37 protein-coding genes and 1 pseudogene (1 of these 38 cut by a window edge) are annotated in these 53,553 nt (G+C 61.1%); 18 read left to right on the top strand and 20 right to left on the bottom strand.

All coding sequences use genetic code 11. The features are described 5' to 3' along the window. The 5 genes from HB680_RS28530 to pvdM form a co-directional block, all read right to left on the bottom strand. On the bottom strand, positions 1–4,127 hold a 4,127-nt coding region (locus HB680_RS28530), incomplete at its 3' end, for a non-ribosomal peptide synthetase (RefSeq protein WP_213941668.1). Between the two features lie 136 nt (positions 4,128–4,263). Beyond that, entirely contained in the window at positions 4,264–5,922 is a 1,659-nt protein-coding gene (locus tag HB680_RS28525) for a cyclic peptide export ABC transporter (RefSeq protein WP_213941666.1), read from the bottom strand. Positions 5,923–6,052: 130 nt separating this feature from the next. Next, on the bottom strand, positions 6,053–6,940 hold the full coding sequence (locus HB680_RS28520; RefSeq protein WP_213941665.1) for a formylglycine-generating enzyme family protein: 888 nt from the start codon (positions 6,938–6,940) through the stop codon (positions 6,053–6,055). A 178-nt stretch (positions 6,941–7,118) separates the two neighbouring features. Continuing rightward, positions 7,119–8,402, bottom strand: coding sequence for an aminotransferase class V-fold PLP-dependent enzyme (locus HB680_RS28515; protein WP_213941664.1), 1,284 nt, complete (start codon positions 8,400–8,402; stop codon positions 7,119–7,121). Further along, positions 8,399–9,769 carry a dipeptidase gene (pvdM, locus tag HB680_RS28510; RefSeq protein ID WP_213941663.1) on the bottom strand — a complete coding sequence of 457 codons (1,371 nt, stop codon included), beginning with the start codon at positions 9,767–9,769 and terminating at the stop codon, positions 8,399–8,401. Before pvdM ends, HB680_RS28515 begins: the two co-directional genes overlap by 4 nt. 246 nt (positions 9,770–10,015) lie before the next feature. On the opposite strand from pvdM, the gene HB680_RS28505 reads away from it, so the two are divergent. Together HB680_RS28505 and HB680_RS32955 are read left to right on the top strand one after the other, a co-directional pair. Further along, a complete protein-coding gene (locus HB680_RS28505) occupies positions 10,016–11,644 on the top strand; it encodes a PvdJ/PvdD/PvdP-like protein (RefSeq protein WP_213941662.1) in 1,629 nt (542 codons plus the stop codon). A gap of 46 nt (positions 11,645–11,690) precedes the next feature. Further along, positions 11,691–11,825: pseudogene (locus tag HB680_RS32955) on the top strand (metal ABC transporter ATP-binding protein); the annotation flags it as partial. A 222-nt stretch (positions 11,826–12,047) separates the two neighbouring features. On the opposite strand, the gene HB680_RS28500 reads toward HB680_RS32955, so the two are convergent. From HB680_RS28500 to HB680_RS28490, 3 genes are read right to left on the bottom strand one after another with little or no spacing between them, the layout of a single operon-like run. Continuing rightward, entirely contained in the window at positions 12,048–13,442 is a 1,395-nt protein-coding gene (locus HB680_RS28500) for an efflux transporter outer membrane subunit (RefSeq protein ID WP_213941661.1), read from the bottom strand. Between the two features lie 7 nt (positions 13,443–13,449). After that, on the bottom strand, positions 13,450–15,423 hold the full coding sequence (locus HB680_RS28495; RefSeq protein WP_213941660.1) for a MacB family efflux pump subunit: 1,974 nt from the start codon (positions 15,421–15,423) through the stop codon (positions 13,450–13,452). After that, the gene (locus tag HB680_RS28490) at positions 15,424–16,596 is read right to left on the bottom strand and encodes an efflux RND transporter periplasmic adaptor subunit (RefSeq protein WP_213941659.1); all 1,173 of its coding nucleotides are present in this window, start codon (positions 16,594–16,596) and stop codon (positions 15,424–15,426) included. A 320-nt stretch (positions 16,597–16,916) separates the two neighbouring features. Between HB680_RS28490 and HB680_RS28485 the strand changes: the two genes are divergently transcribed. From HB680_RS28485 to HB680_RS28460, 6 genes are all read left to right on the top strand, one after another. After that, complete coding sequence (locus tag HB680_RS28485; protein WP_054051507.1) at positions 16,917–17,399, top strand: sigma-70 family RNA polymerase sigma factor; 483 nt, start codon at positions 16,917–16,919, stop codon at positions 17,397–17,399. Between the two features lie 132 nt (positions 17,400–17,531). Next, positions 17,532–18,869, top strand: coding sequence for a SidA/IucD/PvdA family monooxygenase (locus HB680_RS28480; protein WP_213941658.1), 1,338 nt, complete (start codon positions 17,532–17,534; stop codon positions 18,867–18,869). Positions 18,870–19,373: 504 nt separating this feature from the next. Then, positions 19,374–22,079, top strand: a complete 2,706-nt coding sequence (gene mgtA, locus HB680_RS28475) for a magnesium-translocating P-type ATPase (RefSeq protein WP_213941657.1) — start codon at positions 19,374–19,376, stop codon at positions 22,077–22,079. A 195-nt stretch (positions 22,080–22,274) separates the two neighbouring features. Next, the gene (locus HB680_RS28470) at positions 22,275–22,709 is read left to right on the top strand and encodes a response regulator (protein WP_213941656.1); all 435 of its coding nucleotides are present in this window, start codon (positions 22,275–22,277) and stop codon (positions 22,707–22,709) included. 142 nt (positions 22,710–22,851) lie between these two features. Then, positions 22,852–23,502 (top strand): response regulator transcription factor, encoded by a 651-nt coding sequence (locus HB680_RS28465; RefSeq protein WP_213941655.1) that lies wholly within the window; start codon positions 22,852–22,854, stop codon positions 23,500–23,502. Between the two features lie 36 nt (positions 23,503–23,538). Next, positions 23,539–26,733 carry a transporter substrate-binding domain-containing protein gene (locus HB680_RS28460; RefSeq protein ID WP_256735638.1) on the top strand — a complete coding sequence of 1,065 codons (3,195 nt, stop codon included), beginning with the start codon at positions 23,539–23,541 and terminating at the stop codon, positions 26,731–26,733. Positions 26,734–26,736: 3 nt separating this feature from the next. Here the strand turns inward: HB680_RS28460 and dkgB are convergent, their stop codons facing one another. Continuing rightward, positions 26,737–27,540, bottom strand: a complete 804-nt coding sequence (gene dkgB / locus HB680_RS28455; protein WP_213941653.1) for a 2,5-didehydrogluconate reductase DkgB — start codon at positions 27,538–27,540, stop codon at positions 26,737–26,739. Positions 27,541–27,763: 223 nt separating this feature from the next. Continuing rightward, positions 27,764–28,303, bottom strand: a complete 540-nt coding sequence (locus HB680_RS28450; protein ID WP_213941652.1) for a PaaI family thioesterase — start codon at positions 28,301–28,303, stop codon at positions 27,764–27,766. A gap of 203 nt (positions 28,304–28,506) precedes the next feature. Here HB680_RS28450 and HB680_RS28445 point away from each other — a divergent pair, with 203 nt between their 5' ends. Together HB680_RS28445 and HB680_RS28440 are read left to right on the top strand one after the other, a co-directional pair. Beyond that, a complete protein-coding gene (locus tag HB680_RS28445) occupies positions 28,507–29,373 on the top strand; it encodes a pirin family protein (protein WP_213941651.1) in 867 nt (288 codons plus the stop codon). Positions 29,374–29,578: 205 nt separating this feature from the next. Next, on the top strand, positions 29,579–31,021 hold the full coding sequence (locus tag HB680_RS28440; RefSeq protein WP_213941650.1) for a mechanosensitive ion channel family protein: 1,443 nt from the start codon (positions 29,579–29,581) through the stop codon (positions 31,019–31,021). A gap of 114 nt (positions 31,022–31,135) precedes the next feature. Here HB680_RS28440 and HB680_RS28435 read toward each other — a convergent pair whose 3' ends face one another. The 3 genes from HB680_RS28435 to HB680_RS28425 all read right to left on the bottom strand — a co-directional run bounded on the left by HB680_RS28435 (position 31,136) and on the right by HB680_RS28425 (position 35,222). Next, entirely contained in the window at positions 31,136–33,556 is a 2,421-nt protein-coding gene (locus HB680_RS28435; RefSeq protein ID WP_213941649.1) for a TonB-dependent receptor, read from the bottom strand. 200 nt (positions 33,557–33,756) lie between these two features. Next, complete coding sequence (locus tag HB680_RS28430; protein ID WP_213941648.1) at positions 33,757–34,716, bottom strand: FecR family protein; 960 nt, start codon at positions 34,714–34,716, stop codon at positions 33,757–33,759. Then, complete coding sequence (locus tag HB680_RS28425) at positions 34,716–35,222, bottom strand: sigma-70 family RNA polymerase sigma factor (RefSeq protein ID WP_213941647.1); 507 nt, start codon at positions 35,220–35,222, stop codon at positions 34,716–34,718. The genes HB680_RS28430 and HB680_RS28425 overlap by 1 nt, the downstream gene beginning before the upstream one ends. Before the next feature lie 203 nt (positions 35,223–35,425). On the opposite strand from HB680_RS28425, the gene HB680_RS28420 reads away from it, so the two are divergent. Further along, positions 35,426–35,866: a carboxymuconolactone decarboxylase family protein gene (locus HB680_RS28420; RefSeq protein WP_213941646.1), complete on the top strand. Its 441-nt coding sequence runs from the start codon at positions 35,426–35,428 to the stop codon at positions 35,864–35,866. On the opposite strand, the gene HB680_RS28415 is transcribed toward HB680_RS28420, so the two are convergent. The 4 genes from HB680_RS28415 to HB680_RS28400 form a co-directional block, all read right to left on the bottom strand. Beyond that, entirely contained in the window at positions 35,867–37,456 is a 1,590-nt protein-coding gene (locus HB680_RS28415; RefSeq protein ID WP_213941645.1) for a DHA2 family efflux MFS transporter permease subunit, read from the bottom strand. Beyond that, positions 37,453–38,571 carry an HlyD family secretion protein gene (locus tag HB680_RS28410; RefSeq protein ID WP_213941644.1) on the bottom strand — a complete coding sequence of 373 codons (1,119 nt, stop codon included), beginning with the start codon at positions 38,569–38,571 and terminating at the stop codon, positions 37,453–37,455. Before HB680_RS28410 ends, HB680_RS28415 begins: the two co-directional genes overlap by 4 nt. Positions 38,572–38,824: 253 nt before the next feature. After that, positions 38,825–39,760, bottom strand: coding sequence for a choline ABC transporter substrate-binding protein (locus HB680_RS28405; protein WP_213941643.1), 936 nt, complete (start codon positions 39,758–39,760; stop codon positions 38,825–38,827). Positions 39,761–39,975: 215 nt separating this feature from the next. Continuing rightward, complete coding sequence (locus HB680_RS28400) at positions 39,976–41,454, bottom strand: aldehyde dehydrogenase family protein (RefSeq protein WP_213941642.1); 1,479 nt, start codon at positions 41,452–41,454, stop codon at positions 39,976–39,978. A 203-nt stretch (positions 41,455–41,657) separates the two neighbouring features. Between HB680_RS28400 and HB680_RS28395 the strand changes: the two genes are divergently transcribed. Continuing rightward, complete coding sequence (locus HB680_RS28395; RefSeq protein ID WP_213941641.1) at positions 41,658–42,389, top strand: class II aldolase and adducin N-terminal domain-containing protein; 732 nt, start codon at positions 41,658–41,660, stop codon at positions 42,387–42,389. A 184-nt stretch (positions 42,390–42,573) separates the two neighbouring features. Here HB680_RS28395 and HB680_RS28390 read toward each other — a convergent pair whose 3' ends face one another. The 3 genes from HB680_RS28390 to HB680_RS28380 form a co-directional block, all read right to left on the bottom strand. After that, the gene (locus tag HB680_RS28390; protein WP_213941640.1) at positions 42,574–43,638 is read right to left on the bottom strand and encodes a GlxA family transcriptional regulator; all 1,065 of its coding nucleotides are present in this window, start codon (positions 43,636–43,638) and stop codon (positions 42,574–42,576) included. Between the two features lie 9 nt (positions 43,639–43,647). Then, positions 43,648–45,309 carry a choline dehydrogenase gene (locus tag HB680_RS28385; RefSeq protein WP_213941639.1) on the bottom strand — a complete coding sequence of 554 codons (1,662 nt, stop codon included), beginning with the start codon at positions 45,307–45,309 and terminating at the stop codon, positions 43,648–43,650. A 150-nt stretch (positions 45,310–45,459) separates the two neighbouring features. Next, positions 45,460–46,629 carry an aromatic ring-hydroxylating dioxygenase subunit alpha gene (locus tag HB680_RS28380; RefSeq protein ID WP_213941638.1) on the bottom strand — a complete coding sequence of 390 codons (1,170 nt, stop codon included), beginning with the start codon at positions 46,627–46,629 and terminating at the stop codon, positions 45,460–45,462. 316 nt (positions 46,630–46,945) lie between these two features. On the opposite strand from HB680_RS28380, the gene HB680_RS28375 reads away from it, so the two are divergent. The 6 genes from HB680_RS28375 to HB680_RS28350 all read left to right on the top strand — a co-directional run. Next, positions 46,946–48,184, top strand: a complete 1,239-nt coding sequence (locus tag HB680_RS28375; RefSeq protein WP_213941637.1) for an alpha/beta fold hydrolase — start codon at positions 46,946–46,948, stop codon at positions 48,182–48,184. Further along, the gene (locus HB680_RS28370) at positions 48,181–49,317 is read left to right on the top strand and encodes a caspase family protein (protein ID WP_213941636.1); all 1,137 of its coding nucleotides are present in this window, start codon (positions 48,181–48,183) and stop codon (positions 49,315–49,317) included. The genes HB680_RS28375 and HB680_RS28370 overlap by 4 nt, the downstream gene beginning before the upstream one ends. Positions 49,318–49,364: 47 nt before the next feature. Then, positions 49,365–50,450, top strand: coding sequence for a hypothetical protein (locus HB680_RS28365; protein WP_213941635.1), 1,086 nt, complete (start codon positions 49,365–49,367; stop codon positions 50,448–50,450). 154 nt (positions 50,451–50,604) lie between these two features. After that, positions 50,605–51,105: a sigma-70 family RNA polymerase sigma factor gene (locus HB680_RS28360; RefSeq protein WP_123516236.1), complete on the top strand. Its 501-nt coding sequence runs from the start codon at positions 50,605–50,607 to the stop codon at positions 51,103–51,105. Between the two features lie 97 nt (positions 51,106–51,202). Further along, a complete protein-coding gene (locus HB680_RS28355; RefSeq protein ID WP_213941634.1) occupies positions 51,203–52,177 on the top strand; it encodes a FecR family protein in 975 nt (324 codons plus the stop codon). 97 nt (positions 52,178–52,274) lie between these two features. Next, positions 52,275–53,553 carry the 5' portion of a TonB-dependent siderophore receptor gene (locus tag HB680_RS28350; protein ID WP_213941633.1) on the top strand. Its footprint extends 1,145 nt past the window's final position, so 1,279 of the gene's 2,424 nt are visible here — the first part of the coding sequence; it begins with the start codon at positions 52,275–52,277; its stop codon lies beyond the right edge, outside the window.

Raw genomic sequence — 53,553 nt, 5'->3', positions numbered from 1 at the left:
TGTTTGTCTTTGCTCTGGCCACCAAGGAGCACGTCGGTAAACGATTCCAGCAGCGACTCGGCGTAGATCATGCTGCGGTGCGGCAGCGGGGTGTGGATCGAGGTGTGCAATTGGCCGGTCACGTTGTGGGCCTTGAGCAGTTGTTCCGCAAACAGCACGTGTTCCAGGGTTTTGTGCGACAGCGACCACCAGCAACTGACTTGGACGTTGAGCCGTGGCAGCGAGAACTCTTCGAACGCTGCCACCAGACGCTCATTTATCGCAAAGGCTTGCGCGTTCATGATCTCCTGCTTGATGCCGTCCAGGGTCGCGATCATTTCCTGTTCCCCGGTCGCCGTCTGTTCGCTGGCCCAGCGGTAGAAGGCTTTGAGGTCGGCCGTCGGGTTTTGCGCGATGAAACTCGCCGCCGCCGGTTCCAGGTGCGCGAACATCAGGGTGAACACCTCGAGCGCCGCCATCAGTTCGTTTTCCGCGCTGAGGTGGTTCGGGTTGTCTTCTTCCAACGGCTTGCGCGGCAGGTCGGCGGGCAGGTCGCGTTCCGGCAGGTTGGTGTCGACCAGCCCCAGGAAACTCACCTCGTGGCCTTGCTGCTCGAGCTGGGCGGCGATGTCCATGGCGATGGCACCGCCCAACGACCATCCCATCAGCCGATAAGGCCCGTGCGGCTGCTGCTCGACAATCTGCGCGGTGTAATCGGTGACCATCTCGGCCCAGGTCTGAGCGCTGGAGGCCTTGTCGGCAAATCCTTTGTGCATCACGCCAAAGGTTTTGGCGTGGGGCGCGAGTTTCTTCGCCAGTGGCTGATAGCAAAACACGATGCCACCGCTGGGGTGCAGGCAGAACAGCCCGGGACCGGAAGCCGTCGAGGCATTCAGCGCGACCACGGATTGCGCGTTTTGCTGATGCTCCAGGGCGATGAACCGGGCCAGTACTTCGACCGTGGGGTACGCCAGCATCTGTTGCAACGCCAGTTTTATCCCGAGGCGGGCATGCAGGGTCGAGATGAATTGAATCGCCAGGATCGAGTGGCCGCCCAGTTCGAAAAAGTTGTCGTCCAGGCTCACCCGTTTGACCTGCAACGCTTCCTGCCAGAGTTCGGCCAGGGCGTTTTCCAGCGGCGTCACGGGGGCGATGAACGGGCGCTGCGACTGGCTCAAATCAGGCAGTGGCAACGCCTTGCGATCAACTTTGCCATTCGGGGTCAGGGGCAATTGCGTGAGGAACAACAGGTGCGCGGGCACCATGTACTCCGGCAACTCGGCCTTGAGGCAGGCCTTGAGTTCGGCGCGCAACGCGGCTTCATCTTCACAGGTTGCCGCCGTCACCACGTAGCCCACCAGTTGTGGACCGGTCGGGCCGTCCTGCGCCACCACCACGGTTTCACGCACGCTGTCGAGGGCCAGCAGCCGCGCTTCGATCTCGCCGAGTTCGATGCGAAAGCCACGGATTTTCACTTGATGGTCGATCCGGCCGATGTACTCGATCACGCCCTCGGCGCGATAACGGGTCAGGTCGCCGGTGCGGTACAAGCGTTCGCCGCTGAACGAAAACGGGTCCGGCACGAAGCGTTCGGCGGTCAACGATGGACGCTCGAAGTAACCGCGCGCCAGGCCGTCGCCACCGATCAGCAGTTCGCCCGGCGCGCCGATCGGGTTGAGTTCCAGGTCACTGCCGAGGATGTACAGCGCGGTGTTGTCGATGGGCTTGCCGAGGTAGGGCTTAGCGTTCTCGGGCGTCAATGGGTGCAGTGCCGACCAGATTGTGGTCTCGGTCGGGCCGTAGAGGTTCCAGACTTTTGGCGACAGCGCGAGCATGCGCTCGGCCAGTTCCTGCGGCAGCGCTTCACCACCACACAGGAAAGTACGGCCGGTCAGGATCGAGGCCTGTTCGTGGTCGAGCAACATGCGCCAGGTCGATGGCGTGGCTTGCAACACGCTCACGCCATGACGCTCGATCAGTTCGAGCACGGCTTGCGGGTCTTGGTGCACGTCCTTGCCGGTCAGCACCACGCGGGCGCCGGCCAGCAGCGGGCCGTAGATCTCCAGGCCGAAAATATCGAACGAGAACGTGGTCAGCGACAGCATGCGGTCCTGCGCATTCAGGCCCGGCTGATGAACCATGCTTTCCACAAAATTGCACAGGGCGGAGTGGCGAACCATCACGCCTTTCGGCTTGCCTGTGGAGCCGGAGGTGTAGATCACGTAAGCCAGATGTTCGCCGCTCAGCGCCACCGTTGGGCAAGTCTGTGGATACGCCGCCAGCCACTCTGATGGCTGATCCAGCAACAAGGTGTTGAGCCCCGCCGGAATAGGCAGTCGTGCTTGCAGATGAGACTGAGTCAGCAGCAGTTCAAGACCGCTGTCCTCGATCATGTAGGCCAGGCGATCCTCGGGATACGCCGGGTCCAGTGGCACATAAGCACCGCCCGCCTTGAGAATCGCCAGCAAGCCGACATTCATTTCCACGCTGCGCTCGACCGCAATGCCCACCAGCCGATCCGGGCCGACACCCGCTTCGATCAGTTTGTGCGCGAGCTGATTGGCGCGGGCGTCCAGTTGCGCGTAGGTCAAGCTGTGTTCGCCGACAATCAGCGCGACGGCATCCGGCGTTTGTTCCGCTTGAGCGGCAATCCGCTGCTGCACGCACGGCGCTTGCGCGGAATGCTCGACCACGCGATGCCAATCCTGCAACAAAACGCTTTGCTCTCCGCTGTCGAGCAGCGGCAATTCGCCGATCCGCTGAGAACAATCCTCAACGATACCTTGCAGCAGGTTTTGCCAATGCCGCGCCAGGCGCTCGATGGTCTCGGGGCTGTAGAGATCGCGGCTGTATTCCAGGCTCGCGACAATGCCATGTTGCGAGTACGCGACATCCAGCGACACCTCGAATTTAGCCTGACCCGAGCCCGCGTCAAGAAACTCCAGCGCCAACCCATCCAGATCGATAGAAGCAGGCTCACCGCTGTCGGTGCGCCAGTTGAACAGCACCTGGAACAGCGGATTGGCTTGCGCGCTGGCCTGCAAGTGCAGGGCATCGAAACTCAACTCCAGCGGGTAATCCGCATGGTCCAGCGCCGCCAGGGATTCACGGCGCAGGCGTTGCAGGAAATCGCTGCAGGACAGCATCGGGTCGAGGCGCACGCGGTACACCTGGCTGCTGACAAAGAAGCCGACCAGCCCTTGGGTTTCACTGCGATTGCGCGTGGCATTCGGTACGCCCACGGTAAAGTCCCGTTGACCGCTGTAGCGGCTCAGCAACAGTTGCCAGGCGCCGAGCGCGACCACGAACGGCGTCAGGCCCTGTTGCTGGCAGAAGCGGTTGAGGCTCGTCGACAGTGACGCCGGCAGTTCGAATTCATGCTTGCCGGCCAAGTGGCGCTGTTGCGCACTGCGCGGGAAGTCCACCGGCAAATCCAGGGTCGGCAACGGTGTGCCCAAGTAGTTTTGCCAGTAGTCGGCGCTGTCGGCGCACGTCGCGCTGTGCAGGTAGTCATCGCGTTGCCAGGCGGCGTAGTCGGCGTATTGAATCGGCGGACGTGGCAGCGGCGGGGCGCCTGTGTCGCTGGCCTGGGCGAAGGCACGGTTGAGGTCCTGCATCAGGATCGCGTTGGACCAGGCATCGGAAACGATGTGGTGCATGTTCATCAGCAGCAGGTGTTCGTCGGCGCCGACCTTGAGCACGGTCGCGCGCATCAACGGCGCCTGGCGCAGGTCGAACGGCATGCCCGCCTGGGACTCGATGCGCTGCGCAATTTGTCGGGCGCGCTCGTCGTCGGCGAGTGCGCACAGGTCTTCCTGGCCGAGCACGAGCCGCGCCTGAGCATCGACCACCTGCATCGCCACACCGTCGATCTCGCGGAACGCCGTGCGCAGGATGTCGTGGCGATCAAGCACACGGTTCAGCGCGATTTCCAGACGCTGCGCCTGCAATGCGCCAGTGATGCGCATCACCCGTGGCAGGTTATAAGCGCAATTGTCCGGTGCCAGTTGCTGCACAAACCACAAGCGTTGCTGGGCGAAAGAGAGTGGCGCCGGGGTGTTCTGCGTGCGGGCGGAGATGCCTTGGGGTTGATCACCGGCATCGGCCAGCAGCAGCGCCAGTAAATCATCATCGATCATGTCGTTCATCGGTCTCTCGTCGTCGGCGACCGCACGGGCGCTGACGGCTTGGCCGGACATCGCGCCCACACGGGTAAACATTCAGTGGTAACGGCCGCAGCAGCGGGGGCTGCGGCGGGTTGACAGGCATGGGCAGAGAACGTGATCAGACCGCCGTCAACGACTGCTTCTGCGCGACCACCCGTCCGCCCTCCATCCGCACCAATTGGTCGGCGACATCGAAGTAACGGTCGTCGTGGGAAATCACGATGATGGTCTTGCCCAGGTATTTGAGTTCCGGCAACAGCTCGGTGTAGAAAATCCGCCGGAACGCCGGGTCCTGGTCCGCCGCCCATTCGTCGAACACCAGCACCGGGCGTTCTTCGAGCCAGGCGTTCAACAGGGCCAGACGCTTGCGTTGGCCGGTGGACAGATCTGTGGTGCTGAACGCGCCATCGCGGATGCTGACCTTGTGCGAGATTTCCAGGCGCTCCAGGTAACGGTTGGCGTCTTCGGGAACGTTCTGCTCGCCTTGCACCAATTCGTCGAACAGGTAGTAGTCGGCAAAAATCGTGGTGAACAACTGGCGATAATCGTCGCGGTTGTGCGCCAACACCGGTTTGCCGTTGAGGATGATTTCCCCGCCCTGTGGCGCGTACAGCCCCAGCAGCAGCTTGATCAGTGTGGTCTTGCCGCCGCCGTTCTCGCCGACGATAAACACGATCTCGCCCTGGGCGATGGACAGGTTGACCGGGCCGAGGGCAAACGGCTTGCTGCCGTCCACCGCCGGAAAGGCGAAATGCACGTCGCGCAATTCCAGGTGTTCGACCACCGGTTTCGGCGCGTCTTTGTCGCTGAGCAGCAGGTGCGGTTCCGGCGAGGAAAACTGTTCCGCGAGGTCGGCGATGCGCTTGAAGGCAATGTTGGCGCGGCTGACCACCGGCAGGGTGGTGATCAGGTATTCCATCGGGCCTTTCATGTACAGCAGCACCAGCACGAAGCCGCTGAGCACCGCTTTATCGTTGTCCAGCCACAGCGATTGCAGGGCCAGCGCCAGGCCGATCACCACGAAAAACAGCATCGAGCCCAGGGTCTTGGCCACCACGAACGTGTTGACCGCACGGATGTGGGTGTTGCAGATGAAATCGGCAGTGCCTTCGATGCGTTGGCTGAACATGCGTTGGCGGCGCGGACGATGGATGCGCAGTTCCTTGGCGCCGGCGGCAATTGCGCTGTAGTGTTTTTGCAGTTCATCCTCGGCTTCGCGCGCGGCCTGGAAACCCTTGATGCCCTTGGATCGAGCCACGTATTGCAGCGCGGTTCCGATCACCAGGGCTACCATCAGCAGGGCAAACATCGGCAGCGACAGGTAGGCCAGGTAGCTCAGGCAACCGAGGGTGACGGTGAAAGCGATGGCTAGCGGCGCGAAAGAAAACGCGAAATCGCTGACGGTGTCGACGTCGTGGGTCAGCACTGGAATCAGTCGATAACTGCGGAAGCGTTCGATCTGTTCGATCGGTGCCAGCAGGACTTTTTCCCCCAGGGATTTACGCAGCCCGGCAATGATGTGCTGCCCGACATGGTTGGTGCCGATGTCCGACAGAATCGACGTCAGCAACGCCACCGCGCACAGGCCGATAAAGGTGAGCAACACTTGGGTGGACGGGGTGCCGGCGGCGTTCAACGCGTCGTTGATGGTCGCCAGCAACGCGGTGATGCTGAGGCCGCCGAGCATGCCGAGCATGATCGACACCGCAACGATGACCCGGAAAGGCCTGAGCAGGCCGAGGACTTCACTGAAGGCTCCGCGGGATTTTGAGGTCATGGAAGTTTCCGCTTCAAGTGCCGCTAAGGGCAAAGGTTCAAGAGTTTGGCTGCTTAAAAGACGAAACCCGTGGGCGACGATTTAGCCGCTCACGGGTTTGTTGCCGGTCATGCGACGGGAGGTGGGCGCCTCACAGATCCCGGGCGACGCGAAAGCCCAGCCAGTCGCCACGGGTATCGGCGTAGGTGGCGTTGCGGTTGCCCGAACGGGAGAACACCGGCGCTTCGCCCCAGTCATTGCCGCGAATGCGCTTGGCCTTGCAGTCGCCCGTCAGCCAGGCACTGCCGTCGCTTGGCGCGCCGACGTAGTTCTCGTTGTAGCAATCGGCGGTCCACTCGTAGACGTTGCCGTGCATGTCGTACACGCCGAAGGCGTTGGCCGGGAAACTGCCGGCCGGCGCGGTGAAGTTGTAGCCATCGGCCGCGCCATAGGTGTTGGCGTGCTTGGCAATGCTGTATTCCTTGCCTTCGTCGAACGGGAAGGGGAATGGCCCGGTGCTGCCGGCGCGGGAGGCGTACTCGCGCAGGGATTCGCTGACCAGCCGATAGGTCTTGCCGGATTTTTTCGACAGCCATGCCACGTAGGCGTTGGCCTCCTCGAAGTCCATGCACACCGCCGGATGCTTGGCCGTGCGCTCGTAGCGCGGCACGCCAGCCTTGCACTCGCGGCCCGGACGGGTATCGCCGTCGGGCATCACGTAACCGGTGTCGCGCAGATAAGCGTCCCATTCGCCGACCAGCACTTGGAAGCGGCTGATGGCCAGGGGTTTGGCGAACGTCACCGGGTGCAACGGACCTTCATCCGGCTCGCGCCCGACTTCATCCTCCGGGGTGCCCATGGTGAACGTACCGGTGGGCAGCACGACCATCTCCGGACAATCCTTGCAGTCCTTGAACACCTTGCCCGGCTGGGTCGGCGCGGCGGCCTGCGCGACGCCTGGCAGCAGGCAAGCAACCAGGGCGGCGAAAGCCAGTGCGGGGAGCGTCTTCACGGAAAAACTACGCGGCTCACTGTTCATCATCTCTCTCGATACAAAGGTAAAAGGAGTCGGGTGGGGCTGGTGGCAGCCAATGTCGATGGAGCCCTTGTGGGAGCGAGCTTGCTCGCGATGGCGTACTGGCAGTCGACATTGATGTTGGATGTGGCGGCCTCATCGCGAGCAAGCTCGCTCCCACAGGGGTTGTGTTGTCGCATCCTTAGCCGAGCTGTGTGCCGAGCAACGCCATGAAGCGGTCGATTTCAGCCTCGGTGTTGAGCAGCCCCGGTGCGGTGCGGACCACCGGGCCGACGTCACGCTCCACCGCATCGGCGACCACTTTGTTTTGCATCAGGTACGCGGCGATCTTGTCGGCGTTCTTGCCCTTGACCCGGAAGAAGCTGAAGCCCGATGACAGCTCGGGGCTCAGCGGCGTGACGAGTTCGATCTGCGGGTGGGCTTGCAGGCGTTTCTTCATGTAGTTGTTGAGCGCATGGATACGCGCCTGGACGTCGGCCTTGCCCAGTTGCAAATGCAATTTGAAGGCTTCGTTCAGTGCCCAGCGGTGTTCGAACGAGTGGTAGCCACCGGGGGTCATGGTCGTAGAAAACGCCGTGGCTTCGGAGAAGGTCGGAATGATCGGCGTGACGTATTTGACCTCTTGGCTGCGGCTGCAAACGATGCCGGTGCCGCGCGGGCCGAACATCCATTTGTGGGTGCCGGCGATAAAGAAGTCACAGTTCATGGCCGGGAAACTCAAGTCCTCGACGCCAAAACCGTGCACGCCGTCGACCAGGTAAATGATCCGGTCTTCATCGCTGCGGTTGCGGTTGTGTTTGTCCACCAGAGCGCCGATTTCCGCGATCGGGGTTTTCACGCCACTGCCGGACTGCACCCAAGTCATGCCGAGCAGGCGGGTTTCGGGTTTGATGCCTTGGTCGATGGCGGTCAGGATTTCTTCCTTCGTGACCGTCTGCGGGTCCTTGAACAACCTGAGCTTGCGTACCTGGGTGCCGTCGCGCTGGGTGCGCAGGTCGAGGATGGTGTGGGTGGCGTAGTGTTCGTGGACGGTGGTGAGGATTTCCTGGTCCGGGCGCACGTGGACGCCGCCGTAGATCATCGCCAGGCCTTCGGTGGTGCTGCCGGTGAGAGCAATCTGCTTGGCATCGGCTTGCAGGTACCGACCGGCCCATACGCGGACGTCTTCTTCGCGCTGCTCAATCACGCCCAGGTCCCAATCCATCGCCAGGCCAGGGTTTTTATCGAGGGCGGCGCGGTGCATCTCGATGGCGTCGCGCACGGGTTTGGGGTGCGAGGTGATCAGGAAATTGGAGAAATGCAGGTAGGCCGGATCCTGGTCGAACAGTTGACGCAGTTGCGCCCATTTGTCACCGGACAGCGATGCCGCAGGTGCGGCGTTGGCGGCGGTGTGCAGGCCGGCCGTCAGCGGCAGGCCGGCGGCGAGGATGCCGGCCTGTTTCAGGAATGTTCGACGATCACTCATGGTTTGCTCTTGTCCTGCTGCGAAATCAACGCGGGTTTGGCGGCTTTCTGCACCTGATCCCAGACCCGCAGGAAGTTGCCACCCCAGAGCTTGGCGATGTCCGCCTCGGAGTAACCGCGCGACAGCAGTTCGGCGGTGACGTTGCGGATTTCGCTCACGTTCTCCCAACCTTTGACGCCGCCGCCTTCGTTGAAGTCGGAGCTGATGCCGACGTGGTCGATACCGATTTTGCGCACGGTGTATTCGATGGCGTCCCCGAGGTCCTTGAGGCTGGCCTTGGGTTCTTCTTCGAGGATGGCGTAGAGGCCGCTGGCGTACTGGCCGAACTTCTGCTCGGACCAGGCGGAGATGATCGGGTCGCCCGGCATCAGCGCCATCGCGAGGTTTGGCAGAGGCGGCAGGTCGAAGCGCTGGCGCAGTGCGTTGAGCTTGTCCTGGGTCGGCTGCGACAGCGGTTTGAGGTACTGGGAGAAGCCGACGATCTGCACCACGCCGCCGCTGTTCTTGATCAGTTGCAGTTCTTTGTCGCTGAGGTTGCGCGGGATATCCACCATGGCCCGTGGCGCGGAGTGCGAGGCCACCAGCGGGGTGCGGCTCAGTTGCGCCACTTGCTCCAGAGCCTTGGTCGACATCTGCGAAACGTCGATGATCACCCCTAGATCATTCAAGCGATGCACCGCTTGCTTGCCGAGGTCGGAGAGGCCGTCGAGGGCGTCCGGCGAATCGTTGAAAAACGGCAGGGGCCGCGAGGAATCGGCCCAGTCGTTGTTGCCAATGTAGCTGAACGCGAACATGCGCATGCCGCGCGCCGTCCACAGGTCCAGCAGGCTCAGGTCATGGCCCAGCGGGTAGGCATTGAGCATGCTGATGAAAATCGCGAACTTGCCTTCGCCGTGCAGGCGCCGAAAATCGTCGGGGGTGTAGGCGATGGCGACCTGATTGGGGAAGTCGCGGACCATGCCGGTGATGATCTTGTAGCGGATCTCCTGCTGGTTGCGCGCTTCTTCGACAAACCCGTCGGTGGGCTTGTGCGGTGCGTTGGCGCCGTTCCAGATTTCCGGCCAGCCGAAAATCGTCAGGGCCGCGCCGGAGAGGTGGCCGCGATTGGCCTTGACCAGGTCGAACTGGCCTTTGCCATCCTTGTCCGCCTCGTTGCCCTGGGTGCCGAAGTTCTGCATCAGGCTGACGTGGCTGTCGAAAGACAGCATGCGTTCGTGCAGTTCTTCGGCCTGCTTCATCACCTTGACCGGGTAGCCGGGGTTGTCCTTGAACCAGTAATCCCAGGCTGCATAGCCTGCACCGGCGCTGATCGCCAGGGCCAGCGGCAGGCCGATGTAAAGAGCCTTTTTCGAACGTGGTTTTGTCATTGCCATCTCAGTCAGGTTCGCCGCCCCGGTGCAGGCGCAGGGGCCTTTGCTATCTGGGAAGAACGAGTGGCTAGCGGGAAAATTTAGGTGGTTGTTCGGGCCTCTTTGCGGGCAAGCCTCGCTCCTACAGATGCGCGACGCTCAACCTGTAGGAGCGAGGCTTGCCCGCGAAGCTCTTAAATTTGTCTTGGGGATGAACGTTCTAGCTTGGATAAAGCCTGCTTCATGGCTGACACAGGTAGGGCAATGACGATTTCTCGACGATGGTTCATGGCGGGCCTGGCGCTGACCGGCGCCGCCGTGCCTGCGGCTTATTATGGGCATCGCGAATGGACGAAGCCGGACCCGACGATCACCCCCGGTGAGGCGACGGTCGATCTGGCGGATACCGCCGGCCAGCATCTGGCGAATTCGCTGCGTGGCGTCTGGGATATCCGCTTCGAAGGCGCGCAGGCCGGCCTCGACGGTTTGCCGTTGCAAGGCCTTGAGCTGTTGCTCGACGTCGCCCAGCGCGGGCGCGGCTTGCGCGGGTATCTGGACACGGCGCAGCAGTTGCGTGGTGATGCTGAACCGCGTTATCGGGTCATGGGCGATCTGGTGTCACCCAAGCCGGGTGAGATGTTCTGGCGCCTGATCGATACGCAATCGGCGAATGGCGCACCGGCGTATGAGGTGTCGGTGGTCCTCGATGAAGTCTGGGCCGATTTCGGCAACGCCGGCAGTGGCACGCTCAGCGGGCGCATCCTGCGGCTGGACCGTCCGCTCGGCTTGCCGGCGCTGGACAATCGCTTTGTCGCGCACAAGCGCCTGTTTCCTGAAGCGCGCGAACGTACCGGCCTGAACTCGACACTGCTGGCGTGGCTGATTTCTCCCGAGCACCGCTTGTTCCACCAGCTCTGGCACGCCTCGCGGGATAAATGGCACACGCTCTCCGAAGATAAACGCGGGGCCTTGCGCGGGATTGGCTGGCAGCCCGGCCCGCGAGACAAGGAGCGCGATGCCCGTGGTCCGAAGAAGGATCGCAATGGGTCGGGTGTCGACTTTTTCTTCATGCACCGGCACATGCTCGCCACCGCGCGTTCGATGCAGGACCTACCGTCCTGGCCGAGCTTCCCGATGCCGCAGCCGGAGCTTGAGCGTGATCGTCAGGGCTTTGCCCGTTACTTCGACAACCACGATGGCGCTTCACTGCCGCCGACCTGGCTGGCCGGCGAAGACCCGGAGTACACCCAGTGGGTCAGCGACATCAAGACGTCCGAGACGTATCACAGCAATTTCGAGGTGTGGGAGTCGCAATACCGCGATCCGCGTTATCTGTCGAAGTTGACCCTCGGGCAGTTTGGGTCGGAAGTCGAGCTGGGCCTGCATGACTGGCTGCACATGCGTTGGGCGTCGGTGCCGCGGGATCCGTCGAATGGTCAGCCGGTGCCGTTCGCCCGGGACCCTTCGGACTTCTCTGCGCGCTGGTTCGGGCCGGAAAACGACTTCCTCGGTGACCCGTTTTCCTCCCATGTGAACCCGGTGTTCTGGCATTTTCACGGCTGGATCGACGATCGCCTGGAAGACTGGTTCCGCGCCCACGAGCGTTTTCATCCGGGGGAGGTCACGCGACTGGAAGTCAACGGCGTGCCATGGTTTGCCCCGGGCCGCTTCGTTGAAGTGGATGACCCCTGGCTCGGCCCGAGCACCCACGGTTGCAGCACAACGCCGGGATTGCAGGCGGGCAAATCGGTGGAAATGGACCCGGAAACCATGAAAACTGCACTGCGCATCACCTTCGGGACCGACGAAAAGAAACTCGCCGACCTGTTCCGCCGCGTGCCGCAACGGCCGTGGTATGCACGGCATTTGAAGGTCAAGCAGCGGCAGGCTTGAGAGCGGCGTAATCGTTCATTCGCGAGCAGGCTCGCTCCCACACTGGATCTATGGTGAACGCAGTATTTGTGAACCCCTGAGATCCCCTGTGGGAGCGGGCTTGCTCGCGAAAGCGTCGGGTCAGTCAACAATTAGGTTGAATGACCCACCGCCTTCGCGAGCAAGCCCGCTCCCACAATTGATCCTCAGTGATCGCAGTTTTTGCGTACGCCCTGGATCCCCTGTGGGAGCGAGCTTGCTCGCGATAGCGGTGTGTCAGTCGATGGGATTGTGGATGTGAAGACCTCATCGCGAGCAAGCTCGCTCCCACATTTTGATCTTCAGTGAACGCAGCATTTGCGTAAGTCCCTGATCCCCTGTGGGAGCGAGGCTGCTCGCGAATGCGGCCGAAAATTCACCGCCATCACAAAGCCTGCCACCCCCCACCCAACGCCTTGTACAGTGCAATACTTGCCTGCAACCGCGACAGCTTCAGTTGCACATTCAAATCCTGCGCCGCGTACAGCGTGCGTTGTGTCTCCAGCACCGTGAGCAGATCCTCGGCGCCAGCCTGGTAGCGGCTTTGGGCGATGTCGAAGGCGGTCTGCGCCTGGTTCAGTTCTTCGCTTTGCCATTGGCGTTGTTCATCAAGCCAGCGAATGCTGTTGAGGGCTTTTTCGACGTCGGCGAATCCGTTGACGATCGCACCGCGATACATCTCCAACAGTTCTTGCTGGCGTGCCGTGGCTTTGTCGCGCTCGGCGCCGAGGCGGCCGTTATTGAAGATCGGGGCGACGAGGCCGGCGGTGAGGTTGTAGAACGGGCTGCGCAGAATGTCGCTGGCGCTATTGGCCCCCGAACCGATGTTGGCGCTGAGGGTGATAGAAGGCAGCATGGCGGCGCGGGCGACGGTGACGTCGGCCTGGGCGGCGGCCAGTTGCGCTTCGGCGCGAGCGATGTCCGGGCGGCGGCTCAAAAGCTGACTCGGCACGCCTGCGCCAATCACGGGCCATTGCAGGTGATCGAAGGCTTCGTCGATCGGCGCCAGTTGCTGCACCGGTCTGCCGAGCAGGGCGGCAAGGGTGATCAGCGATTCGTCAGCCTGTTGCTGCACCGTCGGCAATTGCCGCTGTTGCGCCGCGACCAGGCCTTTCTGCTGGGCCAGTTCCAGGGCGGTGGCCGAGCCGGAATCGTAGCGGGTCTGCACCAGTTTCAACACACTCTGGGCATTAGCCAGATTGAGTTCGGCAATGCGCCGCTGCTCGCGCAACGACAAGGTTTTCGTGTAGCTGTTGGCCACACCGCTGAGCAGCGTCAGCTCCACCGTGGCTTGATCGAATTCGCTGGCCTTGAGCCCGAACTGCGCACTGTCGCGAGACGCACGTTTGCCGCCCCAGAAGTCGATTTCATAACTGGCGCTGAGGTTGGCATCAAAGTAATCCACCGCCTCGTTGCTGCTGTCCGCATCGAGCTGACTGTAGCCATCGCCGCGCAGCAGTTTCTGGCGGTTGGCATTCGCCCCAGCCTTGATTTCCGGCAACTGCGAGCCGCCAGCAATCACCGTGCCGGCCTGGGCCTGACGCACCCGGGCGACCGCTGCCGCCAGGTCGAAACTGCCAACCCGCGCCTGTTCGATCAGGCGATCCAGTGGCGGGCTGCCGAATTGCGTCCACCACTGCGCATTGCTGCGCGCGGCACTTTCGTTGTGCGGCGATTGCCAGGTGGCGGGCGGTGCAAGGCTGCTGTCCGGGCGCGGGGCAGGGCTGCTGCAGGCGCTGAGCAACAGGCAGATAGTCAACAGGCTCAAGGGCGGCTTCATAGATCGATCATTCACTGGTAAGGGCCGTGACCGGGTCGAGCCGGGCAGCTTTGCGGGCCGGCATGAAGCCGAAGACAACACCGGTAACGAGGGCGCAGCCGAACGCGCCGAGCACCGCCATCAAGGAAAACGCGACCGCGACTTCGCTGAGCACCAGCACGCCGCCGACGATCAGCGCCAGGGCAATCCCGGCCAGGCCGCCGACCACCGAGAGCATCACCGCTTCGGTGAGGAACTGGCGCAGGATGTCGCGCTGACGGGCGCCGGTGGCCATGCGAATACCGATCTCGCGGGTGCGTTCGCGCACGGTCATGAGCATGATGTTCATCACGCCGATACCACCCACCAACAGCGAGATCGCGGCAATCGAGCCGAGCATCAGTGACAGGGTGTTCTGGGTCCGGGCCTCGGCCTGGATCATCGCCGCGTTATTGGTCAATTCGAAATCCTGCTTGCCGCTGTGCAGTTGCAGCATCAATTGCTTGATCGCGGTTTCCGCTTCCTTGACCTTGCGCGCATCCGCCGTGGCGATGGCCACGTATTCGGGATTGTGCGTGCCAAACAGCCGCACACTGGCCGCCGAATACGGAATGGCGATGCGGTTGTCGCTGTCGGAGTCGCCGGAACTGGCGCCTTTTTCCGCGAGCACGCCAACCACCTGGAACGGCACGTTCTCGATCAGGATGTACTGGCCGATGGGGTTGGCGACGTCCTTGAGCAATTTCGTGCGCACCTTGTGGCCGATCACTGCCACCGCTGCGCCGGATTTTTCATCGGCCTCGGTGAAGTAACTGCCCTGGACCACCGGCCAGTTGAAGATCGCCGGGAAGTTCGTATCGTTACCGCCGACATAACTGAGGTGATCGACGTTACCGAAACGCACCCCGGCCTCGGCACCATTGACCGGCATGATCCGCCGCACTTGCGGCAGGCTGGCCAGCGCGGCGACGTCGTCGAGGGTGATGACGCCGGGCGGGGTGCGCGGATTCGGCGCCGAGCCGCTGAGGTAAATGATGTTCGAGCCGAACGCGCCCATCTGCGCCATGACCTGGCGCTTGCTGCCTTCACCCACCGCGAGCATCACCACCACCGACGCCACGCCGATGATGATGCCGAGCAAGGTCAGGGCGGTGCGGAACTTGTTGATCCACATCACCCGCCAGGCCGCGTGCACAGCGTCCACCAATTCACCTTTCCAGGCGCCGGTGGCTTCGGCACCTTCGCTGAGGCGCTTGCGCAGGTCCACCGCTTGCAGCGCGCCGGGGTTGGCCGAGGTTTGCGCGGCGGGGTTGTCGCGGGCGCTGTCGCTGATGATCAGGCCGTCGCGGATTTCGATGATGCGCTTGGCCCGCGCCGCCACTTCGCGGTCGTGGGTGATCAGGATCACCACGTGGCCCTGGCTCGCCAGTTCGTCGAGCAGGGTCATGACCTCGGCACCGCTGTGGCTGTCGAGGGCGCCGGTGGGTTCGTCGGCGAGGATGATGTGACCGCCGTTCATCAAGGCGCGGGCGATCGACACCCGTTGCTGCTGGCCGCCGGACAGCTGATGCGGACGGTTGCCGGTACGCGTAGCGAGGCCGAGGCGGTCGAGCAGGGCGGCGGCGCGGGCGTGGCGTTCGGCAGCCGGTAAGCCTGCGTAGATGGCCGGCATCTCGACGTTTTCCTGGGCCGAGCCGGACGGAATCAGGTGATAACCCTGGAACACAAAGCCAAACGCCTCGCGGCGCAACCAGGCCAGTGCATCGCTGTCGAGCCGGGCGACGTTTTCCCCGGCGAAGCGGTATTCGCCCGACGTCGGCCGGTCGAGGCAGCCGAGGATGTTCATCAGCGTCGATTTGCCGGAGCCGGAAGCCCCGACGATCGCCACGAATTCGCCGGCATGGATCGCCAGGTCGATGCCGCGCAACACGTGGACTTGCGGGGCATCGCCGCCGCCGTAGGCTTTGCGGATGTCCTGCAGGTCGATCAGAGGCGTCTGCATTCAGCCGCCACTCCCGTCAGCCGGGCCGATCAACAGGTGATCGCCTTCGTCGAGGCCATCGAGAATCTGCACTTTCAGTCGGTCACTGATGCCGGTGCGCACCACCCGTGGCTGGAGGGTGCCGTTTTTCGCCACGACTTGCGCGGTCTGGCTGTCAGCCTGCGCGCCACCCTGCAACGCGGCAATCGGCGCGGTGAGGACGTTCTTCGCCTGGTCGGAGACGAAGAACACCTGGGTCGTCATTTCTGCCATCAAGGCGTTGTCGGCGTTATCGACGTCGAGCAACACGGTGTACAGCACCACGCGACCGGTGCCGCTTTTGTTCGAACTGGCGGGGCTGCCGCCTCCCTGGCTGGTCTGGTCCAACGGTTTGGGCGGGATCGGCAAGATCTGCCGCACGGTGCTGTTCCAGCGCCGGTTGCCGCCGCTGAGGGTGGTGAACCAGGCCGTCATGCCGGGTTTGACGTGGCCGATGTCCGCTTCCGAAACCTCGGCCCACACCGTCATCGGCGACAGTTTGGCGATGCGCAGAATCAACGGCGTCTGCTGCTGGGCGTTGAGGGTCTGGCCTTCCCGGGCATCGAGGGCCACCACCGTTCCGTTCATCGGTGCATAAATGCGCGTGTAACCGAGTTCGGCCTGATCACTGCGCAAGCTGGCCTGGGCCTGGCGGATCTGCGCCTGGAACATGTCGACCCGGGCCTGGGTGGCGCGCAGTTCGGCCTGGGCGGTTTGCACGTCTTCGGCGCGGGTAGCGCCGCCGGCCGCGAGGTTTTGCTGGCGCTGGAATTTCTGCCGGGCCAGTTCGTGCTGGGCTTTTTGTTCTTCAAGCTGGGCCTTGAGGTTGTCGATGGAAAAACGCCCGGCGTCGAGTTTGGCCTGTTGCGTGGATGGATCGATTTCCACCAACAGGTCGCCTTCCTTGACCACGTCGCCGACTTCCACGTGGATCTTGTGGATCTGCCCCGACGCCTGTGCGCCGACGTCGACATAACGTCGCGGTTGCAGGGTGCCCAGGGCGGTGACGCTGCTTTCGATGTCGCCGCGGGTGACTTGGACCGTGGCGAATTGATCGCGGCCGGGCGGAAGGATCTGCCAGGCCGCGACGGCCACGACGGGGATCAGACAGAGGGCTACAAGCAGGGCGCGTCGGGTGTGTCGGGGACGTTTCATGCAGGGTTCCGGCCAAAGAAAATCGGCCCGTCGCCCGACTGGCGCGCAACACGAGGCGACAGCCGAGCGCTGTCGGAGGGCCGACAGACACGGGGAGCTGTCCTGTAAACGAGGAATGCAGGGAGGAATTTAAGCGCGGACACACGGAGTTACAGGTATAGAGCAGCACTATTTATCGGGCAAATCGAAACAGCACTTTAAATCTATATGAGAATTACTATAAATTACGCGACTTAAATTGCCACCATCCTGCCACTGCCCATTCGGCGGTTGCGGAGCTGGCTCAAGGACAGGTCCCGCACCTCGTGCGGCCGGGAGTCATGTTGGAAAACTACTATCGCGAGCTGGTGTGTTTCCTGAACGCCAAGCTGGGCAACCGTCAGGTGGCCGAAGATGTGGTGCATGACGCTTATCTGCGGGTACTGGAGCGATCCAGCGACACGCCGATCGAGCAGCCCCGGGCATTCCTCTACCGCACCGCGCTGAATCTGGTGATTGACGACCATCGGCGCAATGCCCTGCGTCAGGTCGAGTCCCTGGAAGTGCTCGACAACGAAGAGCGCTATTTCACCCCTTCGCCACACACCAGCCTCGACCACGGCCAACGCCTGGCCATGCTCCAGCGCGCCCTGGCCGAGTTGCCGAGGCTGTGCCGCGAGAGCTTTCTGCTGCGCAAGATCGACGGCCTGTCGCACCCCGAGATCGCCGAACACCTGGGCATTTCCCGGGCGCTGGTGGAGAAACACATCGTCAACGCCATGAAACATTGCCGGGTGCGCATCAAGCAGTGGGACGCCCATTGATCCCTTGCGCTTAAATTTTTTTTCATTGTCCTCGTCCCTACTCAACAGACGATCTGCTGTCCTGCCCCAGGCCGGTCAGGTCACCCAGGCTTTATCCCCGCTGCTCCGGGGTTCATCCAGAGGACACTGGAAATGACACAGGCAATTGCATCGCCCATCGTTCACGACCTGATCGGCATCGGTTTCGGCCCCTCGAACCTGGCGCTGGCCATCGCTCTGCAAGAGCGCGCACCGAGTCAGGGCGAGCTGGATGTACTGTTTCTCGACAAGCAGGCCACCTACAGCTGGCACGGCAACACGCTGTCGACCCAGAGCGAGTTGCAGATTTCCTTCCTCAAGGACCTGGTGACCCTGCGCAACCCGACCAGCCCGTACTCGTTCGTCAATTACCTCAAGCATCACGGGCGCCTGGTGGACTTCATCAACCTCGGCACCTTCTACCCGTGCCGCATGGAGTACAACGACTACCTGCGCTGGGTCGCCGGGCAGTTCACCGAGCAGAGCCGCTACGGCGAAGAAGTGCTGACCATCGAGCCGGTGCTGCACAACCAGCAGGTCGAAGCGCTGCGCGTGATTTCCCGCGATACCCAGGGCCAGCAACACGTGCGCACCACCCGTTCGGTGGTGGTCAGCGCCGGCGGTACACCGCGTATTCCCGAGGCGTTCAAAGCGCTCAAGGATGACAGCCGTGTGTTCCACCACTCGCAATATCTGGCGCAAATGGCCAAGCAGCCGTGCGTGAACAACCAGCCGATGAGCATTGCGATCATCGGCGGCGGGCAGAGCGCAGCGGAAGCCTTTATCGACCTGAACGACAGCTTCCCGTCGGTGCAAGTGGACATGATCCTGCGCGGCTCGGCCCTGAAACCGGCGGATGACAGTCCGTTCGTCAACGAAGTGTTCTCGCCGGAATTCACCGACCTGGTGTTCCAGCAGGCCAGCAGCGAACGCGAGCGTCTGGTCAACGAATACCACAACACCAACTATTCGGTGGTGGACATCGACCTGATCGAACGCATCTACGGCATCTTCTATCGCCAGAAGGTTTCCGGGATTGCGCGCCATGCGTTCCGCACCCTGACCACCATTGAAAAAGCCACTGCCACTGAGCGCGGCATTGAACTGGCGGTGCGCAACAACGCCACGGGCGAAGTCACGGTTCGGCATTACGACGCCGTGGTCCTGGCTACCGGTTACGAGCGCCAGATGCACCGCAAACTGCTGGCGCCGCTGGAACAGTACCTGGGCGAGTTCGAGGTTGATCGCAATTACAAACTGATCACCGACGAGCGCTGCAAGGCCGGCATCTACATGCAGGGCTTCTGCCAGGCCAGTCACGGCTTGAGCGACACCTTGCTGTCGATCCTGCCGATCCGTGCCGATGAGATTGCCGGGTCGCTGTATGACCATGGCAAGTCCCGTGGGCATGGGCGGTCGGTGATGGATTTGTTGTTGGCGACTGCCAGCTAAAATCTTCTGCGCCTGATAGTCAGCCTTCGCGAGCAAGCCCGCTCCCACATTTGATCTGTGAACACAGGTCCATTGTGGGAGCGGGCTTGCTCGCGAAGGGGCCAAAAAGAACACCGAAAAACCTCGATCCTGAACCCTTCCTGAAGAACCCGCCGATTCCCCCGGCACTCGCCCCAGCATCGTTTACTCTCCAGAAATCGGGGCGTAAGCTTCGCGCGTTTTCATCAATAGCGGAGACCCACAGTGGGTACTTGTTCGAGTGACAGTAGTCGGCCGGTTTCAGTAACCGGCACCTTCTCGGCAAGCTGACGCGCAGTTTTTTTGTGCCGTTGACTTGCTGAAAAGCGAGTAGCGGCATCCCGATCGCGGCCAGTGGCGGCGCGATTCCCGACGTCCCTCTCATCGACGCTGAACCGTGCGTGATGCTCGACTTTCCTGTCGTCATCGCGGCGACTCGACGCGCCTGCTCGACGGTTTCCCGGCTGACCCTGGGGGGCAACTGCCATGAACCTGACCCTGCTCAAAGAATTCTTCGCCGGATTCCTGCGCACCCGCCACATCGCCCGGCACTTCCGTCGCCTGGCGTTGCTGGAAAGCATCAACGACACCACGGTCAGCCGTGAAGTACCGCCGACCCTGGCGCAAACCCTGGTGTCGGCGGCCAACAGCGACACCGGCCTGTTGCTGGATCACCTCGGCAGTCACAGCGATGGTTTGAGCGAGTCCGAAGCCGACACCTTGCGCGAGCTGTTCGGCCTCAACGAAGTCGAGCACGAACAACCGCTGCCGTGGTGGGTGCACCTGTGGCACTGCTACAAAAACCCGTTCAACCTGCTGCTGACGTTGTTGGCGGTGGTCTCGTGGTTCACCGAAGACATCAAGGCCGCCGTGGTGATTTTCTCCATGGTGGTGCTCTCGACCCTGTTGCGCTTCTGGCAGGAAGCCAAATCCAACCAGGCGGCGGATGCGCTTAAGGCGATGGTGAGTAACACCGCGACGGTCATGCGCCAGGGCGCGCAGCGTATCGAACTGCCGATCAAGCAATTGGTGCCCGGCGACCTGATCGTGCTCTCGGCCGGTGACATGATTCCCGCCGATTGCCGGGTGCTCAGCGCCAAGGACCTGTTCGTCAGTCAGGCCGCGATGACCGGCGAATCGATGCCGGTGGAAAAATTCCCGCGCCAGCAGGACAGCGATACGAACAATCCGCTGGACCTCGACAACATCCTGTTCATGGGCACCAACGTGGTCTCGGGTTCGGCCATCGCGGTGATTCTGACCACCGGCAACAGCACCTATTTCGGTGCCCTGGCCCAGCGGGTCAGCGCCACCGACCGGGCGCCGACCTCGTTTCAGAACGGGGTCAACAAAGTCAGCTGGCTGCTGATCCGCTTCATGTTCGTGATGGCGCCGCTGGTGCTGTTCATCAACGGCTTTACCAAGGGTGACTGGATGCAGGCGCTGCTGTTCGCGCTGTCCATCGCCGTGGGCCTGACCCCGGAAATGCTGCCGATGATCGTCACCTCGACGTTGGCCAAGGGCGCGGTGTTCCTGTCGCGCAAAAAAGTCATCGTCAAGCGCCTGGATGCGATCCAGAACTTCGGCGCGATGGACGTGCTGTGCACCGACAAGACCGGCACCCTGACCCAGGACAAAATCTTCCTCGCCCGGCATGTGGACGTGTGGGGCGAAGAGTCCGATGACGTGCTGGAAATGGCGTACCTCAACAGCTACTACCAGACCGGGTTGAAAAACCTGCTGGACGTGGCGGTGCTGCAACACGTCGAGGTGCACCGTGAACTGGAAGTGGCCACGGCGTTTGCCAAGGTCGATGAAGTGCCGTTCGACTTCACCCGGCGCCGTATGTCGGTGGTGGTGGCCGAGCATGACCGGCCTTACCACGTGCTGGTGTGCAAAGGCGCGGTGGAAGAAATCCTCTCCGGTTGCACCCGTGTTCGCCACGGCGATAACGACGAGCCGCTGACCGATGAACTGCTGGCGCGGATTCGCGAAGTGACCGCGTCCTTCAACGAGGAAGGCTTGCGTGTGGTGGCGGTGGCCGCGCGGCATACACCGAAGGATCAAGCGGTCTACAGCATCGCCGATGAGCAGCAAATGACCCTGATCGGCTACGTCGCCTTCCTCGATCCGCCCAAGGAAAGCACCGCGCCGGCCCTGCGCGCGCTGGCGGCCCACGGCATTGCGGTGAAAGTGCTGACCGGCGACAACGAACTGGTGACGGCGAAGATTTGCCGCGAAGTCGGCCTGGAGCAACAAGGCCTGCTGATGGGCAACGACGTCGAGCGCATGAGCGACGCCGAACTGGCACTGGCCGTGGAGACCACCAATGTCTTCGCCAAACTGACGCCGTCGCACAAGGAACGCATCGTGCGTTTGCTCAAGGGCAACGGCCATGTGGTCGGTTTCATGGGCGACGGCATCAACGACGCCCCGGCGCTGCGCGCAGCCGATATCGGGATCTCGGTGGACAGCGCGGTGGACATTGCCAAGGAAGCCGCCGATATCATCCTGTTGGAAAAGAGCCTGATGGTGCTGGAGGAGGGCGTACTGGAAGGGCGCCGGACCTTCGCCAACATGCTCAAGTACATCAAGATGACCGCCAGCTCGAACTTCGGCAACGTGTTCTCGGTGCTGGTGGCCAGTGCGTTTATCCCGTTCCTGCCGATGCTGCCGATGCACCTGCTGGTGCAAAACCTGCTGTATGACATTTCGCAGATCGCCATCCCGTTCGATAACGTCGATGCCGAAATGCTGAAGAAGCCCCAACGCTGGCAACCGGCGGACGTCGGGCGCTTTATGCTGTTCTTCGGTCCGATCAGCTCGATTTTCGACATCACCACGTTTGCCTTGATGTGGTACGTGTTTGACGCCAACACCCCGGATCACCAGACCCTGTTCCAGTCCGGCTGGTTCGTGGTGGGGCTGCTGACCCAGACATTGATCGTGCACATGATCCGCACGCCGAAGATCCCGTTCCTGCAAAGCCGCGCGGCCATGCCGTTGATGATCATGACCGGAGTCATCATGGCCGTCGGGATCTTCCTGCCGATGGGACCGCTGGCGCACTACTTCAAATTGCAGGCGCTGCCGTCGCTGTACTTCGTGTTCCTGCCGCTGATTCTGCTGGCATACATGGGGCTGACCCAGGCGGTGAAGGGGTTCTATATCCGCCGGTTTGGCTGGCAATAAACCCGTCATCCGCAGGCGCAAGGCTTGCCCGCGATGAACGATGACGCGGTCCTGTTCAGGACCGAGGTGCGTCTAGCGCGGGCAAGCCTTGCGCCTACGGTCATTGCCAACTTTAGGAAAAGTCCTACAGAAACAACCACCAGTGTTCCGTAGCCTTGCGGCCTCACGAGTTTGTCACTCTCATGGGAATCCACGATGCCGAATAAAGCCTTACGAATCCTGATCGCGGACGACCAGCATTTTCACCGGATGAAAATCGAGCGGTTGTTCAATTCGCTCGATTACTACCGCGTGGCGCCGGTGCACAGCCTTGCGGAAATGGTGACGATCGTCGAGTACGGTTGCGAGCCGTTCGATCTGGTGGTCATCAATGCGTCACTGGCCGACGGCGCGATGGACTTGCAGGGATTTTTCCTCGGCAACCCCCAGGTTCACCACGCCTTGATCTTCAACGGTCAGCAGGCACAGTTGCCGCCGATACCCCTTTGCGAGTGGCAGAAGTTGCAGGTGAGTCACGCGCTGCTGCCTGATCTTGCGTGTATCCAGCGGTTGATGACGATCATCGATCGGCCACTGCACGAAGACGACCAACCCTGGCCGACCCGGTCGTACCAGCAAAGGCGCGGTTGACCGTTTGTCGGAACTGTCAGATCTGACAGGTAGTTTTGCCTGTCCCCCCGTGCAAAAGTCATTGCGCAGCCGTTGCGTCTATTCCGGGCTGGCCCCTGGCCGAGTGTCGCGAAATCGTCATTTTTTTGCAGAGGGAGTTGCCATGAAGCCAGCGCTGTTTGCGCAACGCGCCGAGAAATCAGCACTGATTGCGGACGATCATCCGGTGGTACGCGCCGCCGTCACAATGGTACTCAAGCAGGAAGGCTTCAAACACATTTACGAGGCGTCCAGCGGTAACGAGGTCGTGGCGATGCTGCGCGAGCATACCCCCGAGCTGGTGGTGCTGGACCTGGTCATGCCTTCCCTTGATGGGCTGGAGGTGCTGGAACGCATCAAGCTCAGTGATTTGTCGTGTCGGGTGCTGACCTTTACGTCCCTGGATCCGTTGTTTTTCCAAGAGCGTTGCATGCGTGCCGGCGCCTTGGCCTATGTCTCGAAAACCAACGATTTGGGTCAACTGCACAAGGCGATCCAGGCGTTAATGGCCGGTTACACCTATTTCTCCCGGCTGCCCACGGCATCGCTGGACAATTTGCAACGCAGTGAAAAACAGATGATCGATTCACTCTCCAATCGCGAGCTGACCATTTGCCAACATCTGGCCCGAGGCGCGAGTAACAAGGCTATCGCGGAGGTCCTGTACTTGAGCCACAAGACGGTCAGCACCTACAAGACGCGTTTGATCGAAAAGCTCGGGTTGCACTCGGCGGTGCACCTGCGTGACTTCTGCAAACGCAATCATCTGATTTGAATGGACCGGATTGTGCGCGCCTGTCTGTTCGTGCTGATGTTGTTGACTGCGCTGAAGGCCGCCGTTGTGATGGCTGACGAGCCGCAACCCTTGCATCTGCTGGGACGCTCGACCGTGGAGGGGTACGAGATTCGGCTGGACGAAACGGATTGGCAATGGTTGCGTAACAAGCGGGTCTTGCGCCTCGGCGTCACGGGGCCGGACTACCCGCCGTTCGAGGTGACGCGCAATCACGATGAACTGGAGGGCATCACGGCGGACTACGCCGATCTGCTGGCGCAACTGCTGCATGTCAAGGTTGAGGTGCGGCGTTACGACACTCGCGAGGTGGCGATGCAGGCGCTCAAACGTGATGAGCTGGACCTGCTCGGCACCTCGAACAATTTCGAGATGGCCGATCCCGAACTGACCAGGTCCCTGGCCTACGCCGAAGACCAGCCGATGCTGGTTACCCGTCTGGACGAGCGCATGCCCGACGACCTGACGGGCAAACGCATTGCCATGGTTGAAAACTATCTGCCGGCGTCCAGCGTCGAAGCGTTCTATCCCGAGGCGCGCCTGCATCTGTATGCCTCGTCACTCGAGGCGCTCGGCGCTGTAGCGTTCGGGCAGGCTGACGTGTACCTGGGCGACTTCATCAGTACCAATTACCTGATCAACAATAACTACCTGAACAACGTTCACCTGACCGGGCCATCGGGTCTGGACGCCAATCCATTCGGGTTCGCCCTGGCCCGGAGCAATTCGCGTCTGTTGAGCATTGTCGATCAGGCACTGGCGACGATTCCCATGGAGCAGCGCGTGGCCATCGAGCAACGCTGGAGTGCCGGCAGGGCCAATCAATCCGGCCTGCAACGCGTTCAGTTGAGCGCCAGTGAACAGCGCTGGCTGGCGCGGCATCCGCTGCTGACCGTGGGGGTGGTCGAGGGCTTTGCGCCGCTGACGTTTTTCGATGCCCGGGGGCGGTTCAGCGGTTTGACGGCGCAGTTATTGACCCTCATCAGCCAGCGCAGCGGCTTGACCTTCACGGTGCAACGCAGCCGTTCGCTGGATCAGCAGATCCAGCAGCTCAAGGACGGTGACATTGATCTGGTGCCGGTGATCATTCCGAGCACCGAACGCGAGGCCGACTTGCGCTTCACCCGCGCTTACCTGAGCAATCCATTCGTGTTGGTCAGCGCTACGTCGGCGGGCAGCCCGAAGACCCTGGATGATCTGGCGGGCAAGCGTCTGGCGATCAATCACAGTCATCCACTGCGTGGGTTTATTCTGGCGCGGGCACCGGGAATCCGGCTGGTGGACGCGCAAAGTCCGGCCGAGGGGCTGGAACTGGTGTTGAAGGGGCAGGCCGATGCGGCACTCAGCTCATTGATCCTGACCCGTTACCTGATTGTCCGGCACTACGGCGACCGCCTGCAGATCAACAGTACCGTGGGCAATGAACCGGCACTCATCACCCTGGCGACCGGTCGCGGCGCCGTGGAGTTGCAGTCGATCCTGAACAAGGCCTTGCTGAGCATTCCGCCCCAGGAGATGGACGACTTGATCGCCCGTTGGAGCAATGACGTGATGGTGGATGACAGCTATTGGCTGCGTCATCGCGAAGCCATCCTGCAAGGCTTTGCCGCCGCCGGTGCCTTGCTGTTGCTGGCGTTGGGCTGGATTGCCTGGCAACGTCGGCAGATTCGCCAGCGCCAGCGATGGCTGCAGCAATTGCAGGACGCCAAGGACGCCGCCGACGATGCCAACCGCGCGAAAACCACGTTTCTGGCGACCATGAGCCATGAAATCCGCACGCCGATGAATGCCTTGATCGGCATGCTCGAACTGGCCCTCAAACGTTCGGAAGAGGGCATCACCGACCGATTTGCGATTGAGGTGGCGTCGAGTTCCGCACAGCAACTGCTGGTGTTGATCGGCGATATCCTGGACATCGCCCGCATCGAGTCCGGGCATTTGTCCCTGGCACCGGAGCGCGGCAATTTGCGCTCGCTGACGGAATCGGTGTGCCGGGTTTTCGAGGGCCTGGCGCGGCAGAAAGAGCTGGATTGGCGGGTCGAACTGGATGAGCACAGCGACTGCGATGTGTTGATCGACCCGCTGCGTTTCAAGCAGGTGCTGTCCAATTTATTGAGCAACGCCATCAAGTTCACGGAACAAGGCGAGGTGAGGCTGACCCTGCGCGTCGAGCCCGGGTTGTCCGGTCATCTGACGGTGACTGTGACGATCGAAGACAGCGGCATCGGGATCAGCGTCGCAGACCAGCAACGACTGTTCAGTCCGTTTGTCCAGGCTGGCAACACTGCGCAATCCGGCCGCAACGGTTCGGGCCTGGGGTTGGTGATCAGCCGTTCCTTGTGCGAAATGATGGGCGGCCGTTTACAGCTGCACAGCGACCTCGGCAGGGGCACGCAGGTTCAGGTCAGTCTGGATTTGCCCGCCCTGCAACCGTTGTTGTCCCGCGCCGCGCCGCCGAGCGGATGGCCGCTGGCGACGCGGTTGTTGACGATTCTGGTGGTCGACGATTACCCGGCCAATCGCCTGTTGCTGTCGCGCCAACTGAGTTATCTGGGACACCAGGTGCTGGAGGCCGAGGATGGCGGGCAGGGGTTGGCGATATGGCGCAAACAGGCGCTCGACGTGCTCATCACCGACTGCAACATGCCGGTACTCAGTGGTTATGAGCTGGCGATGGCGATCCGTGATGAGGAACGCGCCCAAGGGTTGCCGGCGACGCTAATCCTGGGGTTTACCGCCAATGCCCAGCCCGAGGAAAAGCTGCGTTGCCTGGAAGCCGGGATGGATGATTGCCTGTTCAAACCGATTCGTCTGGGGGACCTGAGCGCCTGGCTGGCGCTCAGGTTTGCCGGCGAAGCGTTAACGCCGCCGGACGAACAACCTGATGTCCTGCTCGACTTGAGCAGCCTGGAACGTTACGTCGGCAGCGACCGCACGTTGATCAATCGCCTGGTGCACGATCTGGCGGTGACCAACCGCGAGGATCGTGAACAGTTGCTGCAGGCGCACGCCGCAGGTAATCGCCAGGATCTCCAGAACCTGGCGCACCGCATCAAGGGCGGTGCGCGCATGGTCCGGGCGCTACAGGTGATCGAGTGTTGCGAGCAACTCGAACAGGCCTGCACTGAAGGTCGCGGGGCACTGATCGACGTTGCCGTCGAGCGCTTGCAGCAGAGCATGACGCACCTGGATGAAAGCCTCGGGCCGCGCTGACGATCAATCCCAATGCGGGGCGATGCCTTTAGGGCTGGTCAGACGCTGGCCGCGATCCAGACCGGCGATCAACGCCATGTCGGCATCGCTCAAGGTCAGCCCGACGGCTTGCAGATTGCTTTCCAGATTGGCGCGTTTGGTCGATGACGGAATCACCGCGTAACCCAGTTGCATGGCCCAGGCCAGGGTGACTTGCGCCGGTGTCGCTTGCAGGCGTTCGGCGATCCGCTGGATCACCGGATCCTTCAGCACTTCACCGTAGGCCAGGGTCATGTAGGACGTGATCTGGATGCCCTGGCTTTGCGCGAATTCAACGACTTTGCGGTTTTGCAGGTACGGGTGCAATTCGATCTGGTTGGTGGCAATGTTCTCGGCACCGACGGCGGCGATGGCCTGTTTCATCAAGTCCACGGTGAAGTTGGACACGCCGATCTGGCGGGTCAGGCCCATTTTCTTGGCTTCGAGCAGGGCGCCCATGAACTCTTCCACGGGCACCTGGTTTTCCGGGGACGGCCAGTGGATCAGCGTCAGGTCCAGGTAGTCAGTCTGCAAATTGCGCAGGCTCTGCTTGAGGCTGTCGATCAGTCGATCCTTGGCGAAGTTGGCGACCCAGATTTTGCTGGTGATGAACAGCTCATGACGCAGGACGCCGCTGGCGGCAATGGCCTGGCCGACTTCGGCTTCGTTCTCGTAGATTTGCGCGGTGTCGATGACCCGATAGCCCAGTTCAAGACCGGTACTGACCGAATCGATGACCACCTGACCTTGCAGGCGAAACGTACCAAGACCGAATGCGGGAATAGACATCAATGACTCCAAGGGTTGCAGTGGGAATGGCACGAGTATCCGCGCCGGTATCCTTGAGAAAAACCGCTGGTGGGGCAAAGCAATGTTTACTTAAAGTCATGAATGGTGAAATTGTGGGTGTCTGGTCGGGCCTCATCGCGGGCAAGCCTTGCTCCTACAGGGGATTCGCGCACACCTGTAGGAGCAAGGCTTGCCCGCGATAGCCGCACCACGGTTCCGAGCCTTACCCCCGCGCCTCAAGAATCATGCAAGTCGTGGACCCCGTCGCATACAGTCGCCCATCCACATCATAAATCCGCCCCTCGGCCAGCGCCGTCGACCGCCCCAGGTGCACAATCTTGCCCTCGGCGCGCACCGGTCCGCTGGCGCCGGTCAAGGCCCGGACATAACTGATGCGCAAATCCAGCGTGGTGTAGCCCTGGCCTTTCTTCAATTGCGTGTGAATCGCACACCCCATGCACGAATCCAGCAAGGTCGCCGCATACCCGCCATGCACGCTGCCCAACGGGTTGTAGTGCCGCGAATCCGGGGTGCCCTGGAAAATAAACAGCCCGGCCGACCATTCGATCGGGATGAAATCCATCAGCGTGCCAATCGGCGGCGAGGGCAGTTCGCCGTTGCCGACGCCCTCGAAAAACTCGGTGGGCGAGAGGGCGCTGACCTCGGCCATGGACAGACTGCCGGGGCCGGCGAGGCGGGCGCGCATGGCCTGTTCCTGGGCGATCCATTGGGCGAGGGTGGCTTCTTGGGTCGGGCTTTGCATGATCAAGTCCTCGGACGGATATTATGGTTGTAATGTTCGTCGATATTATGTCCGAAATAAAAACCTGGCTACTCCCGTTTTATAAGGTCAATGCCGGTATCGTCTCGCTGGTAGAACGCTAAGGCCGATTTTTGCAGTCTAGCGCCGGATTGGTATCAGATTTAAGCTGGGTTCATGCTTTACCCACCTATATCGGAGGCACGATGAAAAACATCATCGGTATCTACACCAGCCCACGGGCCCATTGGGTCGGCGACGGTTTTCCGGTTCGCACGCTGTTTTCCTACGACACGATGGGCCAACACATCAGCCCGTTTTTGCTGCTCGATCACGCCGGTCCCGCCGACTTCACCCCGACCACCGAGCGGCGTGGCGTCGGCCAGCATCCGCATCGTGGTTTTGAAACCGTGACCATCGTCTACGACGGCGAAGTGCAACACCGCGACTCCACCGGCGCCGGTGGCACCATTGGCCCGGGCGATGTGCAATGGATGACCGCGGCTTCGGGGATCATTCATGAGGAATTCCACTCCGACGATTTCGCCAAACGCGGCGGCAAACTGGAAATGGTGCAACTGTGGGTTAACCTGCCCGCCAAGGACAAAATGGCCGACGCCGGTTACCAGACCATCCTCGACCGCGACATCCCGAACATCCCGCTCAAGGACGACGCTGGCAGCCTGCGACTGATTGCCGGTGAATTCGACGGCCATACCGGTCCATCGCGCACCTTCACGCCGATTGATGTCTGGGACCTTCGCCTGAACACCGGCAAGTTGCTGACGCTGGACCTGCACGAAGGTCGCAACACCGCCCTGGTGGTGCTGCGCGGCACGGTGCAAGTCAATGGCCTGGAACTGGTACGGGAAGGGCAGTTGGCGCTGTTCGAGCGCGACGGCCGGCAGATCAGTCTGGAAGCCAATAATGACGCGGTGGTGTTGCTGCTCAGCGGCGAGCCGATTGACGAACCTATCGTCGGTCATGGTCCGTTCGTGATGAACAGCGAACAGGAAATCCACCAGGCGTTTGCCGATTACCAGTCGGGGCGGTTTGGGCGGATGAGCAGTTAAATCCCGCAACACCGCATAACCCATGTGGGAGCGGGCTTGCTCGCGAAGAGGCCGTGTCAGTCACTATCAAAGTCGACTGGCACGCCGCCTTCGCGAGCAAGCCCGCTCCCACATTGTTTTACGGTGTTCTCAGGACAGCAAATCCTCCTACACTGTGCCCAATCCGTGCGATCTTCGCGCCATTGGCCTTTGCTGGAGTTGCTTGATGCTGTCACTGCTCACCGATCACCCGCTGCTCGCCGCATTGGTCCTGATCCTGATTGATCTTGGGCTGTGGCGTTTGATCAGCACCAACGGCAGCAACTGGAAACTGGTGGTGCGGCTGGTGATTTTTGCGTTGTTCAGCGTTCTGCTGTTCAACGAAGGCCTGAACCCGCTGGAGCCGGCGCCCTGGGCCGATAACGTGCCGTTGCACCTGGCTGCCACCGGTTTGCAGATCGGCTGGTGGCTGTTCGGTGCGCGAACCCTGACGGTGCTGATCGGTGCGGTGATGATGCAACGGGTCGGGCACACCGGGCGCCTGCTCCAGGATTTGCTTGGCGCGGTGATTTTCCTGATCGCGATCATCGCCGCCATGGCCTACGTGCTCGACCTGCCGGTCAAAGGCGTGCTCGCCACCTCCGGCGCGGTGGCGATCATCGTCGGCCTGGCGCTGCAAAGCACCCTCAGCGACGTGTTCTCCGGCATCGTCCTCAACACCACCAAGCCTTATCAAATCGATGACTGGATCTCCATCGACGGCACCGAAGGCCGGGTCACCGACATCGACTGGCGCGCCACGCGCATGCAAACCGCCCAGGGCAGCCTGGCGGTGATTCCCAACTCCTTGGCGGCCAAGGCCAAGATCATCAACTTCAGTCGGCCGAGCGACATGTTCGGTGTTTCCATCAGCCTGCAATTGAGCCCGCACGCGCGGCCGAACACGGTGGTCGAAGCCCTGGAACGGGCGATGCAGGGCTGCCGTCTTCTGCTGGATCGCCCGGCGCCGAGTGTCGCTCTGAAAAGCTCCAGCAGCGCCGGTGTCGAATATGAAATCAGCGGGTTTGTCGCCTCGATGGACCAGAAACGCACCGTGCGTAATCTGCTGTTCGACCTGGCGTATCGGCACTTGCAGGCGTCCGGCATCAATCTACTGTCGAGCGTCGAGCCCAACCCGCCGGGCAACGTGTCCCGGCCGCGGGCGTTGCTGGAAAGCTCGGCGATTTTCTCGACCCTGCGCCAGGAAGAGAAAGAAACCTTCAGCCAGAACATGACCCTGCAAACCTTCCGCGCCGGCGAGACGATTCTGGCGGCGGGGGAGGTCAGCGATCATTTGTTCATCATTGAATCCGGGGTGATTTCGGTAACCCTGATCCGTCACGGTACGCCGTTCGAATCCGGGCGCATGGGCCCGGGCGAGGTGATTGGCGAGGCCGGCATCCTGTCCGATACCTCGGTGCCCGCAGCCTTTACCGCCAAGACCTTCTGCGCCCTGTACCGCATCGAAAAGGCCTACCTCAAGCCGTGCCTGGATGCGCGTCACGACATCAACGATGCGATGAAAGCCTTGCTCGATTTCCGGCTGCACAAGGCGCGGACATTAACCCAGGACGAGCCGGTGGTGGTGCCGAAGAAGGGGTTTTTGCAGTGGCTCAGAAGTCGCGCGTGAATGGCCGCTGCGCGGATCGCGAGCAAGCTCGCTCCCACAAGGGCTAGCGCATAACCTGTGGGAGCGAGCTTGCTCGCGATGGCGATATCAGCCACACCAAAAGACTCGGACCGATCAGAAATCCACAGTCGCCGAAACCTTCAACGTCCGCGGTGTCCCCTGGGTCAAGTACCCGCCATTCGCCGAAGCCCAGTAAGCCTTGTTCGCGACGTTCTCCAGATTGGCGCGCAAGGTGATGTCCTTCTCGTCCACCTTGAAGGCATACCGCGAACCCACGTCAAAACGATTCCACGCCGGAATGCTTTGGGTGTTGGCGGCGTTCAGGTACTGCCCGCCCGTGCGTAACATCCGTGCGCTCAGCGCCGCACCTTCAATCCCCGGCACGTCCCAGTCGGCTCCCAGATTCAACTGAAAGCGCGGCACACCCACGGCGCGGTTGCCGTCATTGACGCCGTTGGTACTGCCTTCGATCTCGGTTTTCATCAGGGTCGCGCCGCTGAGCAGGCGCAGGCCCTCCAGCGGTTCGCCATAGACGTTGAGCTCCAGCCCTTTGTTTTGCTGCTGACCATCAACCCGGAAAATGCCGTCCTGGGTGTAGCTCGACGGCTGCTCGATGCGATACACACCCAGGCTCGCGCCGTAGCTGTCCATGTCCAGGCGCACCCCGGCTTCGATTTGCTTGCTGCGCACCGGGGCGAAGGTTTCGTCACGGTTGATCGCGCTGGTCGGCGGCGTCGGGCCTTTCGCCAGGCCTTCGATACGGTTGGCGTAAAACGACACATGCTCCCAAGGTTTGATCACCAGTCCATAAACCGGGGTGGTGATCGACTCTTCATAACTGGAAGTGCGCGCGCCGCTGGTGGTACTCCAGCCGTCGACTTTCAGATCCTGGCGTCGTACGCCGAGGGTCAGCAGCACGCGATCATCGATAAAGCCCAAGGTGTCGGACACTGCGGCGCTGCGCAGGGTGTTTTTGCCGACGATGCGCGGGTCGTGGATGTCGCTGCCGAACGACGTCGCCCGTGGCCGTGGCTTGTCGGTGACGTTGTAGATATTGGTGTTGTAGCGCCCGGCCGTGCCGATGGTTTCGAAGGCTGAGCGCTGTTCGCCCCAGATTCCCGCCAGGCCGAGGTTCAGTTGATGGCTGACTGGCCCGGTATTCAAGTGGCCATTGAGGCCGGCCATCAGGCTTTGATTGTCCTCGTCGTGGGGCGGATACAGCATGCCGCCACGGGCGTTGCCATTCAGGTCGGTGAGGGTCAGCGACGAGTACACGCCGTTTTCCCGGGTGTGTTTGGCGCCGCCGGCCACGTACGCCGTCCAGTTATCGGTCAGGTCATATTCGGCGCGGGCCATGCCGAAGGTGTCTTCCAGTTGCGAGTAGCTCCAGTTCTGCGCATAACCCGCGTTGGCGTCCGGCACCTTGGGCACTTTTTTCAGGCTGGAATCGACGTACACCACCGAGCGGCCCTGGTTGATCACCTGTTTCTGGTAACCCAGATCGGTGGAAATACGCAGGCGATCACCGCGATAGTCCAGGCCCAGGCTGATCAGCGAAGAGCGTTGGTCTTCATCATCGACGGCGGTGTCGCCTTCCCGTTGCAGCAGGTTGACCCGCGCGCCGAAGCGGTTGTCTTCACCGAAGCGCTGGCCCAAATCCAGATGCCCACCCACCCGGCCATCGGCGCTGTAATCGAGGGTGACGCTACGGGTCGGTACATCATTGGCGCGCTTGGGTTGCAGGTTTACGCCGCCGCCGATCCCGCTGCCGCTCGGGGTCACGCCATTGACGAATGCGTTCGGGCCTTTGAACAGTTCGACCCGTTCCAGCGCTTCGGTGGCGATGATCTGCCGGGGCAACACGCCGTACAGGCCGTTATAGGAAATGTCATCGGAGGCCAGGGGCAAACCACGAATCATGAACACCTGGGAGAAGTTGCCGAACCCGGCAGACTGGCGCACCGAGGCATCATTGAGCAGCACGTCACCGACGGTTTGCGCTTGCTGGTCGGCGATGGTCTTGGCCGTGTAACTGGTGACGCTGAAGGGCAAGTCTTTCAGCGCCTGGTTACCCAGCATGCCAACCTGCGCGACTTTGGCGACCTGGCCGCCGCCGTAGGTTTCGGCGTTGTCGTCACGCAGGGCGCTGACGCTGGTGGCGTCCAGTTCCAATGCGCCGCCAGCCGCGACCCGTGGCGCCAGGGTGTAGCCGTTGCCGCCCGTGGCGATCAGCTCGAAGCCGCTGCCGTCGAGCAACTGCGCGAAGCCCGACTGCACACTGTAGCTACCTTGCAACCCCGGACTCTGGCGATCACCCAGTTGTGCCGGATCGAACGACAGCGGCACCCCGACACTCACGGCAAATTGCGCCAATGTGTGGCTGAGCAACCCCGGGCCGATATTGATGGTGCGGCTGGCGCTTTCGTTAACGGCGTCGGTGGCCTGACTGGTGAGCGGCAGCACTGCGCAGAAGGCGAGGGTGAGGCCCAGGCTCAGCGCCTTGAGCGGGAAATCGTGCAGGGGTGTTGAAGTCATTCGGCGTTCCTGTCGAGCGCGTGGAATTGAAGAGGCATATCCACACACCGAACGAAACGCAGAAAGGTATCAGGGGACATTGAAAATAATGTGGGATGGGTCCGTAGCAGCTGTCGAGCCCCAGCGAGGCTGCGTCGGCGAGGCCGCGTTGGCCCCGACGCAGCCTCGCTGGGGCTCGACAGCTGCTACGGGTCTGATCGTCAGGCTCGCGGTTCCACCGACAACCAATAGCGGGTCAGGCTGCTGATTTTCAGCGGCAGGGTATCGCTGAGCAGGCGCAGGCTGGCGTCGGTATCACGCAGGGAAAAGGCCCCCGATACGCGCAATGCCGCGACATCCGCATGACAGCGCAAGACACCCGGCCGATAGCGGCCCAGCTCACCGAGCAATTCATCCAGGCGCATGTTGTTCGCCAGCAACATGCCCTTGTCCCAGGCGAGGGTGCTGGTGTCGAAGCTTTCCGGCGAGTCAAAGCGGTTCAGCTTGAAGCTCTGGCGTTCACCGGGGTTGAGGATCGTGCTCTGTTGCAGTAACTGCGGCGTGATTTCTACTCGCCCTTCGAGCACCGACACCTGGCTGCGCGAGCCATTGATCCGCACGCAAAACCGCGTGCCCAGGGCGCGTGCTGTGCCTTGCGGGGTTTCGACGATAAAGGGGCGGACGGCGGAGTCCTTGGCGGTGCTGATCAGCACTTCGCCTTGCAATAGCAGAAGTCGACGCTCCTGCGGGCTGAAGGCGATATCCACCGCACTTTCGGTGTTGAGCACTATCTGGCTGCCATCGGGCAGTTGCAGGTTCTTTTGCTCGCCCACGGCGGTGCGCTGGTCGGCGGTCCATTGCTGCCACGGCACATGTTGCGAAGCGATGCCCAACGGCCCGGCCATCAGCAGCAAGCCCAGGCGCGTAGCCGTCTGGCGCCGGGTGAGGCCGTCCTTGCGCGAGGCTCGTTGCAGGGTCTGGATAGCAAGGTTGGCCGGGACGTTGCGAAAGTCCCCGAGAATCGCCTCGGCCCGCAACCAGGCCTGAGCGTGCTCGGCGCTGCGTGTACGCCATTGGGCGATGGCCTGATGATCGGAAGGCGTTGCCGTGCCCGAGTGCAATTGCACCAGCCAATCGGCGGCTTCGCCGAGTATTTGCGGGTTGATCACTGATGAACTCATCAAGCGACACTCAGGCAGGCAATGAATGCCGCGCGCATGTGCCGTTTGACGGTAATCAGCGACACATTCAGGCGCGTCGCGATCTGGCTGTAGGTCAGCCCTTCGATCTGGGACAACAGGAAGGTGTCGCGAGTGGCCGCCGGCAATTCACGCAACAAGGCTTCGATGCGCCACAGGGTTTCGAGAATCAGGAAACGGGTTTCGGGGGAGGGCACTTCAGCGACCGGCAAGTGCGCGATGGTCTCCAGATAAGCCCGTTCGAGGTCCTGGCGGCGCCAGCGATCAATTACCAGGCCTTTGGCGATGTGGGTCAACAACGCTCGGGGTTCGCTGCCCAGCGGCCGGACAACCTGGCGAGTCAGCAGTCGCAAAAAGGTATCGTGGGCCAGGTCGGCCGCGTCGCAGCGGTTGCCCAATTTTCGATGCAACCATCCCTGGAGCCAGCCGTGGTGTTCGCTGTACAAGTGATGGACTTGCTGATTCAAGGGCTGGTCGGCGGATGACATGGCGGACAGATACTCGATTCGGGCGTCCTGGCCTGAGTGCAATTAAGAATTGATCGCATTCTAGTGGCGCGGACCGAGCTCTGGCAATTGGCTTTTTTGGGCCGCCCCGCAATGGCCTCCTCGTCTTCTCGAATATTGGCTATTTGTCACGGGTGCGGGCGGGCTTAACGTAGCTCCACATTCACTTGTGACGGAGCCCTGCCATGAAACCTCGTATCGATTTCTATACCGCCTCCCCGGATGCGCTCAAAGCCATGATCGCCCTGGAAACCGCGGTGTCGAAACTGCCGCTGGAAAAGAACCTGATCGAACTGGTCAAGTTGCGCACTTCGCAAATCAACGGCTGCGCCTTCTGCCTCGATATGCACAGCGCCGATGCCCGCAAGGGCGGTGAAGACGAACGTCGCCTGGCCACCTTGTCGGCCTGGCGTGAAACGCCGTTCTTCACTCCCCGTGAACGTGCGGCGATGGCCTGGACTGAGTCCCTGACCCTGATCAGCCAGACTCACGCCCCGGACGAAGACTACGAACTGGCCACCGCCGAGTTCAGCCCGAAGGAAATGGTCGACCTGACCGTGGCCATCACCACCATCAACGCCTGGAACCGCTTGGCGATTGGCTTCCGCAAAATGCCTCAAGCCTGATCAATGCGCGTTTGCTGACGGCGCGGCCGGTGGTTGCACCTTGCGCATCAAGGGCACCATCGCCGTGGCGATAATGAAGCAGACCATGATCATCAAAAACGCGTCGCCATAGGTTTGTGTCTGGGCTTCGCGGAACGTCAGCAACCACAGTTGATGCAGGCTGGCGGTGATCCCCGCGTCACCGCTTTGGCCGAGGGCGGCGAAGTTGTTGCCGACCTGGGACAGCCACTGGTTGAGCGCTTCGTTGGTGCTGTTCAAGTGCTCCGCCAACCGGGTGAAGTGCAGGTTGGTGCGGTCGTTGAGGATGGTGGCGCACGCCGCAATGCCAATCGCGCCGCCGAGGTTACGCATCAGGTTGAACAACCCCGAAGCATGTTTGAGCCGCGACGGCGCCAGGCCACCTAGAGTCAGCGTCACTGCTGGCGGCACCGCCAGTTGCTGGGCAATCCCGCGCAAGGCTTGCGGCAGCATCAATTCTTTGGCCCCCCAGTCATGGGTGATCGGGCTGAAATCCCACATCGATAATGCGAACAGCCCAAGGCCGGTCATCATGATCCAGCGCAGGTCGATGCGGTTGGCCATAAAGGCATACAGCGGAATCGCCATGATCTGGAACACCCCGGTGGAAAAAACCGCCAGACCAATGTCCAGCGCGCTATAGCCACGGACCCGGCCGAGAAACAGCGGCGTCAGGTAAATCGTGGCGAACAGGCCGATACCGGTGACGAATGAAAAGAAGCAGCCGAGGGCGAAATTGCGGTCTTTCAACGCACGCAAATCAACAATCGGATTGGCCACGTGCAGGCTGCGGCCGATGAATGCCAGGCCGGCGAGGCCGCTGATCCACGCGGTGGTCAGGATCGTGCTGTCGCTGAACCAGTTCCAGCGCGGGCCTTCTTCGAGGGTGTATTCCAGGCAGCCGAGAAACAGCGCCATGAACACCATGCTGATGTAGTCGGCGCCCTTGAGCAGCGACAGTTCCGGCCGATCGATCTTCACCAGCATCGGCACGACCACGGCGACGAAAATCCCCGGCACGAGGTTGATGTAAAACAGCCAGTGCCAGGACGACACGTCGGTGATCCAGCCGCCGATCACCGGGCCGAGGGTCGGTGCCAGGGAGGCCACGGCACCGATGGTCGAGGCGGCGATCACCCGTTGTTTGCCGGTGAAGAAAAAGAATGCGGTGGTGAACACCAGCGGGATCATCGAACCGCCGAGAAAACCTTGCAGGGCGCGGAAGGCGATCATGCTCTGGATGTTCCAGGCCACGCCGCAGAGCAGGCTGGCCAGGGTGAAACCCACCGCCGAAGCGCAGAATAGCCAGCGGGTCGAGAACACCCGGGACAGCCAACCGGATAACGGAATCACGATGATTTCAGCGATCAGGTAGCTGGTCTGCACCCACGCGGTTTCGTCGGTGCCGGCGGAGAGCCCGCCGCCGATGTCGCGCAACGAGGCGGAAACAATTTGGATATCCAGCAGCGCAATGAACATGCCGATGCACATGCTGGCGAAGGCGAAGACCTTGGTCGCCGTGGCCATGTCCGCGACATTGAACGGCTGCGCGGGGGCGGCGACGGTGCTCATGGTGCGCTGGCCACGGCAGGGGTTTTGTCTTCGGCGCGGGTGTCGACTTCAGCGGTGACCGACAGCCCCGGACGCAGATGGCCGAGCACGCCATCCGCTGGATCGAGCACGATGCGCACCGGTACTCGCTGGACGATTTTGGTGAAGTTGCCCGTGGCATTTTCCGGTGGCAACACGCTGAACTGCGCGCCACTGGCGGGGGCGAGGCTGTCGAGATGACCGTGGAAGACCTGGCCCGAGAGCACGTCGGCGCGGATGATCACCCGCTGGCCGGAGGTCATGCGCGCCAGTTGGTCTTCCTTGAAGTTGGCATCCACCCAAAGACCGCTGGACGGCACCACCGACAACAGTTGCGAACCGGCCTGGGCATAAGCGCCGACCCGCGCCCGACGATTACCGACCACGCCGTCCACCGGGGCTTTAAGTTCGGTGTAGCCGACGTTGAGTTGGGCCAGATCACGTTCGGCCTTGGCTTGCATCAACGCAGCGCGAGCTTGTTGTTTCTGGGTTTCGATCACGTCCAACTGACGCTGCGAAGCCAGCAACTCAGCCTGGGCCCGGGCGCTGATCGCCTGGGCGGTCTTGAAGGTGGCGTTGGCGCGCTGGGCACTTTCCACCGAGACGGCGTTGCTGCCGACCAGTTTTTTGTAGCGCGCATCGTCATCCCGGGAACGGGCGGTTTCGGCGCCCGCCGCATCGATCCCGGCTCGGGCCTGGCCGATCACCGCGTGTTGCAGTTGTTCGGTGGCGTTGAGGTTGGCGAGCAGGGCTTCTTCGGCGGCCACCGCGCCTTCGGCCTTGGCCAGGTTGGCGCGGTATTCGCGCGAATCCAGGCGCACCAGCACGTCGCCGGCCTTCACTTTTTGGTTGTCGGTGACCAGTACTTCTTCGATGTACCCCGCGACCTTCGGCCCGATCACCGTGACGTCACCGCCAATGTAGGCATCGTCGGTTTCTTCAAGGAAACGCCCGGCGCTCCACCAATGGGCGCCGTACAGGCCGATACCGACCAACGCTGCAATGGCCACGGTCAGCAGAAGCAGGCGTTTGAGCACGGGCGGCTTTGTGGTCACCGGGACAGCCAGGTCGGGTTCAACGGTGGGCATGCTGGTCATGGACAAATACCTGTGAAGAACGAGTCGTTATTATGGCCGTAATATGACGCATGTAATATTTGGTGGCAATTAATTTTTGCTGCCGGTCGTCAGTTGGCGCGTTTAAGAAATGTGCCCCCAGGAAGGTCAGATCAGCAGAGACTCCTGTGGGAGCGGGCTTGCTCGCGAAGGCGATGTATCAGGCGACATTTCTATCGACTGACACACCGCCTTCGCGAGCAGGCTCGCTCCCACAGGGATTTTGTGTTCGGCGTTATTGAGCGGCCAGCCTCGCACCGGCCGCTTTCAATCCATCCTGCCCATCCCGACTGGTAACCCCGGCCAACCAAGCCTCAAGCACCTTCGGATTCGCCTTCAACCACGCCTTCGCCGCCGCCCTCGGCTTCTGGTTCTGGTTCAACACCGCGTCCATCAACTGGTTCTCCATCGCGAGGCTGAACTCCATGTTCTGCAGCAATTTGCCGACATTGCTGCATTCCTTCAGGTAGTCCTTGCGCACGTTGGTATAAACCGTCGCCTGACCAAAATTCGGTCCGAAGTATTCGTCGCCACCGCTGAGGTATTTCATCTTGTTGCGTGTGTTCATCGGGTGCGGTTCCCAGCCGAGGAACACCATCCATTCGTTTTTGCGGGTGGCGCGTTTGAGTTGCGAGAGCATGGCAGCTTCGCTGGATTCGACGACTTTGAAGTCCTTCAGGCCGAAGGCGTCCTTGTCGATCATGCTCTGGATCAGGCGATTGCCATCGTTGCCCGGTTCGATGCCGTAGATCTGGCCGTTGAGCTTGTCCTTGAATTTGGCGATATCGGCAAAGTCGTGCAGCCCGGCGTCGTACACGTAATCCGGCACCGCCAACGTGTACTTGGCGCCGTGCAGGTTGGCGCGCACGGTTTCCACGGTGCCGGCGTCGCGGAAGGGCTTGATGTCGTTTTCGGTGGTCGGCATCCAGTTGCCGAGGAACACGTCCAGGTCCTTGCCCGAGGCCAGGGCGCGGTAGGTCACGGGAATCGACAGCAGCGTGGTTTTGGTGGTGTAGCCGAGGGATTCCAACACTTCGCTGGTGATGGCGGTGGTGACGGTGATGTCGGTCCAGCCGACATCGGAAAAACGCACCGTGGCGCAGGACTCGGGTTCCGCTGCCTGGGCCAGTAGTGGCAGGGTGAGGGATGCAAGCAAGAGCAAGGCTTTCATAAGATCAACTCCTCAAGGGTAAACGTCGGCAGCGATTTGGGTGTGGCGGTCTTGTTGTTATGGGTGATGCGAAATCTGCTGTGAGGGGACTTGCCCTGGCACAGAACCTGTGGGAGCGAGCTTGCTCGCGATAGCGATCCAAGATTCAACACATGTGTTGCCTGCCAGTCCGTCATCGCGAGCAAGCTCGCTCCCACAAGGGTTGCCGGGCCATCTCAGCCCGCCTGATCAACCCCAAACCAATTCAAAGGCGCCGGCTCGGTATTGAGGTAGATGTGCTTGAGCTCAGTGAATTCATCGAGTCCGGCGCGGGACAGTTCACGACCAATGCCGCTGGACTTGAAGCCGCCCCACGGCGCCTGGGGGAATGCGGCGTTGTAGTCGTTGATCCACAAAGTGCCGACCCGCAGCCGCTTGGCCATGCGATAGGCTTTGCCGATGTCCCGGGTCCAGACCCCGGCAGCCAGGCCGTAGGGCGTGTCGTTGGCCAGTTGCAACGCCTGGGCTTCGCCGCTGAAGCGCTCGACGGTGATCACCGGGCCGAAGATTTCTTCCCGGGCGATGCGCATGTCGGCGCGCACATTGCCGAGCAATGTCGGGCGCAGCCAGAAACCCCGCTCGAACTGCTCGGGGATCGTGCCGCCCGCCAACAACGTCGCGCCTTGTTCGACCGCCCCGGCAATCATCGTCAGGATCTGATCTCGCTGACTCGCAGAAATCAGCGGCCCCATTTGCGTCAAAGAATCGAGACCATCACCCAGGCGAATTTTCGAAATCCGCCGCTGCAATGCCTCGACAAACCGATCATGAATCCCGTCCTCAACCAGCAACCGCGAACCGGCCGAGCAAATCTGCCCAGCGTTAAAAAACACTGCGTTCAACGCCTGATCCAGTGCCACGTCAAAGTCAGCATCGGCGAACACGATGTTCGGATTCTTGCCCCCCAACTCCAGCGCCACGCGTTTAAAGTTGCCGGAAGCCGCACGCATCACCTTGCCGCCGGCCCCGGCGCCACCGGTCAGTGACACCAGGTCCACGTCATCACTGGCGGCGAGTAATTCCCCGACATCGCCGGGACCGCAAAGCAGGTTAAACACGCCGCTCGGCAAGCCTGCTTCCGCGAGCAATTCGGTCAAGCGGTGCGCGGTCATCGGCGTCAGGCTGCTGGGCTTGAACACCACCGTATTGCCGGCGGCCAGGGCCGGGGCGATTTTCCACACCGCTTGCAGCAACGGATAATTCCACGGCGCGATCAAGGCGCAAACGCCCACCGGTTCGCGCTGGTTGAAACTGATGACATGCGCGGGCGCGTGGCTGTTGACGCTGGCGCTTTCGGTTTCCAGTAGCGCGGCGTAGAAGCGAAACGTGGCGACCACATTGCCCACATCGCCGAGGCTTTCGCCCAGGGTCTTGCCAGCGTTAAGGGTTTCCAGGCGCGCCAGATGCCCGGCATCCTTTTCGATCAACCTGGCAATCCGTTGCATCAGTTGCGCGCGTTCGGTGACCGGCATCGTCGACCATGGCCCCTGATCAAAAGCCTGGCGCGCGGCGCTGATCGCCAACTCCGCATCGACAGTGCCGGCCACCGCTACCTGCGCCAGCACGTCTTCGTTCGCGGGGTTGATCACGTCGCGATAACGCGCCTGCTGCGGCGCTTGCCAAACACCTGCAATGAACAACGGAATCTGCACCATCGATGTCTCCAGCCAAGTGGGTCGTGACGCTCACTATGGCGGTGCCGGCAACGGTGCTCTTGATCAAACGCGGCATAACGATGCCGTTTTCCCACGGTGGCCACGCCGCGAAATAACGGCAGCCGATGTCGTTTCCCATCAAGTGCCTTTGCTCCGTCTCTCTACACTGCGCAAAAGCCGATCCATCACGCTGAGGGCACACGATGAATCCACCTGTCGAGCAACTGAGAATCCGCCTGGCCTGCGCCTTTCGCTGGGCGGCTCGGCTGAACCTGCACGAATCCATCGCCAATCACTTCAGCGTGGCGGTGTCGGGGGACGGTCGGGAGTTTTTGATCAACCCGTACGGCAAACACTTCTCGCGGATCAAGGCCAGCGACTTGCTGTTGCTCAACGCCGACGACCCGGCCAGCCTCGACCGCCCGGACGCGCCGGACATCACCGCGTGGGCCTTGCACAGTGCGATCCATCGCAACCAACCCCACGCCCGCTGCATCCTGCACACCCACTCCAAATACGCGACAGCGCTGGCATGCCTGACGGATTCGCGGCTGCCACCGATCGAGCAAAACTCAATGCGTTTTTTTGAGCGCGTCGCCATCGACGAGGGGTTCGACGGCATGGGCCTGGGCGAGGAGGCTGAGCGGGTCAGCCATTTGCTCGAGGACAAACCGATCATGCTGATGGGCAACCACGGTTTGCTGGTGGCGGCCCCGACCATCGCCCAGGCCTTCGATGATTTGTATTACTTCGAACGCGCCTGCGAGGTTTACATCACCGCGCTCTCCACCGGCCGCGAGTTACGCATCGCCAGCGACGAGATCGCGCGCAAGACCTGCCGGCAATGGCTGGATTACCCAGGCTTTGCCGACAAGCATTTCAACGCGCTGATGGGGATTCTGGACGAGGAAGAACCTGACTATCGGCTAATTTAGGCCCTCTGTTCGGCTCATGTAGCAGCTGCCGAGGTACGAGGCTGCGTTCGGCTGCGAAGCAGTCGTCAAACCTGAGCACGCGGTCTTCCTGAAACACCGCGTCGCCTGATTTCACGACTGCTTCGCAGCCGAACGCAGCCTCGTACCTCGGCAGCTGCTACAAGTGCGGGTGTTTTGTTTAGCGTCAGTCCGCCTCGGCGGGGCGCCGTTCCTTGCTTAGGGGTTGGCGCATCACCGGGGCGGTAAACACTTGGCTGCGGTCTTCGCTGGGCGGGCAGCCGAAGCGTGCACGGTAGGTGCGGGAGAAATGCTCCAGCGAACCAAAGCCTGAACACGCCGCCACTTGCGCCACGCTCAGGCCGGTCTGTTGCAACAAACTGTGGGCTTTTGCCAAGCGTAGGGTGATGTAGTACTTGAGCGGCGACAGGCCGGTTTGATGCTTGAACTGGCGCTCCAGTTGCCGCCGCGACAGCCCGACCTGACTGGCAATCGCCTCGCAATCCAGCGGTTCTTCCAGGGCCTTTTCCATCAACTGAACCGCGCGGCGAATCTTGCTGCCGTACATCCCGGTGTTGGTCAGGCCGCCGTCGAGTTGATTATCGGCTGGCGCGCGCACATGCCCCATCAACAGGTGCATGGCGATTTCCCGGGACAAGTCGCTGTCGACGCTTTGGCCGATCCAGCCGAGCAACATGTCCAGGGTGGTCGTCGCCCCGGCGCAGGTCATGCGCTGGCGCTCCAGGGTGTAGAGCTGCGGCTTGGCGTGAACCCTTGGATAGCTTTCCTGAAACCCTTGCAGATTGTCCCAGTGCACCGCCGCTTCATAACCGTCCAGCACGCCGGCAGCGGCGAGCAATTCGGTGCCGGTTTCCACGCCCATCAGCACCGCGCCGAACAACGCCTGCTTACGCAACCAACTCTTGAGCGCCAGGTTGCGACTGTGTTTGTGCACATCGAAACTGGCGATCACCAGGCACACATCAAACCCCTGATCGGCGCGCAGTCCGTCATTGGCCACGGTGGTCAAACCATTGCTGGCCTGCACCGGTTCGCCGTCGAGGGACAACAGCGACCATTCAAACAACTGGCGTTGGGTCAGCCAATTGGCAATCGCCAACGGCTCCAGCACCGCCGCCAGGCCGAAGTTGGAAAACGACGGCAGCAACAACACCGCGACCCGCAACGGCGCGACATCGCCGCGTCGCCAGGTGAAGCGGCTTTGCGGGCTGTTGGACGGCTGATCAGTCATGAGCGATCTCTATCGTTGTCGAGTCTGCCACTGCGGATGAATCCAGACCGGTGCATCCCGTGCCGCCAGCGCTGGCCGGCCACGGATCAGGTCGCTGGCCTTTTCCGCGATCATCACCGTCGGCGCGTTGGTGTTGCCGCTGACGATCACCGGCATGATCGAGGCGTCCACCACCCGCAAGCCGTCGAGGCCGTGTACGCGCAATTGCGGATCGACCACCGCCTCCGGGTCGCCAATCGGCCCCATCTTGCACGTGCCGCTGGCATGGTAGCCGGTTTCCGTGACCTGCCTGGCCCACGCATCCAGCGCCTCGTCGCTCTGGGCCTGAGGGCCGGGCACCAATTCTTCACCTTTGAACGCGGCCATCGCCGGTTGCTCGATGATCTCGCGCACCAGGCGCGCGCCGGCGCGCATGTCGGCTCGATCCTGCTCGGTTTTCAGGTAATTGAACAGGATGCACGGCGGGTGTCGAGGGTCGGCGCTGTTCAGGGTGACGCTGCCCAGGCTGGTGGGGCGCATGAGGTCGATGTGAATCTGGAAGGCATGGCCCGGCACCAGATCGACACTGCCCGGTTGCACCGCCAGCGGCATGAAGGTCAGTTGCAGGTCGGGATGCTCGACCCCGGCGCGGGAACGAATAAACGCCCCGGCCTCGAAATGATTGCTCGCTGCGAGTCCATCGTGGGTGGCGAACCAACGGGCACCGATCCACCATTTGCCCGGCGCGGTGGTCCAGGGATAGAGCGACACCGGTTTTTTGCACAGGTATTGCACGACGGTGTCCGGGTGATCGTTGAGCCGTTTGCCGACGCCGGGCAGATCATGGATCACGCTAATGCCGAGGTCGCGCAGTTCCGCGGCCGGACCAACGCCCGACAGCAACAACAACTGCGGTGAATTGATCGCCCCGGCGGTGAGCAACACTTCGCGGCGGGCGAGGGCTTGATGTGTTCCGCCGTTCTGCTCGTATTCGATGCCGATGGCGCGTTGGCCGTCGAACAGAATGCGCAACGCCAGGGCGTCGGTGGAGACCTGAACATTGCCCCGGGCCAGCGCCTCGCTCAAATACCCCCGCGACGTACTCCAGCGCCGACCGTTGCGGGTGGTGCGATCCACCGGTCCGAAGGCTTCCTGGCGATAGCCATTCAAGTCGTTGCTCAAACCGTATCCAGCCTCTGCGCCCGCCGCCAGAAACGCCGCGCACAACGGCGTTTGCGTCTCGCCGGGGGTGACGTGCAGATGTCCCGCCGCGCCTCGGTAATCGTCGTTGCCATCGGCATGGGTTTGCGCGCGTTTGAAGTACGGCAGCACCTCTTGATAACTCCAGCCATCGCAACCTTGCTCGGCCCAACCGTCGTAATCCCGGGCATGGCCACGGATGTAGACCATGCCGTTGATCGACGACGAACCGCCCAACGTTCGGCCGCGCGGCGTGCCGATCCGGCGACCGTCCAGATACGGTTCCGGCTCGGAGTTGTAGCTCCAGTTGTAGCGCGTGCCGCCGACCACGATGCCGACCGCAGAAGGCATGTCGATGGTCCAGCTCTTGTCCGCCGGCCCGGCTTCCAGCACCAGAATCCGCACGGACGGGTCTTCGCTCAAGCGATTGGCCAACACGCAACCCGCTGACCCTGCGCCCACAATCAGGTAATCAAACTCATGATGGGTCATGGTTTGCTGTGCTCCATATAACGAATATTCACGACACTAAAACCCTGTGGGAGCGGGCTTGCTCGCGAAGGCGGTGGGTCAGCCGACATCTGTGTTGCCTGACACTCCGCCTTCGCGAGCAAGCCCGCTCCCACATGGACTGCGCTTGGCTCAGACGGCACCCGGCCCATGAATCCCGTTGAACACCAGCTTGTGAAAGTGATGCACCAAATGCTCACTTTCATTGCTGCGCTGGGCGTCGATCATGTAGCGCCCCTGGTCGTAACCCAGCGAATGCAAGCCTTTCTGCACCGAGATGTTCAGTGCAATGTCTTCCGGCCCCAGGTCCTCGTTCATCCACTTCATGCACGACGCGCTGACCGCAGCGGTTTCGCCGTTGTTGGAGTAGTAACCGAAGCGCAGCAGCGAGCGCTCGGCGTCCAGCGGGATCATGATGAACGAGCCCAGAAACTCCGAAAACGGGAAGGTGTAGAAGGTGTTGTTCGGCCACATGCCGATGTTGAAGAAGCATTCATCGGGGTTCACCTCGGGCTTCAGCGGCACGCCATAGGCTTCGGTCACGGTGAGATTGGCCGGGGCGATGTAGGTCCACCAGTTGTCGCGTTTGGTCAACTGATAGCCCTTGAAGTCGATGAGTTTGGCCAGATCGATATGGCACGGCCCGGACAACTTGAAGTGATAGCCCTCGATGGAGTTGTCCATGATCACCTTCCAGTTGGCCGGCACGATCACGTCCTGTTCCTCGATCAGGCGCATGTTCGCCAGGTTCGGAAACACCCGTCGCATCTCCTCATCGGCACCAGGAAACAGATCGCGCAGCGACGGCGCCGCCGGGTCGAGGTTGAAGTAAATAAACCCGCCCAACTCTTCGGTGCGCACCTGTGGAATGTTGAACTGCTGCAACTCGAAGTTCTTCATCTTCTCGCAACGCGGCGCACCGCGCAGGGTGCCGTCCATTTCGTAGCACCACGAGTGATAGGCGCAACGCACCACGCCGCCGGTGGTGCCGCGTCGCTCTTCGAGCAAGCGATTGCCGCGATGCTGGCAAACGTTGTGAAACGCATGAATCTGGCCCTGACGATTCCTCGCCACCACCACGCTCTGATCAAACAGATCGGTCACCACGTACTGACCGGGCTCGGCGAACTCACTGACATGCCCGGCCACGTGCCAGGCGTGCATGAAAATATTGTCGCGCTCGGCTTTGAACAACGTCTCGTCGAAGAAGTAACGCGAGGGCAGGGTGAAGGCTTCTTCCGGGTCCTGATGATCCCAACCCTCGACGGGGCTTTGCTGTTTGCGGGTCTGGAAATTTTGCATGGGGTGATCTCCACAGGGACTGGCCGCACGGCACGGCTGCTTGTTCTGGGAGTTAATCTAGGGCGCGGGGAAGGGTGGGGGTTGATGGATTGCGACGAGTTGGGTGGGGGAATGATCAAGGGCTCATCGGCTCGTTTATCCGCAGCCGACTCTATCGACTTGCTAAAACTATCTGTTTGTTTATCGCCGTCAATATCAAGTGTTTCAACGGCGAGACAGTCTGAATTAGCGTCGGGAGAGTTGTTTGACAAGTAGTCGATCGTCCACATACTTGATTTACTTTTTCTCCTCTTTTGCACCTGACAAGGAGTCTTCCATGCCCGTCATTTTTATCCACGGTGTTAATAACCGAAAAGAAGATCCGGGCTACGAAGCGCAGCGACTTATCACTGCCAGGTTTTTGAAGAAACACCTGACAGGCGCGAAGATCAACGGTAAAACACTGGGTCAATTTTTACCGGTGTTCCCTTATTGGGGAGACTTGGGCATTTCGTTTGCCTGGAAGATGCAGTCACTTCCGGTCGCGGGTGCAGAAGAGTTGGGGCCGGCGGTGGAGGATAATCTGCGGCCTCTCGTTGCATCGCTTTACGATGCCGTGGCAGATCCGGCCTCCGTCACCGATGCACCACTGTTGAAGTTAGCGCAGCATTCTTTCCCCAGGGCAATCGACCTTTTGGCCCAGCTGGTTCTATCGAGTGCTGCACCCGAGGACGCGGAAGCGGCCAGCGATTTTGTATTCCAGGCTCAGGAATATGCCGCTCAGTTTGAAGACCCGAAAGTTCTACCACCGTGGTTATCGAAGGTGAAAAATGACCCGCAGTTCATTGATGCACTATTCGGTGCACTACAGGATCAGGCCCAGCAGGTCACTGGTAAACCCGATACCGACGCTCTGGGGCTGGCAGATGCTTTCAGCAATGTGGTGTCGAGGCTTGCCGATATGTTCAAGAAGGCAACGAAAGAGGTTGCCACAGCAACACTGGATAGAGTCGGGGATTATGCGTCAACCAAGTTGCTCGCCTGGTCGAGAGCGTCGCTCAATGCAACCTTGGGCCGATTTACCGGTGACGTGTTTACGTATATGGACAGCCGAGGGCAAGCGGGGGCCGCAGGTCCAATCCCGTCGTTAGTCCTGACGGACATTATCGACGCCGTCGACGCTCAACCGGACGAGCCATTGGTTGTCATCGGGCATAGCCTGGGCGGGGTTATCGCTTATGACCTGTTCTCACACTTCGCGCCGGAATTGAAAGTCGACCTGTTTATTTCGATTGGCTCGCAGGTGTCGCATTTCGAAGAGATGAAACTGTTTAAACAACGACGACTGGATGTCCCGGGTGCCGGCGGTGCCAAGATGCCGAAGCCTGCCAACGTCTTCGAATGGCTCAATATCTACGATCCAGTCGACATTTTTTCTTATGCCTGTGAAGAGGTGTTCGAGGGCGTGCAAGACTTCGACTATGACACTAAAACCTATGTCATGAAGGCCCATGGCGCCTACTTTGAACAAGCTCGTTTTTATGAGCGTCTGCGTATACGGATAAACGAATTATGAGCCTGATTTATCCTTCAAAAGCGGCCGATGTCGAACTGGCTCAACCTCGGTTGCACGCCTTTGTGATCGGGGTTGCCAATTACCCGCACATGAAGGGCGGGGCAGGTGCTCCAGCGCTGACGCCATTGGGGCTGGGCCAGGTCACGACTCCGCTCTGGACGTCGTTGGCCATTGTGAATTGGCTGATGAAAGACTACACCCACCCTGATAAATCCCTGGGGTCTATCGAGTTTGTAGCTTCCGCCGGGCCTGCTGATGTTGTTGAATTGAACAAAGCGTATGCGGGCGTAGAACCTGCGACGATGGTTAATATCGTGGATGCTTTTGAGCGGTGGCAAAAGCGTTGCGCATCCAATCCCGACAATATTGCTTTCTTCTATTTTTGTGGTCACGGCTTGCAGAAAGCCGAGCAATACCTATTGGCGGAAGATTTCGGCGATCCCGCCGTCGCTAATGCGTGGAAAAACAGTATTAACTTCAGCGCGACCCAAGTGGGTATGCGCGCCTGCGCTGCCCAGACGCAGTTTTATTTCGTTGATGCGTGTCGGGAACTCCCGTTCGCCTTGTTGAATGCCATCAGTGCCAATGGGCAAACATTGATGAGTGCCTCCGTCGGTGATTCCGTCAACTGCTCGGCGGTTTATTACGCCGCGGCCAAAGGGGCGAAAGCGCATGGGCCTCGCGGCGGTGTTTCGTATTTCGGCCAAGCGGTCATTGGTTGCCTGGAGGGGCTTGCAGGTATTTCTCATCGGGGGCGATGGATCGTAACAGCCGCATCGCTTTCAAAATCCATTCCTGAAGTGATTGAACATTACAAGAAGCTTTACAAGTTGCATTTGACTTGTAACTCCGATGTCACCGGCCTTGAAACAATTAATGTACCTGGGGTTGGTCATGTTATCGCCTTGATTGATTGCACCACGGCGGCGGCTTCTACTCATGCAGTTATTAAAATGACCCGCAAAAACATTGTCTACCTATCCGGACTTGCCGATCCCAAGCCCCTGGTCCAGATTGTTGAACCGGGCGATTGGGAGGTCACGGTGACTTTCCCCAGTGGTGCCTATCCTGATCATGGCCCTGAGACGTGCGTGTTGAGTCCTGCAACTTTTGTCGGAGTGAATACGCCATGAGACCTGAGACCAAGACATTACAGGTCACATTCGCGCCAGACGCTCCGATGGCAGCAGTCGAGGTGGTGGCGCCTGATTTCTCTGTCGTGAAAAGAGTGATGATGCGGGGCGGGGATACACAAGAGATTGCCGTTGCTTGCGATAAGGTTTTTCTTCGCATCAGTCTGCCTTCAGGCAGAACCGTTACGTTGCCTGACCGGGGGAGCCTTTCCAGGACCGTCACCCTTGAATCGCTTAACCTACCGTCGCTGGAAAAAAAGCATTTCGAGTTGTCGGACGTCAGTGAGCTGGCTTTCGGGCCCACGGATGCGGCAATGGATGCCAGAGCGTTTTCCCTTGTTCCGGACAATCATTGGAACGTCGTTCTGATGAATGACAATCGTCAACCTGTGAGCGGCCGTTTCTTTTTCACGAAGACTCAGTGGTCCTGGCAAGCTCCCGCACCAGAAAGTTACCAGGCCCTTGCCCATTTGATCGTGGGCCTGGGGAAGAAGATGCAACTTAATGTCAACATCCCGGCGCACACACGCACGCTGGATATAAGACACCGGTTCACCGAAGACGAAGAGGCTTATCGCATTCGCCTGACCACTTCGGTTGAGTCGGCCGACACGTTGTTGAGTTTCTTGAGTCGAGGCAACCTTGCAGCGGCAAGTTCGATGTCAAGTTGGGCGAGTAGTTGCGAAGATTTATTGATGCGCAAGGGCAGTGATCCTGCTGGCGCCGCTGTCGGTGGTTACTTGCTGCTGAAGATGGGGAAATATGAACGCTTGCATGACTGGCCCAGGAACCTTGCGGGCGATACAGATGAACTTCGCTCTGCCGATGGCGCAGTCATTTGGGCGTCTCAGTTGATTGCCATGGGTAAAGTCGAGGAAATAAATGAAATAAAACGCTACTTGTTTGCCGCTGCGGACAGTTCCTTACCGGTTTACACGGAAGGTCTTCGGCTGCTTTTCGAAGGTTTACGGCTGTTGGGTGATGACGGGAATAAAAAACTGGAGAAGCTGATCAGCCGGTTGGGCACCATTTTGTGGGAGTCGCCACTGACGGCGTATTTGACCGGTTCAGGCGCAAAGAAAAATCCTGATATTAAACCGGTGATCATTGATATCGGATTGGCTGCAGACTAATACGGATTTTCCAATCGTACGCGGCCTTTACAGAGCATGGCACAGGATCGTACCTCAACGGTTCGACCAGTAACCGCGATCCTCCACGGGAATGCATTGCTTCGGCTTAATAGGAAGCATTACTATTCACGCCTCCTCCCCACAGCACACCGCAATGACCCCCAAGCTGCCCCGCACCCACGGCTTTTTCGAGCATTACGAAGAGTTGATCGGCACCTGGACCCGTCGCCTGAGAAATCGTCAGCAGGCCGAGGACCTGGCCCATGACACCTTCGTGCGGGTGCTTGAGTCGGATTCGGCGGCGGTGGAGCAGCCTCGGGCGTATTTGCACCAGACCGCGCGCAACATTGCGGTGGATGGTTATCGGCGCGAGGATCGGCGGGGCGCCATGGAGTCCGAGGCGATTGATCACAGTGTGTCGTCGTCCGGCGACCCGGAGCATTTCATGCATGCGATCCAGTTGGCCGACTCCATTGAGCGGGCGCTTACGGAGTTGCCGATCAATTGCCGCAAGGTGTTTGTCTGGCAGAAGATCGAAGGCCTGACCCAGGCGGAAATCGCCGAGCGGCTGGGGCTGTCCAAGAACATGGTGGAAAAGTATATGATCCGCACCCTGCGGCATCTGCGCGATCGTCTGGATGGGGCGCAGTCATGATTCGCGGTGCTCCGGAAAAGATCGCAGCCTTCGGCAGCTCCTACAGGGGGGCGTGTCGCCATCTCCCATTTACACCCCCGGCCAAACAGGAATTTCCATGATGGATACTCGTGATTGCGCGTGCGGGCAAACAGCGGTTCGCGACGAGGCGGCACGGTGGTTTGTGCGTTTGCAGGAGCCGGCGGTGGATGTCCAAGAACATCGGCGTTTCGAAGTCTGGCTGCATGAACACCCGCAGCATCGTGATGAATTTCAATTGCTCCAGGGCTTGTGGACGGCGGCCGATCTGTTGCCGGCCAAGCGTTTGCAAGCCTTGTGCGAAGCCCCGCCGGAGCGTCGCAAACGGCGTCCGCTGGTGCGTTACGCGGTGGCCGCCAGTGTGTTGGCGGTGGCGCTCGGCCTGGGCTTGTTCAGCGGTTTGAATCACCCGGCGACCTACACCGCGGAATTTTCCACGGCCCTGGGCGAGCGCCAGCACGTGGCGCTGCCGGACGGATCGGTGATCGACCTCAACAGCCGTAGTCGGGTGCAGGTGCGCTTTGAAAAGAATCTGCGCGGCATCGAGCTGACGGAAGGCGAAGCGATGTTCAGCGTTGAGCACGACACCAGCCGGCCGTTCGTGGTCGAGACGGGCAACGGCAAGGTCACGGTCACCGGCACGCGCTTCGATGTGCGTCGGGATCTGACGCAAACCCGGGTCGCGGTGGAGCAGGGCACGGTCAGGGTTCAGGGGCAGGGCGCCGATTTCATCAGCCTCACCGCTGGCCTCGGTACGCACATCGATGCCCAAGGCAAGGTGGCCGCCGCCTACGCGGTCAACCCGCAGGAACTGACGGCTTGGCGCAGCGGCAAACTGGTGTTCAACAACGCCAGCCTTGCTGAAGTCGCGGCTGAAGTGTCGCGCTATCGGGAGAAGCCGCTGACCGTCGGCAACGACAAAGTGGGCAATCTGCGCCTGACCAGCGTGTTCAAATCCGACAACACCGATGCGTTGCTCAAGGCCTTGCCGAGCATTCTGCCGGTGGCCGTGCGCACCCTTTCTGACGGCAGTCAGGAAATAATTGCGCGATAGATTCAGGTTTTTTTCGAGTTCTTCGTCTTCTTGTCCAACTGCAACTGGTTTGCATTAACAGCCGCGTATTCTTGCGATCCACAGGACAACGTTCGACGTGAAAAAAACCACCGCTAAAAACAACAAATCACCTTGGCTGCCGCTCGCGCTGGCATTGGCTGTCAGCGCCGCGCTGCCTCAGGCGTTCGCCGCCGATGCCATTCACATCCAGGCGCAGCCGTTGGGCCAGGCCCTGAGCCAGCTCGGTCAGCAAACCTCGTTGCAGGTTTTTTTCAGTCCGGAACTGGTCGCCGGCAAACAGGCCCCGGCGGTGGACGGCAACTTGTCCCCGGAGCAGGCCTTGCGCCAATTGCTGCAGGGCAGCGGTCTGGAATATCAGATCAATGAAGGCTCGGTGACCCTGACGCCAGCCCCGACTGCCGCGTCCAACGGTCCGCTGGAACTGGGCGTGACCGACATCAAAGTGGTCGGCGACTGGCTCGGTGATGCAAATGCCGCCGTGGTGCAAAACCACCCCGGCGCGCGGACTGTGATCCGCCGTGAAGCGATGGTTGAGCAGGGTGCAATGAACGTCGGTGACGTGCTGAAACGCGTGCCCGGCGTACAAGTGCAGGACGCCAACGGCACCGGCGGCAGCGATATTTCCCTGAACGTGGGCGTGCGCGGCCTGACGTCGCGCCTGTCGCCACGCTCCACCGTGCTGATCGACGGCGTGCCCGCTGCGTTCGCCCCGTACGGCCAGCCGCAACTGTCGATGGCGCCGATTTCCTCGGGCAACCTCGACAGCATCGACGTGGTTCGCGGCGCCGGTTCCGTGCGTTATGGACCGCAGAACGTCGGCGGGGTGATCAACTTCGTCACCCGCGCGATTCCGGAGAAAGCCACCGGTGAAATCGGCACCACCCTGGAAACCTCCCAGCACGGCGGCTGGAAACACATCGACACCGCGTTTGTCGGCGGCACCGCGGACAACGGCATGGGCGTGGCGCTGTTGTACACCGGGGTGAACGGCAACGGTTACCGCGAACGCAACAACGGCAACGACATCGACGACGTGATCCTCAAGACCCACTGGGCGCCGACCGACGTTGACGATTTCAGCCTGAACTTCCACTACTACGACGCCAGCGCCGACATGCCCGGCGGCCTGACCCAGAAGCAGTACGACGCTGATCCGTTTCAGTCCGACCGCAACAATGACAACTTCAGCGGACGTCGCAAGGACGTATCGTTCAAATGGGCACGGCAGATCGATGACCGCACCCAGGCCGAAGTGCTGACGTACTACACCGACAGCTTCCGTGGCAGCAACATCGCCGCTCGCGATCAGAAAACCCTGGGCTCGTTCCCGCGCTCCTACTACACCTTGGGGATCG

Origin of the sequence: Pseudomonas sp. dw_612, from assembly GCF_018449725.1 — a bacterium.
In the GTDB taxonomy this organism is placed as follows: Bacteria; Pseudomonadota; Gammaproteobacteria; order Pseudomonadales; family Pseudomonadaceae; genus Aquipseudomonas.
This window is presented reverse-complemented; position numbering and strand designations above follow the sequence as displayed.

Excerpts from the sequence above, each read along its gene's own strand:
- HB680_RS28525 (WP_213941666.1), bottom strand. The coding sequence starts at position 5,922 with ATGACCTCAAAATCCCGCGGAGCCTTCAGTGAAGTCCTCGGCCTGCTC.
- HB680_RS28520 (WP_213941665.1), bottom strand. The coding sequence starts at position 6,940 with ATGAACAGTGAGCCGCGTAGTTTTTCCGTGAAGACGCTCCCCGCACTG.
- HB680_RS28515 (WP_213941664.1), bottom strand. The coding sequence starts at position 8,402 with ATGAGTGATCGTCGAACATTCCTGAAACAGGCCGGCATCCTCGCCGCC.
- pvdM (WP_213941663.1), bottom strand. The coding sequence starts at position 9,769 with ATGACAAAACCACGTTCGAAAAAGGCTCTTTACATCGGCCTGCCGCTG.
- HB680_RS28505 (WP_213941662.1), top strand. The coding sequence starts at position 10,016 with ATGACGATTTCTCGACGATGGTTCATGGCGGGCCTGGCGCTGACCGGC.
- HB680_RS28500 (WP_213941661.1), bottom strand. The coding sequence starts at position 13,442 with ATGAAGCCGCCCTTGAGCCTGTTGACTATCTGCCTGTTGCTCAGCGCC.
- HB680_RS28495 (WP_213941660.1), bottom strand. The coding sequence starts at position 15,423 with ATGCAGACGCCTCTGATCGACCTGCAGGACATCCGCAAAGCCTACGGC.
- HB680_RS28490 (WP_213941659.1), bottom strand. The coding sequence starts at position 16,596 with ATGAAACGTCCCCGACACACCCGACGCGCCCTGCTTGTAGCCCTCTGT.
- HB680_RS28485 (WP_054051507.1), top strand. The coding sequence starts at position 16,917 with ATGTTGGAAAACTACTATCGCGAGCTGGTGTGTTTCCTGAACGCCAAG.
- HB680_RS28480 (WP_213941658.1), top strand. The coding sequence starts at position 17,532 with ATGACACAGGCAATTGCATCGCCCATCGTTCACGACCTGATCGGCATC.
- mgtA (WP_213941657.1), top strand. The coding sequence starts at position 19,374 with ATGAACCTGACCCTGCTCAAAGAATTCTTCGCCGGATTCCTGCGCACC.
- HB680_RS28470 (WP_213941656.1), top strand. The coding sequence starts at position 22,275 with ATGCCGAATAAAGCCTTACGAATCCTGATCGCGGACGACCAGCATTTT.
- HB680_RS28465 (WP_213941655.1), top strand. The coding sequence starts at position 22,852 with ATGAAGCCAGCGCTGTTTGCGCAACGCGCCGAGAAATCAGCACTGATT.
- HB680_RS28460 (WP_256735638.1), top strand. The coding sequence starts at position 23,539 with ATGTTGTTGACTGCGCTGAAGGCCGCCGTTGTGATGGCTGACGAGCCG.
- dkgB (WP_213941653.1), bottom strand. The coding sequence starts at position 27,540 with ATGTCTATTCCCGCATTCGGTCTTGGTACGTTTCGCCTGCAAGGTCAG.
- HB680_RS28450 (WP_213941652.1), bottom strand. The coding sequence starts at position 28,303 with ATGCAAAGCCCGACCCAAGAAGCCACCCTCGCCCAATGGATCGCCCAG.
- HB680_RS28445 (WP_213941651.1), top strand. The coding sequence starts at position 28,507 with ATGAAAAACATCATCGGTATCTACACCAGCCCACGGGCCCATTGGGTC.
- HB680_RS28440 (WP_213941650.1), top strand. The coding sequence starts at position 29,579 with ATGCTGTCACTGCTCACCGATCACCCGCTGCTCGCCGCATTGGTCCTG.
- HB680_RS28435 (WP_213941649.1), bottom strand. The coding sequence starts at position 33,556 with ATGACTTCAACACCCCTGCACGATTTCCCGCTCAAGGCGCTGAGCCTG.
- HB680_RS28430 (WP_213941648.1), bottom strand. The coding sequence starts at position 34,716 with ATGAGTTCATCAGTGATCAACCCGCAAATACTCGGCGAAGCCGCCGAT.
- HB680_RS28425 (WP_213941647.1), bottom strand. The coding sequence starts at position 35,222 with ATGTCATCCGCCGACCAGCCCTTGAATCAGCAAGTCCATCACTTGTAC.
- HB680_RS28420 (WP_213941646.1), top strand. The coding sequence starts at position 35,426 with ATGAAACCTCGTATCGATTTCTATACCGCCTCCCCGGATGCGCTCAAA.
- HB680_RS28415 (WP_213941645.1), bottom strand. The coding sequence starts at position 37,456 with ATGAGCACCGTCGCCGCCCCCGCGCAGCCGTTCAATGTCGCGGACATG.
- HB680_RS28410 (WP_213941644.1), bottom strand. The coding sequence starts at position 38,571 with ATGACCAGCATGCCCACCGTTGAACCCGACCTGGCTGTCCCGGTGACC.
- HB680_RS28405 (WP_213941643.1), bottom strand. The coding sequence starts at position 39,760 with ATGAAAGCCTTGCTCTTGCTTGCATCCCTCACCCTGCCACTACTGGCC.
- HB680_RS28400 (WP_213941642.1), bottom strand. The coding sequence starts at position 41,454 with ATGGTGCAGATTCCGTTGTTCATTGCAGGTGTTTGGCAAGCGCCGCAG.
- HB680_RS28395 (WP_213941641.1), top strand. The coding sequence starts at position 41,658 with ATGAATCCACCTGTCGAGCAACTGAGAATCCGCCTGGCCTGCGCCTTT.
- HB680_RS28390 (WP_213941640.1), bottom strand. The coding sequence starts at position 43,638 with ATGACTGATCAGCCGTCCAACAGCCCGCAAAGCCGCTTCACCTGGCGA.
- HB680_RS28385 (WP_213941639.1), bottom strand. The coding sequence starts at position 45,309 with ATGACCCATCATGAGTTTGATTACCTGATTGTGGGCGCAGGGTCAGCG.
- HB680_RS28380 (WP_213941638.1), bottom strand. The coding sequence starts at position 46,629 with ATGCAAAATTTCCAGACCCGCAAACAGCAAAGCCCCGTCGAGGGTTGG.
- HB680_RS28375 (WP_213941637.1), top strand. The coding sequence starts at position 46,946 with ATGCCCGTCATTTTTATCCACGGTGTTAATAACCGAAAAGAAGATCCG.
- HB680_RS28370 (WP_213941636.1), top strand. The coding sequence starts at position 48,181 with ATGAGCCTGATTTATCCTTCAAAAGCGGCCGATGTCGAACTGGCTCAA.
- HB680_RS28365 (WP_213941635.1), top strand. The coding sequence starts at position 49,365 with ATGGCAGCAGTCGAGGTGGTGGCGCCTGATTTCTCTGTCGTGAAAAGA.
- HB680_RS28360 (WP_123516236.1), top strand. The coding sequence starts at position 50,605 with ATGACCCCCAAGCTGCCCCGCACCCACGGCTTTTTCGAGCATTACGAA.
- HB680_RS28355 (WP_213941634.1), top strand. The coding sequence starts at position 51,203 with ATGATGGATACTCGTGATTGCGCGTGCGGGCAAACAGCGGTTCGCGAC.